The following is a 57,671-nucleotide window of genomic DNA, read 5'->3' on the forward strand; positions in this document are numbered from 1 at the left end:
GCCCTTGTCGTTCGCGGCCATGTCGGGGACATCGAGCTTGTAGCGGTCTCCGACCGTAGCCATCACCTTGCTGCGGAACTCCTGGAATCCCGCGAACCCTTTGAAGGTCCCGGAGATGTCAGACTCGCCCGGAATCGTGATGACGATGTCCTTGTCAATAACCTTCTCGATGCCCTCGATATCGTTCTCCCAGAACATCTTGTAAAATTCTCGGCCGAACTCCAGATTCTTAGAATTGGCGGCCTTGCTGATATCGATGACAGGGGAGCCCTTGGTGGCCGCCGAATTTACCTGAGTGGCGGCGTTGGGAACGCCCCCTTCTGGGGCCGTCCAGTAGGCGTCGTAGTGGCGCTGGTCTTCCGGCATTGTCCAGGCCTCGGACACCTTGCCGGCCTTGAACTTGTAATGCATGGTGAACCGGAGCTGCCAATCCCGCTCGGCATCATGCTTCCTGTTCAGGTCGACCACTTCTCGAGTGAAGCCACCGTCCCCGTTGACCGCTACGTGCGGCACCTGCATGGAGAACTTCCCTCCATTCCAGGAGAGAATGTTGTTCATGAACTTTTCGAGCCCTTTGTGGCCCCAGTACTGGCCTGCATTCTCTCCCTTGCCAGGGACGTGCATGATGAAGTCGCTGGTCACGAAAGACTTTGCGGCCTCGATGTCGCCCTTGGTGAAGGCGGTGTAGAACTGCTGGAGCACCTCGGCATTGGCCTGCGACGTGGTGCGGGCCTGTTCGGCGGCGAGGGCGCGGGGGGTCGACGTCCCCGTGGCTGAGCCCTCGGCGAAGGCGGTGCTGCCCATGGCAGCCAGGCCGCCGCCGGCCAGAAGTGTCAGTGCGATGCCGATGGGAAGTGACTTCTTCTTCATTCTTGTTCCTAATGACGCAGGCCCAGCGGTCCGTGCCGCCGCGGGCTGTCGAGTGGAGTGAGTAGTACGCGATGTCCTGCTACGCGTCCGCCTGGCCCTTCTTCAGCCACGTAGCCACCTGGGTGACCCTGCTGCCTATGTGCCGCGCACCTGCCAGCTGGACCTCCCCCGCCGGCACCGTTCCCCCGCCGTCGACGTGGGCGACACCGTAGGGATTGCCGTGCTGGAAGACGACCTCGTCGGTGTATCCGGGAGGCGTGATGATCCCGCCCCAGTGGGTGAAGATGTTGTTCAGGCCGACGATGGTGGTCTCCGAACCGCCCCCGGTGCCTGTCGAGGTGAAGCCGGCGTAGACCTTGTTGGCGAGCTTGCCCTGGAACCACAGGCCGCCGGTGGTGTCGATGAACTGCTTCAGCTGCGATGCCATCTGCCCAAAGCGAGTGGGGGTGCCGAAGACGACTGCATCCGCCCACTCCAGGTCATCGAGGGTGGCCTGTGGCATGTCCTTGGTTGCTTCCGCGTGTGCCTCCCACAGAGGGTTGGCGGCGATGGCCTCGGCAGGGGCGAGCTCCCTGACCTTGAGCAGACGCACATCGGCGCCGGCCTTGAGGGCACCTTCAACGACGGCCGTGGCCAGCGCATGGACATTGCCGGTCGACGAGTAATGGATGACAGCGACCTTGGTCTGCTCGGTCATGATTTTCCGACTCTCTTCCAGGTGCGAACTGCACGGGTGAGGGGGCTGCGCGCGCATGAATATTGCGCCGCTGACCTCACAGTGCATGGCCTAGAAGCTGCAAAAAAGGGCAAAGCCGGACGCCGGATCCACGATGTCGGCCATACCTCCGAGCGCACACTGCGTGCCCGTTCGCACGTTCAGCCGGCAACGGTGCTCCCGGCCCCGAGTGAGCGCGCCCGGCCACGGCAACAGTGTGGTGCGCCCCTCACGCGTCCATAGGAAGATGACAAGGGGCCCGACGACTCCGGTGGACTCGGGTGGTGACCAAACCTCGCGCAAGAGCAAGCCGCTAGATCGCGGAGGTGCCGGTATGACCTACCAACCCATATCGGACTACGCCCTGCTCTCCGACTGCCACACAGCAGCGCTCGTGAGCCGTCATGGCTCCGTGGACTGGCTCTGCCTGCCTCACTTCGATTCGCGGGCAGCACTCGGAAGAATTCTCGGCCCACAGGCCGGCCACTGGTCCGTCGCGCCAAGCGCTCCCAGCAGCGTCAGCCGACGCTATCTGGAGCGCACCATGGTTCTCGAGACCACCTTCCACACAGACACAGGAACCCTCACCCTCACCGATACCCTCGCATCGGGGCTGAATGAGCGAGGCCACGACCTGGGCCACCTCGCTCCTCACATGCTGCTGAGAGCCGTCGAATGCACCCAAGGCTCCGTAGAGCTCACCATGGAGTTCGCTCCGCGTCCGGAGTACGGGCTCATCAGACCCCTCCTCATTCCCGTAGAGGGCGGCCTGCGGTGCCATGGAGGCCCCGACACACTCGGACTCAGCTGTCCTTGTCCGCTCGACATCACGGACGCGGCCCGCTGCCGGCCCACCTTGCACGCCGGCCAGCGCATAGGACTTGCTCTGCATTACGCACATGCCGGCGGAGAGCCGGCCATGTACTCCCAGAAGGAGATCTTCACCTACCTCCACGACACCATCCAGGGATGGAGGTCATGGTCGGAGCTCCATCAAGCCTACGAAGGCCCCTGGGAGGAGCTCGTGCATCACAGCGGCCGTGTGCTGCAAGCCCTCACTTTCCAGCCGACCGGGGCGATCGTTGCAGCTCCGACCACCTCCCTCCCCGAAGAGATCGGCGGCGTCCGGAACTGGGACTATCGCTTCACCTGGGTGAGAGATGCCTCCTTCACCCTTGATGCTCTGTGGGTGGCGGCCTGCCCGGACGAAGCAGAAGCCTTTTTCCGCTGGATGGCTCAGGCCGCGGCAGGCGACCCCGCTCACCACCAGGACCTGCAGATCATGTTCGGGATCCGGGGCGAGCGCGACCTCAGCGAACGCGAGCTGCCCCACCTGCCCGGCTGGAGAAACAGCCGACCAGTTCGCATCGGAAACGGGGCCTGGGACCAGCGCCAGCTCGACGTCTACGGCGAACTGCTGGCAGCAGCCCACCGCCTGCGCGACTATCTGGGAGAAATCGATGCCCCGACCAAGAACTTCCTTGCAAGCCTCGCCGACGCTGCCGGCAGCCAGTGGACCGAGAAGGACCAAGGCATCTGGGAAGTCCGCAGTGGCCCTCAGCACTTCCTGTACTCCAAGCTCATGTGCTGGGTCGCCCTTGACCGGGCATTGCAACTAGCTGACGACCTGGATGCCACAGACCGAATCCCCGCCTGGCTACAGGCAAGAGAGACGATCCGCACTGCGATCGAAACACAGGGCTGGAGCGAAGAAGCAGGCTCCTACACCCAGGCGTTCGGCTCCACTGTTCTCGACGCATCGGCCCTCATGATGCCCATCGTGGGGTTCGAAGCAGCCACCACGCCCCGGATGCGAGCCACCATCCGGGCGATCCAGGACCGCCTCACAGACCAACAAGGGCTCGTCTACCGGTACACCGCAACGGATGACGGCCTGCCCGGCGGAGAAGGCACCTTCTTGCTCTGCACCTTCTGGCTTGCTCACGCCCTCGCCCTGGCCGGCGAGGTTACAAAGGCACGCGCAGTCTTTGAGCGAGCAGCCCGCTGCTCGAACGACGTCAACTTGTTGGCCGAGGAAGTCGATGCCCGGACCGGAGACCTCATCGGAAACTTCCCCCAGGCCTTCAGTCACATCGGCCTCGTGAACGCTGCCTGGGCGATCCACCAGGCCGAGTCATAATCTCACCGCAGCCGGCACAAATGACCCCCACGCTGTCCCGGCCCACGCCGGTTGCTGCGGTCAGCTTACGGCGTAGCAGGTCAGCGCAGCAGAACGCTGGGCCGAGCTGCTACGCCGCACCCCAGGAGCGCCTCACGAGTCTCCTCCCCCAGAAGGAGCTCGCAAGAATCTCGTAGATCCGGCCGAGACGACAGTTGGTCCGGCGGGCTGAGGAAACGGCATTCACCACGAGCCAGGCTGGAAGCAGTCCACTCCAGTTCGAAGGAAAACGCATGCGTTTCTCTACTGTGGCTGCCGGCGTCCTGACCTCGGCGGTCCTTGCCGTTCCTCTGGCTTCCCCCGCTCTCGCGGGAACCGCAACACCGTCAGCGGACCCCCGTGTCTCAGCCGCTGGCACAACTGCCCGGCACGACCACCACCGCGCCCAGGTCCACAGCAACCCCGCACTGCAGAAGGCACTGGACGACCTCGTGAAGGCCGGAGCGCCCGGCGCCATGGCGGAGGTCCGAAGCGCTGAAGGGACGTGGACGGGAAGCAGCGGTAGGGGAGACCTCCTGCGTACCGAGCCGCCGCGGCCCGACGGACTCTTCAGAGCAGGCAGTGTCACCAAGACCTTCGTAGCCACCGCAGTGCTGCAGCTCGTCGACGAAGGAAAGATCAGCCTTGAGGACTCTGTCGAGCGGCACCTTCCGGGCCTCGTCCCCACTGGAGAGAAGATCACCGTCCGTCAGCTGCTGAACCACCGAAGCGGGCTCTTCGACTACACCGAAAGCCTTTGGCCCGGAGGCCTTCGCGAAATCTACGAGAAGCGCTTCGCCCAGTACACGCCACTCGACCTCATCAGGGAAGCCAACAGGCACAAGCCGAACTTCGAGCCCGGCACCAAGGGCGGATACTCGAACACCAACTATGTGCTGCTCGGACTCCTGATCGAGAAGGTCACAGGGAAACCGGTAGAGAAGCAGATCGACGAACGCATCCTCAAGCCGATCAAGCTGCACCAGACCTCTTTCCCTGGCAAGGCCACGAACATCCCCGGGCCTCATGCGCACGCGTACCTCAGGCTTGACGGAGCGGACTCCCCCTTCGTCGACATGACGAAGTCCAACATGTCGTGGGCGTGGGCCGCAGGAGCTCTCACCTCCAGCACTCATGACCTCAACACCTTCAACAAGGCACTCATCGGCGGGAAACTCATCTCTGACGACATGCTCAAGGAGATGAAGGAAGCGGAGCCGCTCGGAGCCGGCGCACCGTACGGCCTGGGAATCACCCGCCTTGACGACCCGGACTTCGGCACCGCCTACGGACACACCGGAGGAACGCCGGGCTACACCACCTACGCGTACACCCTCGCCGACAACAGCCGCCAGGTGACCCTTTCGATCAACACCATGGCCGACGGCGAAGCCGAGAACAGAGCATTCCAGATGGCTCTCAAGAGCCTGCTGGCGGAAGACACCGCGAAGGGCGACGCCAAGTAGGGGCTCAGAGCAGCCGCCTGCACCTGCTTCTACACATGCCACCCCTACGGCTGACCCGACGTAGGGGTGGCATCCATGTTTCGACAAACGAGGTGGCCACGTCTGCCCATCGAACAACTGACACTGCCCGGCGAGCAGTCCGCCCCGGGGCGCCTCATCAGCCTTATGACAGCACATCCTTGAGAACGATGCCGGCCCGTGCAGTACGGGACGCTGTCAACAGCTCCAACTACCAACTGGTCGCGGCGGGCCGGATGTTGGCGGTGCTGCAGACGACGCGGTGATCAGCTGGCTGGGCGGTCTCAGCTTCGACACATCCTTGGTGCATCCGCCGCCGTCGGCGAGTGTCCTACAGCGGTTGAACCCAGCGGCCGGGCGAGAGGTAACTATCAGACAGGTCCGAAACGGTACCCAAAACCGCGTACGGTCTGAATGAAGCGGGGCCGACTCGGAGTGTCTTCGATCTTTGAACGCAGTCGGCGAACGCATGCATCAACTGCGCGAATTCCACTGGACTCCTCGTCTTCCCATATGTGCTGAAGCAGCACTTGTCTGGAGAAGACCTGCTGGGGGGTGGAGGAGAGGAAGAGGAGCAGGCCAAGCTCGCAGGGCGCGAGTGGCACGATTCTTCCGCGTTTGGTTGCCGTGAGGGCGCTTCGATGGATAACGAGGTCTCCATGTAGCTCGCTGGAGATGCCGCCAATCTCCCTGCCCCAGCTGCGTCTCAGGACTGCGTGTATGCGGGCATCAATCACCGCGTGGCCGGCTGGCTTGACTATGTAGTCATCCGCGCCCGCTTCAAGTCCTTCGACGACGTCGAAATCGCTTCCCTGCGCAGTGATCATGATGATGGGGAGTGTGCTGAAGCTTCGCACGCGGCGGCATAGGTCGATCCCGTTGATATCGGAAAGTGTCAACTCGACGAGAGTGAGGTCAGGATTGAAGTGGCCGATTGCGTCGAGCCCGGATTCTCCTGTGGAGGCTGATTCCACTTGGTGGCCTCGGTAGGTCAGGTCCTTCTCAAGGCTGGTGCGTGTGACCGGATCGTTGTCGATCACAAGGATTCTCGGCATGATCTTCTTTTCGAAGAGCTGGACTGAGTGAGTCCTGCGGTCCTGTTCGGTGGCCCACGCTGGCGTCGTGGATCGGCAGTGGCCTGAGTTCAGACGCTTTCAGCGTCCGCGGCGGATTGACGTCCCAGGGCGGTCGATGGCAGCGGGCTGCCGAGCCGGCATCGATGGCCGCCGACGTGAGTGCGTGCCGGTAGACCTGCCTGTCAGGGCGATTGTCCAGGTCTACCGGCACGCGAGCTGGCTGGCGTTGAGAACGCGGGCCAGCATCAGCCCCTGTCCGCGCCCTGGGGGGGGGAGCTGCGAACTGGGGCCGGCTTGAGGGCCATTCGCCTATGACTTGGCGGTGGCGGTGGCGGTGGCGGTGGTGGTGGTCGCGGGGGTGGTGGTCGCGGGGGTGGTGTGGGCGGTGGTGCCGGGAGTGGCTTCCTTTTGGGTGAGGGCGGCGATGGCGGAGACGGCGAGGAGGATGACGGAGAGCCAGAGTCCCTTGGCGATGCCTCCGTCGGAGTCGGAGAGGATGCCGGAGATGAGGGGGCCGATGGCTTGGCCGACGCTGAAGGCGACGGTGAGCCAGGCGATGCCGGTGGTCCAGGCGTGCTGGGGGAGCATGCGGCGGGCGAGGACGGTGATGGAGGTGGGGCCTGCCATGAACCCGGCGCCGAAGATGACGGCGGAGATGATGGCGGCGGTGAGTCCGTCGAAGAGGAGGACGGGCAGGACGCCGACGAGGACGACGAGGGAGACGAGTGCTGGGGCGTGGCCGCCGCGGAGTCGTCCGATGATGCGTCCCCAGACGAGGAGGGTGGCGAGTGCTGAGGCGGCGCCCAGGACGATGAAGAAGCCGGCGGTGGTCCAGGTGCCGAGGCCTTGTTCGTTGAGGAGGGCGATGACGAAGGTCATGTAGGAGACGTAGCCGGCGCCGAAGAGGGTGTACCAGATGAAGGAGGGAGTCATGCGTCCCAGTCGTGCCTTGCCCTGTGTGGTGGTGGCGGGGGGCTGGGCGGGGACGGCCTTGGAAGCGGTGGTGGCGGGGATGATGGCCAGCAGAGCGAGGATGCCCATGAGGATCCAGCCGGCCTGCCATCCGGAGGAGCCCCAGGCGGTGAGGGCTGCGGGGACGGCGATGCCGGAGAGGACGACGCCGATTCCGACGCCGGCCATGTAGACGCCGACGAGGGAGGCGGAGCGGGCCTGCTTGCCGCCGGTGTGGACGCGGGAGGCGAGGGCGGAGCCGACGACGAAGGTGGCCGCGGTGCTGAGGCCCCCGATGAAGCGGAGTATCGACAGAGCGGTGAAGTCGGAGGTCAGGCCAGTGCCGAGGAGGGCGAGGGCGCTGATGATCATGCCGAGAACAAAGACTCTGACGGCTCCCATTTTGCGGGAGAACCATGCGGCGAATCCGGCGCCGAGGATGTAACCGAGAGCGTTTGCGGTATTCAGACCACCGGCGGCTGCGTAGCTCCAGTCCAGTTCTTTGCGCATGGAGGGCAGGAGCAGGGCGTAGGCGAACCGGGTGAAGCCGAGTGCTACCACGGGGCCTGCGGCCAGTCCCAGCGCGATCAAGAACTCCGAGCGCGGGCGCTTCACGTCCGCTGCCAAGGTGTTCATCGTGAGCTCCTCAAGATGGAGTGGATGGACGCGGAGGCCGCTACGACCCCCGGCGGGCCTGTTCCAGGCCCTTGCTCCTGATCAACCCGTTCACCTCGGCGGGCCTTGTCTGGGCATCGGGACGTTCAGAACACAGATCCGGACATCTCTGCGGGAGGGCCCTTGGCCCGGTCTGACGTGCGCCTGTGCAGTCGGAATGGACGTCGGGGCAGCCGCGAGAGCTGGAAGATCCAGGAGGCGGCGTCGAGGATTGTGACCTCGGGCGGGGGGCCGGATCTGAGGGTGCTGTGTCTGCGAGGGCGGTGAACGTTTCCTGGGTCGTGGTGCTTGATATGGGAAAACCCCTCGCCACCACCAAAGGAACAGCGATCGTGACGACCGACCATCTCAAGATCGTTCCTAGCCGTTCAAGAGGGGTTCCAGGCCCCGTAGCGGTCTGGACGTCGGAACTGTTCGCCACCGCCGTCCTGATGCTGTCCATGGGCCTGCTGTTCCGCTGGCTGTTCCTTCCCGGCGCAGGGCTGCACTCGGTGTTCCCCGGCCCGGCGCAACGCCTTGCTGTGGACGCTGTAGTCAGCGGCCTCGTCGTTGCATTGCTTATCGCCAGTCCGCTCGGACGGATCAGCGGAGCGCACATGAACCCCGCTGTGACCGTCCTGATGTGGGCCATGCGGAAGGTTCCAGGCCGCTGTGTTCTGCCGTATGTCTCGGCGCAGCTGGTCGGATCAGTGTTCGGCCTGCTTGTGGCACGGGAACTGGCAGGAACGGCGGTGGCTCACCCGGAGGTGGCCTACGCGCTGCTGAGGCCGTCGGCGACCTCCTCGGCGTTCCTTGTCACACTCGGTGAAGCCTCGGCCACGTTCGTACTGCTCTTCGTTGTGGCGGCTCTGTCTACCGGGCCTGGTCCGGTCAAATGGATGCCCTGGGCAGTGGGCGCGGCGCTTGCCGTCCTGATAGGCGTGACTGCGCAGACTACTGGCGGCAGCCTCAACCCGACGCGTCAGTTCGGCCCCGCTCTCATGGCCGGCGAACTGCCCATCCTCTGGCCGTACTTCGTGGGCCCCGCGGCGGCAGCCCTTCTTCTTGGTCTTCTGATCCGGATGCGAGGGACTGAGTAGCTTGGTGTCGTCCGCGTAGCAGACCGGAGCCGGTCGGCGGACCGTGCCGCCCATGACAATCACGACCGGAGAGCGCGGGCGCGCCGGAGCCGGGGGACGGGCCCCGCGTCGGGCCACGGAGGCAAGCGGGGTCAGGACTCGCCCCATCGCAGGGCGGGGTCCTGCGCGGCCCGTCCACACCGGACAACCGCCGGGCACCGCGGCGCGCGCCGACGTCACCATCCGACCGTCAAGAGCTCAGAGGTATGCCAGGCATTGGGAGAAGGCGTGTGCGGTAATAGGCGTAAAGGGAGCATAGAAGCTATAGAGGGTGAGGTCGGTTGTGAACGGACACCAGGCTTCCTCGCCGCACGACGCCCTTAATCGCCCTGACCTGCCGGAAGGCCGGGTCGGCCGAGCCCTTCAACAGCTGGCCGATGGACTTGTGCTGGTGGACAACGAGTGGCGGATCTTCTATGCCAACGCGACCGCTGAACGGCTGTTCCGTACTGACGGCGATCCTGAGAATACCCCTGTAGGGCATCTTCTCTGGGAGGCGGCCAAGGCGTTCCAGAGCGTTGAAGAGATGGAGCGCCACTGCCGAAATGCCGCCGCTACCGGCCTTCCGAACGGAGTCGACCTACGACGGCCCGCAGACGGCCACTGGTACCACCTGCGCCTGGGACCGGTCCCGGATGGCATGAGCGTGCAAATCAGTGATGTCACCGAGGCAAAAGACCGGGAAGCCGAAGCCTCGCTCGCTCACCACAGGGCTGTGCAACAGGCCGAGCGGATCAAAGACCTCACCGTAGCGCTGTCGGGGGCGCTGACAGTGCAAGACGTGGTCTCGGCCGTGGCGCAGCGGGTCCTGCCTCCATTCGGCGCGTCCGGCCTGACCATCGGACTCCTCGAAGAAAGCAGGCTGAACCGCGTTCGCATCGTGGGGGCAGTCGGCTACCCGGTGAGTTTTACCAAGATGGTGGAAGCCGAGCCGGTTCCGGCCGCTTCGCCTGTCAGCGATGTCCTGAACACCGGCGCTCCGCTCTTCATCGATACGGTTGAGGAGCACACTCACCGCTATCCACACATGGCTCACCGAGTGGCCGCATCCGGCAAGAAGTCATGGGCCTTCCTTCCTCTCATCGCATCCGGGCGACCCATCGGCGGCTGTTCGATCTCCTTCTCCGAGCACCGCCGACTCGACGATGCGGAACGGACCCTGCTGATAGCGCTCAGCGGACTGATCGCCCAAGCCCTGGAGCGAGCCCGTCTCCACGATGCCGATCACCTTCGTGCCCGCGAACTGCAACGAGGGCTGCTCCCTCGCGAGCTGCCCGCCCTGCCCTGCCTTACCGCGGCCGCCCGATACCTGCCGGCAGGGGAAGCCGCGGACATCGGTGGTGACTGGTACGACGTCCTGCCCCTGTCAGCCGGCCGCGTCGCCCTCGTGATCGGCGATGTCATGGGACACGGCCTCTCGGAAGCCGCAACCATGGGACGCCTGAGAACCGCAGTGCGCACCCTTGCAGACCTTGAACTGGCCCCGAACGATCTCCTGGCCCACTTGAACGACCTGGTGGCTGAACTCGGAGAAGACTTCTACGCAACATGCCTGTACGCGGTCTACGACCCCACCGACTCCAGCTGCACCTTCGCTTCAGCCGGCCACCCGCCACCTGTGCTCGTAGACCCGGAAGGAATCCCCAGATTCGTTGACCTGGAACCGAATTCCCCTTTGGGAGTCGCGGAGCCCCCCTTCGAGACCAGTCAACTGCACATCCCTGACGACAGCTTGCTCGTGTTCTACACAGACGGCCTCGCCGAGACCACCACGCGGACCCTCGAGCGAGGCATGACAATGATCACCAACACCCTTAGCCATGCGCTGACGAATCCTGACGACGCAGACACTCCGATGGTTACGCCCTTGGGAGGTGGCTCCCCACCACAGCTCCTGACGGAACAATTGTGCGATGCCATTACCGAGACCCTGCTGCCATCGCAGTCCGACACAACTGACGACGCAGCACTTCTCATCGCTCGTCCCCACTCCCTGGACCCGGCCGACATGGCCAGCTGGACCCTTCCTCAAGAACCAGTTGCAGCCGGCCAGGCGCGATCAATGATTCGTGAGCAACTGGCGAACTGGGACCTCGAGGACCTGGTGATGACCACAGAACTCATCGTCAGCGAGTTGGTCACCAACGCCGTCCGCTACGCCCGCGGTCCCATACGTCTCCGCCTCCTGCGCAGCGACTCCCTCGTCTGCGAAGTGGCCGACGGCAGTCTCACCACGCCGCATGTGCGCCGAGCCACTGAAACCGATGAAGGAGGCCGTGGCCTTCAACTGGTGACAGCTCTTTCGCATCGCTGGGGTGCCCGCTACGAAAGCTCAGGTAAGTACGTCTGGACTGAGCAGCAACTGCCGGCACTGCAGGCGCTGTAACTGTCGGGGTGTCGTCCGCGTGGGGGGCCTCGCGGTCGGCGATCCTGCTGCGGCTCTCTGCTTGAGAGCGTCCCTGTGTGGTCTCGGCCCTGGCCCAGGGTGGCGTGTTCAGCGTAGCGGCGGTCGGCGCGGGTTTGGTCGACGCCGGGCACCATGGGGTTGTCGTTGCGGTCGGCGTCCTTCCCGCAGCCGTGCAGCCTCTCCGCCCCAACTTCGCTTCGGTCAGCGTCCATTCCACCAGTGCGAGCAGTGACTTGGCGGGCACGTCCAGGATCAGGCCACCGGTGCCGCAGCCAGTGCGTTGCGGTCGACGTCGGCGTCGAGGACGAGCAGCGGACCGTGCGCGTGCGCACCACCGTGCGCGGGCGTGCTGCAGGTGCGACCTTCGGTGCGGCCGGGTGGCGCGAGGAGGGCGACGGCCGGGCGGCGCGCGCCGGACGTGATGAGGCCTCCGGCGCGGGAACGGCGGCCGGGGGTCGGCGACGGGGACCGGCAAGACGCTGGTGTCGATCCGGACGGGACGGACTCGGTGCGAGACTGGTGCTGTTCGCGGTCCCCACACTCGACCTGGCCGCGCAGACGGCACTGGCCTGGCGCCGCGACGACCTGGTCGCCGCCCGCCTCATGTCGACCAGCGACCCGCACGCGTTGGGCGGGCTGATGTCGGTGGTGGGGGAGGGCCAGGACCAGATCCCCGCTTTGACGGTGATCTGCACATACGACTCCCTGGACAGATCGAACAGACCCAGAGCAGCGGGTACGCGGTACCGCCGTTCGACCTGGCAGTCATGGACGAGGCGCACCGGATCGCGGGCCGCGCCGACAAGAAGTGGGCCATCGCCAACGACGCCAAACGCATCCGGGCCGACCGCCGCCTCTGCATGACCGCCGCCCCCCGCATCTTCGCCGCACAACGGCCGGCCCGGATCGCCAGCCACTCCGGACGGATGCCTGGATGGCTGCGGAGCGTATCGCGCGCCGCAGCGCCGGCCTCGCCGCCTTCGACAACGGTCATCTCCAGACAGCGCCGGTGGAGCTTGCCCCGGCGGTCATCTACGAACGACGGGGAGATCAACACGCCACTCAGACGTCAGACCAGTTACGGCAGATCAGTCCGTCGCCTCGCGGACGTCCTTTCCCTGCTCGGCGAACGCCTTGAAGTCCTGCATGTGCTGTTGCGACTGCTTGCGGAAGGCGCCGGGCATCAGAAGTCCCACCAGCTTCATCAGAAAGCCGCTGAACCGGTATTCGTTCTCGCTCTCCCAGAGCGTCGTTTCCGGGCCGGCTTCGGTCAGCCGGTCGCGCACGGCGCTCCACATGCCCTCGCCGACGATCTCGCGGTCGAAGTGAGCGACGCTCGTTTTCGGAATCTCGCGCAGGTCTGCCGGTTCCCGGCGTGTGATGGTCTCGGTGCACTCGATCTTCCGCTGGCCCACCTGCATCACGACCCGCGACTTGGTGCCGAGCTGCCCGTGCTCTCCACTCAGCGGCTCGTGCAGCACCAGGCCCCGCAGCCATTTCGGCAGGTGTGCGGGGTCGGCGAGCAGCTGGACCACCTTCTCCCGCGGCAGGGCGATCTCGATGGAGACGGTGTATTTCATGGTGCGCACCATTCTTTTCCTTGGGACAACTTGCTTTTGTACTGCTCGTCGTTCTCCTCGGCTGAGGACACTGCATTCTGTGTCCGTAAAGTAAAGGCAGCGAGGTACGGGGCGAGTATCTCCAGTGCCTCTGCCTGTCGGCCCTGTTCGCCGAGCAGCCGTGTCCACTCCCGCGCGCAGAACCACTCCCATGGCTGGCCCAGAACTCCACCTTCTCGGCATTGCCGAGTTCGAGAAGTCGAGAAGCCAGAGGCGGCGGAATGCAGTTCCTGGCCAGGCCACGACCGCAGCAGTAACAGCAGCTAACACAATGAGGTGGGGCGCCACCCAGCATCCGTGATGCTGGGTGGCGACCATGCTCCGATGCGGTTCCTTGCGTTGCGAAATTCGGTCGACAGGCGGATCCGCGAACCACTGTGATGGCTCCGACTGCCCGTCGCACGGACCGGGCTGGCCACAGGAGTTGCTCTTGGTAACCACGAGAGTTGCGGACGCCTGCTCCCAGATTGATGGGGCACTGGTCAGGCGCCTGGTCGATACCCAGTTCCCGCAGTGGGCGGGGCTGTCCTTGAAGCTGCTCAACCCGGCTGGCTCCGACCATGTGATCTACCGGCTGGGCGAGAAGCTGTCCGTCCGGCTGCCCCGCCATGCCGGAGCCATCGGGCAGGCCAGCAGGGAATTCCAGTGGCTTCCGCGGCTCGCCCCGCACCTTCCCCTCGCCATCCCGGTGCCGGTGGGGGTGGGTGCTCCGGACTTCGGTTATCCGTGGCCGTGGGCGGTGTCCCGCTGGCTGGACGGTGAGGTGGCGACCGTCGAGGCGCTGGCCGACTCCTCCAGGGCCGCCATTGACCTGGCCCAGTTCTTGGCCGCCCTGCAGCGGTTCGCACCCGAGGACATCCCCGCCGAGAACATCCGGGAAAACCTCACCGGCCGGCCGTTGTCCGACCGGGACCACGCGACGCGGCTCGCCATCGCCAAGGTCGATGGCATGTTCGACGCCGCAGCGATGGTCGAACTGTGGGACGCGGCGCTGAGCGCCCCCGGATGGGACCGCCCTCCGGTCTGGTTTCACGGCGACTTCCACACCGGCAACCTGCTGACCGTCGACGGCCGCCTCAGGGCTGTCATCGACTTCGACGGGCTCGGCATCGGCGACCCGGCCTGCGACCTGATGATCGCCTTCACCTTGATGACGGCCGACAGCCGAGCCACCTTCCGCGATGCCCTCGGCGTGGACGATGCCACCTGGATGAGGGGGCGTGGCTGGGCCCTGGCCACCGGTCTGAACGCCTACACCGCCTACGCCGCCGTCAACCCCCGAGTCGCCGCGCAGACCACCCGACAGATCACCCAAGCTCTCATTGGCTAACACCGGCAACACAATGAGTGGAGCTGCCGATGGGTGATCAGGCAGCAGGCGAGCTTGAGGAAGACACCTCACGACTCCAAGCCGTCAAGCCGCAGTCGCCGGAAGCCGTGTAGCCACGCAAAACTGCGCTCGATCACCCAGCGGTAGGTGCCCAGTCCGGTGCCATGTCGTGTTCCGCGCCGGGCGATCGCGGGCACGATGCCGCGTTCGCGGACCTGGTCGCGGTAGATGTCGTGGTCGTAGCCACGGTCGGCGAACAGGGAGTCTGGCCTGCGGCGGGGCCGGCCGGCGCGACCACGGACCGGCGGGATGGCGTCGAGCAGCGGCAGCAGCTGGGTGACGTCGTTGCGGTTGCCACCGGTCAGCAGGACTGCGAGCGGGGTGCCGTGCCGTCGGTGATGAGGTGGTGTTTCGAGCCGGCTCGGCCCCGGTCGACCGGCGACGGGCCCGTGTGCTCCCCTTTTGAGGGCCCTGACGTGGGAGGAGTCGACCACGCAGCGGGACCAGTCCAGCTTCGCCGCCGCATTCAGTTCGGCGAGCAGGACCTCGTGCAGTCGCTGCCAGACGCCGGCCTCGTTCCAGTCCCGTAAGCGTCGCCAGCAGGTCATGCCTGAGCCGAAGCCGAGAGATTGTGGCAGGTACTCCCACTGGATCCCGGTGTGCAGGATGTAGAGGATCCCGCACAGCACCTCCCGGTCGGGTAACGGCTTGCGCCCGGGATACCGGAAGCGCCGCGCACGCTTCGGCAGCAGCGGTTCAAGACGATCCCACAGCTCATCCGACACGATCCACGGCGACTTCCCCACACCGGATCGAACGCTCAACTCCCGATCGGACACGACGATCAGTGCCCATCCACCTCATTGTGTTAGCCGTTGTAAGGGACGCAGGCTCGGACCGCCAGCCACCATCGCCAGGGAGGAATACCGCACCGCTCGAATGACGCTCCCTGCCAGCTGGACCTTCCGCCTGGAAGGCCAAGCGCGAGGCCTACGCCGACGACCAGGGCGCCGCGACTTCGTTGGTCGCGGTTACTGCGGGGACGAACCGTTCGAAGGCCGACCAGGTTCCGGCCGAGTGGCTCCTGCCGGCCACCGACCAGTACTGCCCTTACATCGGCGAGTGGATCGGCACCAAGCTCCGCTGGGGCCTGGCCGTCTTTTTCATGGAGCGGCACCGGCTCAACATCCCGCCCCAGACCCTGCCGCTCATCCTGGCCCAAGAGCACGGCCTGTCCCTGCCCGAAGCCTTCGCCGCGGCCTGTGTACCAGGTCAGCGACCGTGGGCGCACCCACCCCACCCCTACCTGATTCCCGGGCCCCGACGCCCACGCCTGCGGCAGCCCGCACAGGCGACGTTGTCTGAATTGGCCGAGCGCATCGCGGCGACTACTCCCCATCTACGGCGCTGGTGAGCTTCTGCATGGGCCGGTGCTGATGATCGGCGGCGCGCTGGCACAGATGCGCACTATGCCCTCACTGCGCAGATATTGTGCGAAGGGTGATCGAGTCTGGACGGCCGCGGCTCCGCAGGCGCCCCGGGCCGGGAAGACTTGTGCGGCTGTCACCGGTCATCCTGACCGTCGTCATCGCCAGCCTGGCATACGCCACGCCGCGGGAATTGGCCTTCAGTCGCCTCTTGCCCGCGGCGCCGGCCCTCGCCGCCGCCATGTGGCCGGTGCTCCCCACGGTCCTGCTCGGGACGGTCTGCCTCCTTCTGATGATCGGGCTCAGCCTCGTCTTCCCCGATTTGGGGACGTGGTGGACGGCTGCGGGGATCGTCGCGGTGACCGTGGCTGCCGCGTACGGAAGCCATGTCCGGCTCCAGCGAGAGCGCACCCTCTTCCAGGTACGACTCGTCGCCGACGCGGCGCAGCAGGTGGTGTTGAGCCCTATGCCACGCCGCTTCGGCAGCATCGAGGTCGAGTCGCTGTATCTCGCTGCCGCGGCGGAGGCCCGCATCGGTGGGGACTTCTACGAGGTGGTCGACACGCCATACGGCGTGAGGCTGCTCATCGGTGACGTGCGGGGCAAGGGCCTGCCGGCAGTGGGGGCGGCCGCAGCGATCGTCAACGCCTTCCGGGAGGCGGCCTACCGCGAGACCGACATGGTCGGCGTCGCACGCAGGCTTGACGCCAGCAGCACCCGTTACAACGCCGCCTTTCCCCCCGAGGGGCCGATGGAGCGCTTCGCCACCGCCCTTCTCGTCGAGATCCCGCACGAGGGCAGGCGTATCGACGTCCTCAACTGCGGGCACCCCCCGCCGCTGCTCCTGAACCGCGGGAAACTCCGTGTCCTCGAGCCGGCCACCCCCTCGCCACTGCTCAGCCTCGCGGAGCTGATCGGTGATCAGTACAACGTCGACACCTTCGACTTCGCCCCCGACGACCTGCTGCTTGTTTATACCGACGGGATCACCGAGGCCCGCGCCCGCGACGGCGAGTTCTTCCCGCTGGCAGCTTGGATGCGTCGACAGCCCCCGACGCCGCCCCGCCAACTGCTCACGGCGCTTCACCGCGATCTTCTCCGCTACACCAGGGGAAGCCTTGACGACGACATCGCCGCCCTCGCCGTACGCCTGTGTGAGCCCTGAAACACGGAGTCCTGGCGAAGTGAAGGGTTGATCATCAGCGGCAGCCACCCCAGCACGATCTGGTCCGACTGCCTCGCAGACGATGTCGGCCTCACGCCGCTCCTCGGTGACGAGGGGATGCATGTAACAGTCGCCCGCGGTTTCGTTCGGCGCGGGTTGCTCGCAGGTGCGTTCTATGGTGTGGATGGAGCCGTCCACCACCTTGTGGTCGAACGTGCCCATTCCCCGGGGAGCGTCCTGGCTGCCATGTGCCGGGGACTCCTCGGACACCGATGCTGACGGTTTGCTGACACAGCCATCCGTGACGGGCCTGACCAGCGGAAACGCTCCTACATCGCGCCATGTTCCGGACTGGAGTGGACGGACCCACGAGGAGATCGCCCAGGCCCGCGAGGACCGGATGAACGACACCCGCTTCGGCGAGGTGAAGGGCTACGACGGCCCTCCGCAGCCGGCGCGGAGGTGCCGGCGACGACGCTGACACCCAGCCGAATGCGCGCCGTACATATGGGAGACCCGTGGCGGGCGCAAGAGCTTCCTCTACTCGCGCCCGATGTGCTGGGTGGCGATCGAGCGGGCGATGCGCCTGGCCCAGCATCGGGGGCTGCCGGCCGACATGGCGCGCTGGAGGGGTGAGCGCGACGCCATCTACCGCCAGATCATGCACAACGGCTGGTCGGCGGAACGCAGGGCGTTCCTCCAGCACTACGGCGACAGCGTCCTCGACGCCTCCGTGTTGATGATGCCGCTGGCGAAATTCATATCCCCGACGGATCCGAAATGACTTTCGACGCTGGACGCACTGGGGGAGGAACTGGTGTCCGACTCCCTGGTCTACCGATATGACCCGCAGGCCAGCCCGGACGGACTACGGGGCGAGGAAGGCACGTTCTCGATCTGCTCCTTCTGGTACGTCGAGGCACTCAGCCGCGCCGGACGCCTCGAGGACGCGCAGCTGGCGTTCGAGAAGATGCTCACGTACGCAAACCATCTCGGACTGTACGCGGAGGAAATCGGTCACACCGGCGAGCAGAGCGGCAACTTCCCGCAGGCATTTCACGCATCTCGCCCTGATCAGTGCGGCATTCAACCTCGACCGGGCGCTGGGATGAGCGGTGCAGCTGCCGGGTGATGGCCAGGCCTGGCCATCACCCGGCCATTCGGACCAGCGGAGATGGGGGTTGACCGGCTCGGTTGGATGCGGCGGTGTGATCGAATCCCGGGTATGACGACCGAGCTGATCGCCGTCGTCGGCGGAAGTCACATCTGGGCCGAGAAGGCCGGGGACGGCCCCCCGCTCGTTCTGCTCCACGGATCGGTCCACGACAGCCGCCTGTGGAACCGTGTCTTCGTCGTGCTGGCACGGCACCACACCGTGGTTCGTTTCGACGCCAGGGGTCATGGACGCTCGACGCTTCCGACCGCGCCGTTTCGCTATGAGGACGACCTGCTGGCGGTCCTGGACCGATTCGGCTTCCAGACCGCGGGTCTCGTCGGCTTGAGCATGGGAGGAGAGGTCGCGCTCGACTTCACCCTGGAACACCCCGAGCGGGTCCGGTCGCTGACGCTGATCGCGGCGTCTGCCGGCGGGCACGAATGGTCCCAGAGCCAGTGTGTGCCGCTGAGCGTGAGTGCGATGAGCGGCAGCAGGGGTGAGCGCTGCCGAGACCCCTTCGATCAGGCGGTCGAGCCGGGCATGATCTCGCGGACCTCTTGCGCACAGCGGCACGCGGCAGCGATTTTGGCAGCCCACTCCAGCGCGTCTTCACGTGAGGGCACATCGATGATCGAGAACCCGCCGAGGACCGCCTTGGTCTCCGGGTACGGGCCGTCGGTGACGGTCCCGTCGGTGGCCACGATGCTCGCCTGCTGCCTTTCCAGTCCACCACCGAAGACCCACACAGCGGCGTCCTGAGCCTCCCGCACGACCGCGTGCGAGGCTTCGGCCACCTCGGCCAACTCCTCCTCGGGGAAGGTCATCGCACCGTCATCGAACGAGATCAGGTACCGCGTCATACATGGCTCCCTTGGCCGTTGGCCTCCTTCGCGGCCTCTCACCATACGACGAACGCGTCCCTCCAGGACCGACACTTCTCCGGTCTCCGGCTGCCGAAACAGGCGTAGGGCGATGAGTCTCGCCGTCATGGCCGGTCTACATACCCGACATGCGATCGACGCAGTGAGGAGAGCATCATGACCGCTACCTACACCTTCGACGTTTTTTCCAGCCTCGACGGCTTCGGCGCCGCCGGCGGCAACTGGACCGGCTACTGGGGCAAGCAAGGCCCCGAGCTCCTCGATCACCGCCTCGCCCTGTACGGCGAGGAGCAGCGGATGGTCTTCGGGGCCAATACGTATCGGGCGTTCGCGCAGATGCTGGCCTCGAGCACCGAGGATTCCGAGGTGCGTGACCCATGGGTCACCCGGATGCGGAGCCTGCCGGCAACGGTGGTGTCGACCACACTCGAAGGGTCCCTCGACTGGCCGAACGCGACCCTCGTGAGCGGCGATGCCGTCGACGTCGTCGCTCGGCTCAAGGAGGAGTCCGAAGTGCCGTTGCGCTCGCACGGCAGCCTGTCGATGAACCGGGCGCTGATGGCCGCCGGCCTGGTCGACCGCGTCCAGGTGACCCTCTTCCCTGTGATCACCGGTCGGACCGGGCTGGACCCGATCTTCCAGGGTGCGGCCGACTTCGACCTCGAGCTGATCGAGCACCGAACGCTCGACGGCAACATCCAAGAGCTCGTCTACCGGCCCACCCTGCATGTCTGAGGCCCGCGGCCGGCTGATCACCTCCTGATTCGTCGGGTCGTTCGACGAGTCGACCGTTTCCGAACCTCGCGCCGGCGCGTACCCGGGGCGACCAGGTGGGGTGCGTTGACCGCGCGCCCGGCGGGCTTGTGCGGACTCGATGAGCCCGAAAGCCATGGCGACGTCTGTGGCGCGGGAGCAGGGCTGGTAAGCCGGCCGGCCTGGCGCTGAGGCTTCCTGGGCGTCACGCGGCGACGTACACGCGCAGGTCATCCAGAGTCGCCGTACCCAAGCTGTACCTGGGGTGAGTGGAGCAATTCCTAGGATTGACCGAGGTACCGGTCGGGCCAGAAGATCGTTGCAGGGCCCGGGCGTCAACCAGTTCGGTGCCTTCGTACGGATCCGGACCGGCGAAAGCGGCGCTGTGCTGGTGCCGACCAGCCCGTCACCGAAGGGACACGGACACCATGCCTCCTCTCCCTGCCGCGACTGATCAGGCTGTCACCCTGCTGCGTGAGTTCGGCGCCGAAAGCATCTCCCACCCCGGCGGCACTCTCCTTACCCACCTCCAGCGCGTCCAGGAGCGGCTCGCGACGTGGAAGGCCCGCCCGGCCCTCCAACTCGCCGGCCTGTGTCACGCGTTCTACGGCACCGACGGCTTTCCCGCAGCTTTGCTGCCACTGGACCGACGTCAGGACCTTGCGGCGATCATCGGCGACGAGGCCGAGGCGATCGTGTACTTGTACGCCTCATGCGACCGGAAGGCCACCTACCCGGCTCTCAACCAGGCCGATGCCGCCTTTTACGACAGGTTCACCGGCCGTTCCTGCGTTCCTGGACCACAGCTGCGCCGGGACTTCGCCGAACTGTCGGCCGCCAACGAACTCGACCTCGCCCACATCGACTCCGCCTTCCGCGACAAATGGGGCCCTGAGCTGCTCGCCTTGTTCACCCGGCTGCAGAACCTGCTGAGCGCTGACGCCTGGTTCGAGTGCCGCACGGTACTCGCCGCACCTTCGCACCTGCCTCCCCGCTGAGGAGATCGACGGCCCGGTCCGGTCGGGATCGGGCGTCGTCGCCCAGGTCCGCACTCGGCTCGTCCGGCCGGGCGGGGGCATGTCCTTCCTCGCCGCCCGGCCGTCGGCCGGGCAGGCCCTGTCCTGGCGATCATCCGTAGGGTGTCCGGAGTGCTTGACAGGAATCGTGGGAGGGGTGGCCGGACAGGTGGACAGCGATCTGCGGCGTTCAGCTGTCATGGCGCTCGGCGAGCTCGGGCGGAGCGACGACTACCGTGACCGGGCGGATGCCGGTCACGGACTGGCAGGCTTCGCCGAGATGCAGGAAGCCGTCGAACTGTTGTCGGAGCTCCTGCTCGATCCAGGGGACACGTTCGTCACCCGGGTGACCGCGGAAGCCTTGCTTCGGCGAAAGGACAGGCCGGGGCTGGCGACAGTCGCATCCGCGCTGGCAGTCGCCGACACGAATCACCGCGATTGGATCCATACCGCGATCGTCGATGTATTCAGCATCTTCTCCGGCGATCTGGATCGCGCGATACAGCTGTGCGACGAGCTGTCGCGGGAGACCGACGAGCGCGTTGCCCTAGGGGCCCGTCAATTGCACGAAGTACTGGCCAAGATCGATCCCGTTCTGCGTCCCGCCTAGGTTCCGCCCGGCCGATCATGTGACTGGCCATGGCCGGGTCGTTGATACGGACATGCGGGTGATCGACGATGTTCGGGCGGCACCTCACGTACAGGGCTCACACGGGGCCGATCCGGGTGGGGGATGCGTTCAACGCGGCCTGTTCATGATCAGGCGGGGAGTGCACCGGTGTGTTCGGTGTCTTCTTCGTCGAGGCGGTCGACGAGGATCATCGCCACATCGTCGGCCAGCCGGCCCTCGGTGTGGCGGATCAGTGCCTGGTGGAGTCCTTCCAGGAACTCCGTTGGGGTGGTCCTCGCGGGCATCTCCTCCATGGCCTGTGCCAGGGCGAAGAACTCGTTGTCGCGGTTGCGGGCCTCGATCACGCCGTCGGTGTACAGCAGCAGGCGGTCACCGGGCGAAAGCGGATGACTCTCGGGCTTGGCGGGAGGGCCGGTGAAGAGATCTTCCAGGCCAAGCGGCGGCTGTGGAGAGGCGGGCATCAGGGTTTCGACCCTGCCATGGTGCAGCATCAGCGGAGGCGGATGACCACGGTTGACGAGGTGCACCACGTGTTCGTCCGGCACTTGGGCGAGGAGCGCGGTGGTGAATCCCTCCATCAGGACCTCCTCGTCGTAGGCACCCGGTACGGCGACCTCCCGTCGCAGAGCAGCCGTGCAGCGGTTCATGACCTCCACCAGGTCGTCCTCGTAGTGCGCGAACTCCCGAAACGCGCCCAGCGCCACCGCCACCGCATGGACGGCGCCCAACCCTTTGCCTCGGACGTCGCCCACCATGAGCCGCACGCCGTAGGGCGTCTGGGCGGCCGCGTACAGGTCACCGCCGATCTGTGCGCCCGTCCCGGCGGCGAGGCTCAGGCTGGCAGCCCGCACATGACCCAGGTACTCGGGGACGGGCCGCAGGATGACCTGCTGAGCTGCCATGGCGATCCTGCGCACCTGGTCGAGCTCACTCTGCCTGCGTGTCCGGACGGCTCCGCTCGTGATGAATCCGGCCATGGTCACCATCACCAGAGCGGTGAAGTTGGTATAGACCTGCAGGGTGCCCCAGGCCTGGTTGTAGGTGGCGGTGGTCACGCTGATCGCCAGCGCGAGAGCCGCCGCCGAAAGGGTGCCCTTGGGGCCCATCGTCACCGCGGCCAGCGCGGGCGTCGCGACGAGAAAGGGGCCCGTATAGACGAAGTGTGCAGGCGTGAGCTCGATGACCAGCACGGCCAGCGCGAGCGCGAACGGCACACACCGCGCCAGCGTCAACAGGATCCGGCTGTGACCGCCCGCCCCTGGCCGAGAACGTGAGCGCAGGAGCAACCCCATGTGTCCAGCCTCCCTTGTCGGGGTGGAACACTCCACTCGACGCCCTCGTGGGCCGATGCCGCGGTCGGCCTCCGGACCTCACCGGAGACCCTCGAGAGCCGTGGTCCAGGGGCGGGGGACTTCGGCACCCGGACGCGTGTGTCCTGACGTGCCGGGGCCGCGATCTCGCCGGTGGAGGGGGCGGTGCGTTGTGACCGGCACATTCACCAGGGCGGGCCCGCGCGAGGTTCCGGCCGCCCGAGGACGGGATCGAAGATCGATCGCAACCTCACACAGGCCCTAGGAGCGGGTGGCGGTCGCGCAGCCCTCGCCCTCGCCCGCGGCCGTCGTGCCGTTGCTCGTGTCGATCGGCTTGCTGCGGTCGTACGGATCGACCTGGCGGGCCTCGTCGGCGGGCCGCTCGTCGGCCGTGCCGAAGGGCGGCACGAAGTAGCCGGTCGGTTCGGAGCAGCCGCCGTTGGTCATGTCGAGCGCGTACGAGACGAGGGACATCGTGCCTGGTTCGGTGATGATCTCGGCCGGGTCGTCCCAGCTCATCACCACCTCGCGCCGCACGATCGTACGGACGACCTCGGCGTCCCGTCCGCCGTCGCCCGCCGGGGTGACCGGGTACACAAAGGTGACGTCCGCCGTCACCTCGACCGCCCCCCGTTTCCCCTCCCGATACGTGAGCCGACCGCGCGTCTTGACCACGTCACCGACCAGCCGGGCATGCTCCGGCCGGAAGCGGCTGAACAACAGGAGCGGGTCGGTCTCGGGAGCGGGCGCCGTCGACGACAGGGCGGTACGGAGATACTCCTGGACGTCCTGCTGGTGCGGGTTCAACAGCGCGATCGCCTTCGTGGGCCGCTCGCCGCGCAGCACGCGGGAATCGAGCCCCGCAGCCACCAGGAAGTCCCGGCTCTGCCGCAGCGCCCGCTCGACCTGGGCGGCGTCCATCCAGCCGGTCGCCCTGGCCGGTGGCACCGTGATCCCTGCCGCTCCGTCGGCCCAGTGGGCGGCAGGCGAACCCCGGAAGGGTTCGGCGAGGGTAGGGCGCAGATCCGGCTCGGCGCCGGGCGCCTCCCGCGCGCCTTCCGACTCGGCGGCCGACGGCGCCCCGTCCTGCCCGCCGTCGTCGCCACCGAACCAGCCGACGACCTGCTGCGGGAAGAGCCCCACGACCAGGAGGGCCACGGCCGCCACCAGCCCGGTCATGTACCAGCCTGTCCTGCGCCGGGGCCGGGCCGGTGAGTACGTACGCCGGCCGTCCGGCTGCCCGGAGCGCTCCCGCAGCCGCCGCTCCACCTCACGGGCGCGTGCCGACGGCTCCACGGGGGCCCCGGCCGCACCCGTCACCGATTCACGGAGGAACCGCTCCCACTCCTCATCGGACACGGACGACCCGTCCTGCCCCCCAGCCCCGCTCACACCGCACTCCCGTTCTCGCTCGATTGCTCGACGCCCGATGGCTCTGTCGCTCGACCGTCTGATCAGTTTCGACTGTGCACCGGTCGATCGAGAGCCGCCCGCATGATCGCATGGGCAAGCCGTCGCCCTGCCGGGGCGGTTGGTGAAGTGTCAGGTCGCGGCGCTGCCCGCCGGCACGGGCATGGGCTGTTGCGGGGTACGTGATTCGCGCGGACGCCTATGGGTGCCGGTCACCGAGCGAGACCGGCCCTCCCCGCGGCAGGTACTGCGTCCCAGTGCCCGCACGCCGACAAGGTGTACGACGTTCGTCACCTGCGGAGGTCCAGGTCGGCGTGCAGCATGTGGTGGTCCGAGTAGGGGCTGGGATGCACACCGTGCTCGAGCGAGGCGAAGCCTCGCAGGAAGATGTAATCGAACTTGCTCCACCAGTCGGTGGTCGGCTCACAGGCGCCGGCGGGCGAGGGATGACACTGGGGGTCTGTATCCGCGGCCAGTGCCCACATCGCGGTGAGTTCGGGAGCGTCCGGCACGGCGTTGAAGTCGCCGAGAACGATCGCGCGGTCGTGCCGGGCGACCTCTGCGGCGAGGACGTCGATCTGTTCTGCTCGGACTGCTTCTTGACGTCGTTGGGCGAGGTGTGTGTTGAACACCCGGGCGGGCCGGCCGCCCACCATGGTGGTGACTGCCACGTACCCCCGGTCCTCTGATCCTCCGTCGGGGTACTCCACGCTGACGCGGTCTGTCATCGGGGCCGCCGAGAGGACCGCCTGGCCGTAGGCCCCTGGACTCCACGGTGGTCCACCGCAGCGGCCCCAATTCCGAAGAACCGTCCCGTACTCGACGTGGTAAACGAGTCCGTAACGGCTCTCCAGTTGGTCCCGGATCCTCTCGACGTCGCGCACGCACGCTTCTTGCAGGCCGACGATCTGGGGTGCGTAGGTGGCGATCTCCGCTGCCCGGTCGACGTTACTCGCATCGCAGGGGTTGCAGATGTTCCAGGTCATGACCCGGTTCGGTACGACCTCCCTGACGGCTTCGGAAGGCAGTGACCTGGCGAAGAGGGAGCCGCTCGGTGCGCTGGGGCCGACGAGCACCATGCAGATCACGATCGCGGCCCCCGCGAGCAACCGCGTGCCTCTACCGAGCACCATCGCCTCCTCGAAGTGGATACACGTGCATCCGACGTCTCCATGCACGAGGTTATGCGACGGGGTCGCCTTCCCCTCCGGCGTCGGCCCGGCAAAGGGCGGGTCCGCGCCCGCTTCGACGGTTGTCTCAAGGCCGTCGAAGCCGCGAGAGCGCCGTAGAGGCCGACGACATCCACCCTGTCGGCGGGTCGCCTCGATGCGAGGGGACGGTGTCACCATCTCGTCGGTCGAAAGAAGCCGATGCCGACGGTGGGTGCCGAAGACTGGGCGGCGTCGGCGAACCATTCCCGTCCCAGGAGCATCCCGGAGACGGGTTGCTGGTAGGCGAATCAGCGCTCGCATGACCGGCGCGAGTCGCCCGGCACCGCCCTGCGACCGATGGGCAGCGTCGGTGTGCGGGCGGCGTGCGGCAGGAGCGGGCAAGATCCGACCAACCGGTCCACCGCCACGGCAACATGGATGAACGGCCCCGCCGTCCGGCCGGTCGCCAGTAGCCTGGACAACTCAGATGTGGGGAAGGCGTGTTGTCCGCTGCGGGCGGTCCGACAGCACGCGTACGGGCAACGGGAGCGGCGGAGCGGTGGCGTACCGGGTACGGGAAGTGGAGATCGGCGGCGAGACAGTCCTCGCCCGCGTGGAGACGCTGGACCCGGACGAGCTGGAGCCGCGCAAGCGGCCCACCGAGTACGGCGAGGAGGAAGAGGTCACCGCGCTCGACACCCTGCTGGACCGGGTCGACAGCGTCCAGCGGGTGATCCGGGCGGTCGGCACCTCCGTGCTGGCTGCCGCCCGGGACGCGGCGCGGCCCGACGAGGTGAGCGTCACGTTCGGCGTCGAAATGGCCGCCAAGTCCGGCAAGGTGGTTGCGTTCCTCGCCGACGGCGAGGCCAAGGCGTCCCTCAATGTCACCCTCACCTGGCGGCCCGGCGACCGGAGCGACGACACGGCCCCGGGCCCGCAGGTGCATGCCTGACCAGACCCCTCGCCTGGACCGGCTGACCAGGGCGGCGACCGCCGCCATCGGCGCGGAGGACGGCACGCACTGGGGGTCCGCCTGCCTGGTGGCTCCTGGCTGGGCGCTGACCGCGGCGCACGTGGTCCGGACCGCCGGGCCCGATCCGTACCGGGTGACCTTATGGAACGGCCGAACGGTCCCGGCGAGAACCGCGTACCGGCTGACCGGTGTGCCCGAGCGTGGCCCCGTCCCCGCCGAGTCGGACATCGCCCTCGTACGGCTGCTGGAGGAGGACGTCGAGCACAGCTGTGTCTGGCTCAGCGACCGCGGCGACCCGCCCTCCCGCGAGGTGCGGGCCTACGGCTGGTACAGCGCCGGTGCCGGGCGCGCCGGGGAGGTGCTCGAATGGAACGGCGTCTGTACGGTCGCCGGCAACGACGGTCCGTACAGCTTCCGTCTGGGCCCGCAGACGGAGATCCCCAAGGGGGCCTCAGGCGGACCGGTCGTCGATCTGTCCCTGGGCGCCCTGGTCGGCCTGACGAAGGCCAGCCGGCGAAGTTCCGAAGGAGACATCAAGGACGGCGGCAGAGCCGTGCGCACCACGCTGCTGCGGGAGTTCGTCAGCCCCGTCGTCGTGGACCCGGACCATGTCCTTGGACCCGACCCCTACCACGCCCTGATCTGCGCTCACGACCGGTGGCACGCGGAGCGCGATCTGCGGGAAGGCTGGCCGGAGGTACAGGGAGACCTGCCCGGTAACGGTTTGCCGGACAGCCCGGCCTCCTGGTCGCCCGGCGACCGTCTGGAGTTGTTCGAGCTGCTGGCCGCCCTGCCCGCCCCCGAGGATCCGACCCTGGTGAGGACCCTCCTGCGTGAAGTGTTCCATGACCGGGTGAAGTTCCCGGCCGCCACCTCGCTCCGGCACTGGCGGGACGGGCACGGCGAGATCCACCAGCACCGGATGCAGTTCCTGATCGAGGCCCTGCCCTATCTGCGGTACGCCAAGCTCGTCGCCCTCGCGGTCGAGACGACGGCCGGAGCGGCGCCCGTGGCGACGGAGCTGGCCCGCTGGGTCAGACACCGCAAGCGCCGCCTCGGTCTGGAGAGCGATGTGAGCGTCGACGGCATCGCCCTGCCCCAGCGGGCCGAAGGTGCCTTCAACCTCTTCGGCGGCCGGGACAGTACGGGTCCGCGTCGCGCTTCCACCACCGCACCGGTGCCCCCGGACCCGCTGGAGGGTGTCGAGCCGCTGCAGGTCACTGCCCTGGACGCCCGGCCCGGTGACGGGCCCAGCGTGCTGCTGGAGCTCGAACCCGTCCTGTGGTCCGCGTCCGTCTCGTTCCACTGGCGCCTGCGCGTCCTCGACCCCGAGCATGACGACGACGCCGTCGTGGACGCCGAGGACACCGGCGACGGGGTCCCGCCGGACGAACTGCCGCTGCGTCTGCAACGCCCGCTTGCCCGGCTCTTCCTGCAACTGGACACTGCGGAACGGCACACGCCGCTGGAGGTCGTCCTCCCTCCCGAGCACTTCGACCTCGCGGTGCACCACTGGCTCCCGCGGGCGGCCGTCACCGACCTGGACTTCTCCGACCCGTCCTGCTGGCCCCTGGGCGTGCGCCGCCAGGTCGTGGTGCGGGACGCCTCACGCCGGGGCCGCGGCGACACCCAGTGGGAGATGCGCTGGAAGGACACCGCCGCCGCGGCGCCGTTGCGCGCGCTTCCGACGCCGCCACCCGGCCGGGTGCTGCGCCGCGCCGGCCTCACCGGCGCGGAGCCGGACCAAGTGCCGGTGGTGTGCCGCCCCGCAACCGATGCCACGGGCCGCGAGGTTCTGCGCATGGCTCTCGAAAGCGGGCACGGCATCTTCCTGTGGAACGCCGGGGCGCACCCGCCGGACGGGTGCGACGAACGCTGCCGCAGCTTCAGCGGCCACGCCGCACAGCTCCTGGCGGACGCCGGCTCCGCAGCCGAACTTCCCGAGCGGCTGCGCGTCCTGCGCGAGCGGATCCACCGCCGGGACCCGCACGCCTACTGGGCCAAACCCCTTGCCCTGATGTACGACGACGCCGACCGGCCCCTGCCCTCACCCACCGGCATCCTCGATGCCCCCTGACCACCCTGTCCCCGCTTCGCCCGAACGCCGCATCCATCACTGAGGAGTACCGTGACCAGCGACTGGCTCATCTACCAGGGCCTGAGCGAACCCCACGACGGCATCGCCCGGCTGCCCCCGCCGCCGCCGTGGCGAGCGTTCGACGGCGAGCCCGCAGGGCCGCCGCCGCCGGTGCCAGGTCTCGACAGCGCATCCACCCGCAGGCTCGGCACGGCCCACGGCCGGTTCGCCGCCCACGGTCCGCGGGACGAACTCGAGCTGATCAACGCGGCCCTGTACCTCCGCCGCCCCCTGCTGATCACCGGGGACCCGGGCACCGGAAAGAGCACGCTCGCCCACTCGCTCGCCTACGAGCTGGGGCTGGGCCGGGTCCTGCAATGGCCCATCGTCAGCCGCAGCAGTCTGCGCGACGGGCTGTACCAGTACGACGCCATCGGCCGTCTCCAGGACTCCCAACTGGCCGGCCGCACCGACACCGGCATCGGCCGCTACCTGCGGCTTGGTCCCCTCGGCACGGCCCTGCTGCCTGCCGAACGGCCGCGAGTCCTGCTGATCGACGAACTCGACAAAGGCGACATCGACCTTCCGAACGACCTCCTGAACGTCCTGGAGGAGGGGGAGTTCAGCATCCCGGAGCTGGTCCGCTCCCACCATGAGGACGGCGGCCGGACGGTCACCGTGCTCACCGACGACGGCACAGCCGCGACCGTCGCCGAAGGGCGTGTCCGCTGCCGTGCTTTCCCGGTGGTGGTGATGACCAGCAACGACGAACGCGACTTCCCCGCCCCGCTGCTGCGCCGCTGCATCCACCTCGACATGCGCACACCCGGTGCTGACCGGCTCGCCGCGATGGTCCAGGCGCACTTCGGTAATCTCTCCGCGGACGAGAACGAGGACATGATCCAGCGCTTCCTCTCCGCCTCTCCCGGCGGGCTGCGCGCCGCCGACCAACTCCTGAACGCCATCTATCTGACGCAGCACAGCGCCCAGGAGGACCCCGTCAGCCGCGAGCGCCTCGCGGACCTGCTGATGCGGCCGCTCGGACCGGGACGGCCATGAGCACGGTGCCCGGGAAGGAGGAGGCGAGCGCCCCGGGGCAGGACGGTGCGCGGGCCGGACGGCCGTTGGAGGAGCTGGTGCGCAGGCTTGGCGCGGCCGGTCTGTCCGCGGCGCCCGACGCCGTGGCGGACGCACTCTGGCTGGCGCGGTTCGTCACCCCGTCCCCGGCCGGCCCGGCGGATGTCCAGGCGCAGGCTTCGCCCGCCCACACGCGCACAGACCCCCGGCCGGTCGACCCGCCGCCACCGGTGACCGCCTCTCCGGGAGCCCGACAGGTGGGCCTCCACGCGAGCACCGCCTCCGGGGGTGTCACGGCCGCCAACTCCGTGCACGTGCCGGGCGGTACCACCCTGCCGGACACCCGGCCGCTGCGCCGTGCCCTGCGCCCGCTCCGGCATTACCGGCCGGCCACCCGGGCGGCTCGGGAGCCGTCGGTCGACGAAGCGGCCACCGCCGAGCGGGCCGCCGAGACCGGCCTCCTCCTGCCCGTGTTGGAGGACAGTGCGCGGCCCGCCGCGCGCCTGAGGATCCTTATGGACGTCTCGACGTCGATGGCTCCCTGGCACCAGTTGCTGCGCGAACTCCGGCGCCTGTGCGGTCGCTCGGGCGCCTTCCACGACATCTCGGTGCACTACCTGCACGAGCTCCCCGGGGCGGGCACGCCGGTGGTCGCGAACACACGCCATCCGGAGGCCGCCGCCCCCGCCTCCCGCCTCCGCGACCCGACCGGGCAGCGGATCACCCTGGTCCTCTCCGACTGCACGGGGCCCCTGTGGCGCAGCGGTCACATGCAGCGGAACCTGTACAACTGGGCCCAGGTCGCCCCCGTCGCCGTACTCCAGCCGCTGCCGCAGCGCATGTGGTCGCGCACCCATCTGCCGCCGGTCCCCGGCATTCTCCGGCGGCCGGAGCACAAGGCCCGCTGGGACTTCCGGCCCGTCCACACGGAACCGCCCGCCGTTTCGCTGCACGCGCTCGCCGTCCCGGTGCTGGCGCCGACCGCCGGGGCGTTCGGCACCTGGTCACGGTTGCTGGCAGGGAGCACCGCCGCCGCCCGGGGCGCGGCGGCCTGGGTGCTTCCCCACCACCTGGCGTCGCGTGCGCCGCGCGTCGATGCCGCCGTCCAGGACCCCGCCGGCCTGCTGCGGGCCTTCCTCGCCGTCGCTTCACCCGACGCGGTCCGGCTCGCCCGCTATCTGGCGACGGCGCCTCTCGTTCTCCCGGTGATGCGCCTCGTTCAGCGGGTGATGCTGCCGCACACCGGCCCCTCCGAACTGGCGGAGGTCCTGCTCAGCGGCCTCCTGACCCGCCGTCCCGTGGAGTCGTCCGACGCCGAGAATCTCGCCTTCGACTTCCATGACGGGGTGCGGGAACTGCTCCTCGACCGAGTCGACCGCGGCGAGGCGGCCCTCGTCCTGCGCGAGCTCTCCGACTACGTGGCGCAGCACTTCGGGCGCGGCACTCGGAACTTTCCGCTGCTGGCCGCCACCTACCTGGACGGCACCGTCCGCCCCACGGGCGATGCCGGGCAGACGGGCGACGAGTACGCCCACCCCGCAGCGCCGATGTTCGCCGAGGTGTCGAGTCACGTGCTCCGGCGCTTCCTCCCTGCCGTGGGCGGTGCGGCGGATCCGACCGGGGCGTCGTCTGCGGAACCCGTCAGGCTGCGGGAGGCGGAGTGGTTCGCTCACTTCCGGCGCGCCGACCGCCATCTTCACCGCTACGACGAGGACGGCGCCGTACGTGACCTGGAGGAAGCCATCCGGCTGCTGCGGCTGCTGGGGGAGAGCACCAGCGACAACATGCGGTCCACCTGGCTGAACGGGCTGCTCTCCGCCGCGCTGCTGCGGCGCTGGCGCGCCCTCGGCATGGCGGAGGACCTTACCGAGGCGGTGTCGACGGCGTTCGACGGCGCCCTGCGGCGCGACCTGAATCGCCCCACGATGCCGGGGGACTTCGTCACCACCGGCGCCCTCGGGGACGCCCTCGTCGCGCTGGCCGACGAGCACGACAGGGCGCACGACTGGCTGCGGCTCGTCCCTCCGCAGCTGCTGGACGTCTCGCCGTGGCAGTCCGGCCCGTCCTGGGCGGCCTACCGGCTGCTGACACGGGCGGCGGACGCCTACGGGGTCGTTGCGCGTTACCCCGAGCAAGAGGCGTACGAGGAGCACACCGTCCGCAGGGCGGGCGCGCTGGTGCTCGCGGCCGAGGCGATCGCCCGCGCCTCGGCCGACAGCGCCGAGTCCGCGAGCGCGGAGGGCTCGCCGGAGTTCGTCGCCGTCGAGTACGAGGGCTGCCTCACCAGCGCGCTCTCGCTGCTCGAGGAAGCCACCGGTCGGGACCTCGGGCGCCGGGCGGAGGTGGTCATGAAGCTGGCTCGCCACTTCTCCGGTCACGGCCCGGTGACGCGCACGGAACGCTCTGACCTTGCGGGCAGATACGCGTACCAGGCCACGACCGCGCTGTCCGAGCTGTTGGCGGACCAGACCCGGCGTCTGGGTCCCGGCCACCGGGACACGCTCGCCACGCGCAGAAGACTCGCCCGCTGGAAGGGGTGGATCGAGGACGGTGGTATCCGGCCGGGCGAGCATCCGGGTTCGCCGGTCACCCGTTCCTCCGCGGGTGGTGACTCTGCCGACGACGGCGGTGAGGCGCTTCCGCCCGGGCAGCGCATGGTGCCGGGGTGGCCCGTGCGCCATTACGGACCCGTGCCGAAGTTCCGGCCGGAGCGGTGGGAGTTCCGTGTGTTCGGCGCCACGGCCTCCGGCGACAAGCACTGCTGGAACTTCGAGGAGTTCGCCGAGCTCCCGCTGACGTCCGTCACGGCCGACCTGCACTGCGTGTCCCGCAAGAGCTCGACGGACCATGAATGGATGGGGGTCGCCGCGGCCACCGTGCTGGCACTGGCCCCTCCCGCGCCCGCCGTCACCCACGTGATGATCTGGGCGGAGTACGGCTACAGCGCCAATCTCCGGCTGCACGATTTCGCGTCCGACCGGACGCTTCTTGCGCGGTACCACAACGGGGAGGCGCTGACACCCGAGCACGGCTTCCCGTTGCGTCTGGTGGTCCCGCATCTGTACGGCTGGAAGAGCGCCAAGTGGGTGCGCGGTATCGAGTACATGACGCAGGACCGCCGCGGTTTCTGGGAGGAACGGGGTTATCACAACATCGGCGACCCGGGGCGCGAGCAGCGGTACAGCTACCAGGAGGAGCCGGGCGACGGCCCCATCGAGTGACGGCGGTCGGGACCACCCCGTGCCGCCGACGAGAGCACACCCGGTGAGTGACGGCCGGTACCACAGCGAGCGCACCCCGGCGTCCCGGGCGGTCGCAGCCGCCCCGGGACACCGACGAAGTTCACAACTCCCAGGTCGGGGTGAGCCAGTAGCGGGGGTGCGGAAGCTCACCGCGACGACGTCCGAGTGGCGGACCGGCGGCTGCTGAGCGAAGGTCAGTCCCGGCCGTCTGCCGGCCGGCCCTGGTCGATGCCCGACGGGGTCACCCGCGCCGCGCCTCGTTGCACCGTGAGTGCGGTGGCGTGGAACGTGTGCGGCCGCCTGCCGTACAGCAGGGTCGCCAACCCGGCCCCGGCGAGTCCGCCCAGCAACTGTGCCGCGACGAAGCCGGGCACCGAGCCCGGTGAGATCCCGGTGAAGGAGTCGGTCAGAGAGCGACCGACGGTCGCCGCAGGATTGGCGAACGACCCCGACGAGGTGAACCAGATCGCCGCCCCGATGTAGGCGGCGACGGCCACCGGCGCCGACGCCGACCGTTCGTTCCGGTCGAGCCCCTGAATGAGCACCACCAAGCCCGCCGTTGCGACCGTCTCGCCGAGGAGCAGATGCGTATCGGTCCGGACCTGTGTCGACCAAGCGCCAGGAGACCTTCCGAACATGGCCTCCGCGAGCAGTGCGCCCCCGACGGCGCCGACGAGTTGCGCACCGATGTAGACCGCCGCCTCGACTCCGGCGGCCCCGCCCCCGTTCGGGCGGCGTGCCCACCAGGCGCACAGGGTCACCACGGGGTTGAGATGCGCCCCGGAGACCGGGGCGAACAGCGCGATGAGCAGGCCGAGTCCGACTGCCGATGCGAGGGAGTTGGCGAGGAGCCGGACTCCGGCGTCAGTGCTCAGTTCCGTCGCCTGAAGACCCGACCCCACGATGACGGCGACCAGCGCCGCGCTGCCCACCGACTCGGCGACCGCGCGGCGGACCAGCGCTCTGTCCGCACCCATGATGACCCCCCGTTCCTGCATGGAATGGAAAATATATTCCATGCAACGGAAACTGAGGGCCCGGGTCCGACGGGCAGGCCGCGCTGCCCGCCTCCCGGAACCCCGGTCCGGACAGCCGGAGGGCGCCACGCCTGCGCTGTGATGCGTGTGGACGTTCAACGCCGGTCCGCGCTCGTGCCGCGGGCCGCCCGCGGGCGGGCAGGGATGCGGCGGGCCGGGAGTGAGGCCGGGGTGAGTGAGCCGCGTCTCACCCTGGCGGTCGCCGCTTGCCTATGCAACAAGTTGCATAGCAGGATCGATGTATGGCGCTCGAACACGCGATCCTCGTCTCCCTGCTGGAGAAACCGGGCTCCGGGTACGAGCTGGCCCGGCGGTTCGAACGCTCCATCGGCTACTTCTGGACGGCCACCCACCAGCAGATCTACCGCGTCCTCAAACGCATGGAGGCCGACGGCCGGCTCGACGTACGGGAAGTGCCGCAGCAGGGCCGGCCGGACAAGAAGGAGTACTCGGTCTCGGCGCACGGTCTGGCCGCCCTGGGGGAGTGGCTCCATGAGCCGATCCAACCGGAAAGCGTCCGGCACGAGCTCGCCGTGAAGATCCGTGGCGCGGCCTTCGACGACCCGCGCGCCCTGATCGGCGAGGTCGAACGACACCAGCGGATGCACAGGGACCAGCTCGACCACTACCTCGCGGGCGAGCGCCGGGACTTCGGAGGGAGCAACACCCGCACGACCGGGGGCGGGACCCCCGATGCCGGGCGGGAGTTGCAGCATGCGGTCCTCCGCGGCGGGATCGCGTACGAGCGGATGATGATCGCCTGGCTCGACGACGTACTCGCCACCCTTCATCGCATCGGCCCCGGCCGGTGACACGCTGCCGCGCAGCAAGCCTTCCTTCGCGGTCACGCCTCCGCACGGTCCCGGCTGAGGCGGACCACACCTCCTGACCCCTACCGACCTCGAGCCGAAAGGCAACCCTCATGGCTGACCCGCTGCTGTTCAATCCCCACACCTACGACCCGGCGCACTTCGACCCGGAGACCCGCAGGCTGCTGCGTGCCACCGTCGACTGGTTCGAGGCCCGCGGGAAGCGCAAGCTGATCGAGGACTACCGCACCCGCGCCTGGCTCGGGGACTTCCTCGCATTCGCCGCCGGGGAAGGACTGTTCGCAACCTTCCTCACCCCCGCCTCCGAGGCCGGCACCCAGCAGGACAAGCGCTGGGACACCGCGCGGATCGCCGCCCTCAACGAGATCTTCGGCTTCTACGGGCTCGACTACTGGTACGCCTGGCAGGTCACCGTCCTCGGCCTCGGACCGGTCTGGCAGAGCGACAACTCCGCGGCCCGGGCCCGCGCCGCCGAACTGCTCGACCAAGGCGAGGTGTTCGCGTTCGGACTGTCCGAGAAGGCCCACGGCGCCGACATCTACTCCACCGACATGCTGTTGGAGCCCGACGGCGAGGGCGGCTTCCGGGCCCGCGGCTCCAAGTACTACATCGGCAACGGCAACGCCGCCGGACTGGTCTCCGTCTTCGGCCGCCGCACCGACGTCGAGGGCCCTGACGGCTATGTCTTCTTCGCCGCGGACAGCCGTCACCCGGCCTACCACGTGGTGCAGAACGTGGTCGATTCCTCGAAGTACGTCAGCGAGTTCCGGCTGGAGGACTACCCCGTCGGCCCCGAGGACGTGCTGCACACCGGCCGTGCCGCCTTCGACGCCGCGCTCAACACCGTCAACGTCGGCAAATTCAACCTCTGCACCGCCTCGATCGGCATTTGCGAGCACGCAATGTACGAGGCGGTCACCCACGCCCAGAACCGGATCCTGTACGGCCGCCCCGTCACCGCCTTCCCGCACGTGCGCCGCGAGCTCGCCGACGCGTATGTCCGCCTGGTCGGGATGAAGCTGTTCAGCGACCGCGCCGTCGACTACTTCCGCTCCGCGGGGCCCGACGACCGTCGTTACCTGCTCTTCAACCCGATGACGAAGATGAAGGTGACCACAGAGGGCGAAAAGGTCATCGACCTGCTCTGGGACGTCATCGCCGCGAAGGGCTTCGAGAAGGACACCTACTTCGCCCAGGCCGCCGTCGAGATCCGGGGGCTGCCGAAGCTCGAGGGAACGGTCCACGTCAATCTCGCGCTGATCCTCAAGTTCATGCGCAACCATCTGCTGAACCCGGCCGAGTACGCGCCCGTGCCCACGCGTCTCGACGCGGCCGACGACGATTTCCTCTTCCGGCAGGGGCCGGCCCGTGGCCTCGGCTCCGTCCGCTTCCATGACTGGCGTCCCGCCTTCGACGCCTACGCCCACCTGCCCAACGTCGCCCGCTTCCGGGAGCAGGCGGAAGCCCTGTGCGAGTTCGTCGCCACCGCCGCGCCCGACGAGGAGCAGAGCCGTGACCTCGACCTGCTGCTCGCCGTGGGGCAACTCTTCGCGCTGGTCGTGCACGGTCAGCTGATCCTCGAGCAGGCGGGGATGACGAGCCCGGACGAAGACGTGCTCGACGAACTGTTCGCCGTCCTGGTCCGCGACTTCTCCGCGCACGCCGTCGAGCTTCACGGCAAGGACTCCGCCACGGCACAGCAGCAGCGCTGGGCCCTGGACGCCGTCCGGCGCTCCGTCGTCGACGAGGCCCGCTCGGCGCGGGTCTGGAAGCGTGTCGAAGCCCTGTCCGGGGCCTACGCGATGACACCGTGAGCGACGCGTGATGCCGTGACGGGCGGTGCGTGCCCGTCCGGCGCCGCCCCGGCGTGATCACCTGCCGAGCCCGAGCCCGAGCCCGAGCCCGAGCATCCGAACGGCGCGACCGCGTGTGTGAGTCCGATGCCGGTTGGAGCGGGGCCCGGTCGCGCCGAAAGGGTGCCCCGCGTGTGTGCGTTCGCACGAGCGCGGGGCACCCCTGTCGATCCGGTCGGAGAGTCAGCTCCCCTCGGTTTCGAAGGTGCGCAGCAGATCGGCAGCGACGCTCACGGCGATGGTCGCCGGTTCCTTGCCGGTGATGTCCGCCAGCCCGATCGGGGTCTTGATCCGATCGATGGTGGCCTCGTCGTGACCGCCCTCGGTGGCGAGGCGTTTGCGGAACCGCACCCACTTGGCCGCCGACCCGATCAGCCCGATGGAGCCGAGATGGGTCGTGCGCAAGGCGGCGTCGCACAGTGCGGCGTCCTCGGCGTGATCATGGGTCATGATCAGGATGTGGGTGCCGCGCGGCAACTCCGCCAGCACCTCCTCGGGCAGCAGCGGCGTGTGGTGCACGTGGACCTGGGCCACCGCGTCCGCCAGCACGTCGAGCCGCTCCTCGGTGAGGATGTCGGCGCGGGTGTCGATCAGATGGAGGTCGAGGTCGTGACGTGCCAGGATGCGCGCCAGTTCCAGCCCGACGTGCCCCACGCCGAAGATCGCCACCGCCCGTACCACCGGCAGCGGTTCGAGCAGCACCGAGACGGTGCCGCCGCAGCATTGCACACCATGCTGGTTGGTCACCTTGTCGTTCAGGGCGAAATCGATCAGCTCCGGCTCCGGCTTGGAAGCGGCCATCATCTCCCGGGCCCGATCGATCGCGACGGCCTCGACGTTGCCGCCACCGATCGATCCCCACGTCTCGGTCTGCCCCACAACGAGTTTCGCACCGGCGTCGCGTGGGGCATGGCCGCGCACGGCCGCGACGGTCACCAGCACGCCGGACTCGCGGCGTGCCCGCAACCGTGCGACCGCGGCGACCCATGTCATGTCAGGCACCGCTCAGCACTTCTGCCTCGGTTCGGACCGCGCCGTCGGCGGGCCCGGTTCCGGCGCGGCCGTTGGTGGCGAACCCGTTGCCGGCGTGACCGTTCCGGGAGGCGTCGCCCTGGCGAGCCGCCTCGATCGCCCAGTACACCGCCTCCGGCGTCGCGGGCGAGGCCAACTCGACGCTGACCCCGCTCGGCCCGAACGCGGCGGCGGCCTGCCGCAACGCTTCTCGCACCGAGAACGCCAGCATCAGCGGAGGCTCACCCACAGCCTTGGACCCGTACACCGCGCCCTCTTCGGTGGCGTTCTCCAAAAGCGTGACGTGGAACTCCTCGGGCATCTCCGAGAAGCTCGGCAGCTTGTAGGTGCTCGCGGCCTGGGTCAGCAGCCGGCCGCGGTTCGGCCCGTCACCGGCGTCCCAGCGCAGGTCCTCGAGCGTCAGCCAGCCCGCGCCCTGCACGAAACCACCCTCGACCTGACCGATGTCGATCATCGGGGACAGGCTGTCGCCGACATCGTGCACGATGTCCACCCGCCGGATGCGGTACGCGCCGGTGAAGCCGTCCACCTCCACCTCGGCCGCGGCGGCACCGTAGGAGAAGTACTTGAACGGCGAGCCCCTGAAGGTCTTCGCATCCCAGTGCAGACCCTCGGTCCGGTAGAAACCGGCCGCCGACAGCTGGACGCGCTGGAAGTACGCGGTGCGCACCAGGTCGTCCCAGGCCAGCTCCTTGTCGCTGCCCAGGGTGCGCGCGACGCCCTCGACGATACGCACGTCCGAGGCGCTCGAACCCAGCTGGGTGGCGGCCACCGCGAGCAGCCGCTCGCGCAACTGCTCGCAGGCGTTCTTCACTGCCGCACCGTTGAGGTCCGCCCCCGAACTGGCGGCGGTGGCCGAGGTGTTGGGCACCTTGTCGGTCCGCGTGGGGGCCAGCCGCACCTTGTGCAGCCCGATGCCCAGCGTGGTCGCGGCCACCTGCAGCATCTTGGTGTGCAGGCCCTGGCCCATCTCGGTGCCCCCGTGGTTGATCAGGACCGAGCCGTCCTTGTAGATCAGCACCAGCGCGCCGGCCTGGTTGAAGGCGGTGAGGTTGAACGAGATTCCGAACTTGATGCCGGTGATCGCAAGTGCCCGCTTGGTGTGCGGGTGCGCGGCGTTGAAGGCGGCGATCTCGCGCTTGCGGTCGGAGATGCCGCCGTTGTCCTGAACCTGCTGCCAGACGGTCGCGATCCGTTCCGGCTGAGTGACCGGCTGACCGTACGGCGTCGACTGACCATGGCCCGGCCGGTAGAAGTTGCGCTCCCGCAACTCCGTCGGATCCAGGCCGAGCAGCGGCGCGCACCGGCCCATGATGTCCTCGATCACCAGCATGCCCTGCGGACCGCCGAAGCCGCGGAAGGCCGTGTTGGAGACCTTGTTGGTCCTGGCGATGCGACCGGCGACGCGGGCGTTGGGGATCCAGTAGGTGTTGTCGATGTGGCACAGCGCACGGGCCACCACCGGTTCGGACAGGTCCAGGCTCCAGCCACCGTCCGCGGTCAGGGTGGCGTCCAGGGCCTGGATGCGGCCGTCGGCGTCGAAGCCGATCTTCCACTCGGCGTGGAACCCGTGCCGCTTGCCGGACATGGTCAGATCCTGTGTCCGGTTGAGCCGCACCCGAACGGGCCGACCGGTCAGCTTGGCGCCGAGCGCGGCGACGGCCGCGAACCCGTGCGGCTGCATCTCCTTGCCGCCGAAGCCGCCACCCATCCGCAGACACTGCACGGTCACCTCGTGGCTGTGCAGCCCGAGCACGTGCGCGACGATCTCCTGGGTCTCCGAAGGATGCTGGGTGCTGCTCTGGACGAACACCTGCTCACCCTCGTCGACATGGGCCAGCGCCGCGTGCGTCTCGAGGTAGAAGTGCTCCTGATCGGAGAACTGGAACTCGCCGGTGAACACGTGCGCGGAGTCCGCGAAGCCGGCGTCGACGTCACCGGTCTGCATCACCGGCCGAGCGCCGTGGAAACTGCCGGCCGCGATCGCGTCCTGCAACGTGACCAAGGAGGGCAGTTCCTCCAGTTCCACCTCGACGGCCGCCGCACCGAGCCGGGCCGCCTCCAGGGTCTCGCCGAGCACCCAGGCGACGGCGTGGCCGTGGAACATGACCTCGTCGGGGAACAGCGGTTCGTCGTGCTTCATGCCGGCGTCGTTGACGCCGGGCACGTCGGCGCCGGTCAGCACACGGACCACACCGGGCACGGCGAGCGCGGGCTCGGTGCGCAGCGCGGTGATCCGGCCGCGGGCCTTCATGACCTGGACCGGGTAGGCGTGCAGGACGTCCTTGGTACGAGCGACCAGGTCGTCGGTGTAGAGCGCGGTGCCGGTGACGTGCAGGACGGCGCTCTCGTGCGGCATCGAGACGCCGACGACAGGCGCTTCTGGGCGCTCGGACAGATGACTCATGACGACACCGCCTCGGTGGTCTGTGCGTACAGCTTGAGCAGGCTCTGGCCGAGCATCGCGGAGCGGTAGAGGGAGCTGGCGCGATGATCGTCCATCGGCGTGCCCTCGCCGCGCAGCACCCGAGCCGCGGCCTCGACGGTCTCTGTCGCCCACGGCTTGCCCTCCAGCGCCGCCTCGGTGGCGAGGGCGCGGACCGGGGTGGCGGCCACGCCGCCCAGGCCGATGCGTGCCTTGCGGACGATCCCGTCCTCGACGTCGAGCGCGAAAGCGACTGCCACGCTGGAGATGTCGTCGAAGCGCCGCTTTGCGATCTTGTGGAAGGCCGAGACCGGTGACAGCGGCAGCGGGATGCGCACCGAGCGGATCAGCTCACCGGGACGGCGCACGCTCTGCCGGTAGCCGGTGAAGTAGTCCGCCAGCGGGACCTCGCGCTCACCGTCGGCGTCGGCGAGCACCACCGATGCCTCCAGCGCGAGCAGCACCGGCGGGCTGTCACCGATGGGGGAGCCGGTCCCCAGGTTGCCGCCGAGGGTCGCACCGTTGCGGATGAGCCGGGACGCGAACTGCGGGAACAGCTCGGCCAGCAGCGGGACGTCGCCGTCGAGGCGACGCTCGATCTCGGTGAGCGTCAGCGCCGCCCCGAGCTCGATGTGGTCGGATTCGACGCGCAGCTCCCGCAGTTCGGGAAGCCGGTCGACGGCGACCACGCAATCCGCCCTGCGGGAACGGATGTTCACCTCCACGCCCCAGTCGGTGGAGCCGGCGACCACCACCGCGTCAGGCCGCTCGCGCAGCAACTCCAGCGTTTCTGCCAGGGTGTTCTTGCGCAGGAAGGCGCTGTCGTCCTGGGTGTATTCGGTGGCGACCGGTGCGGGCGGGGACTGCTCGCGACGCTGCGCGAGCGGGTCCTCATCGGTGGGGGCACCGACGGCGAACGCGGCATCGCGAATCGGGCGATAACCGGTGCAGCGGCACAGGTTTCCGCTCAGCGCGTGCAGATCGAAACCGTTCGGACCGTGCTCGTGGTCGATGCTGTCGGCCGGGCCCGAGCCCGAGCCGGAGCCCGAGCCCGAGCCCGAGCCGGAGTCCGGGCCCGAGGCCGAGTCCGGGCCCGCGTGCGCGCAGCGGTCGGGCCGGTAGTACTCGGCGGCCATGCTGCAGATGAATCCCGGCGTGCAGTAACCGCATTGGGAGCCGCCGCGGACCGCCATCTCCTCCTGCACCGGGTGCAGGGTGGCCGGCATGCCGGGTTCGCCGGCGGTGGCGAGACCTTCAGAGGTGATGATCTCCTGACCGTCGAGCGCCGCGACCGGGACCAGGCAGGCGTTGACCGCCACCCAGTCGGTGGGCTTGTTCACCCCGGGACGGGCGACCAGGACCGAACAGGCGCCGCATTCACCCTCGGCACAGCCCTCTTTGCTGCCGGTGAGGCCGCGCTCGCGCAGAAAGTCCAGCGTTGTGGTGTGGGGCGCAGCCGGTGAGATCGGTGCTTCTTTCCCGTTGACCGTGATCCGCGCCGCTACCATGACAGGCCACCGTTTCGGTGCGCGACGGGTCGATTCATCATGTTCGCCAATTTCAGGCAGCTTTCTGTGTTCAGACGCGCCACGTGAGAGAAGCGGGCGCAAAAGGGCACGCAACAGTGACGTGCCGGAAGATGGTGAAGGGAAACCCGGAATGTGCCACGGAAGGGCACATCAGAAACGGCGTGTCAGCAGCCGTGCGCGATTCGACCCGGAACCCAGACCGTGCAGTGGGCGAGGCGACCAAGATCAGAGCTGGTGTACATCTGCTGGTCGCCTCCTTTCGATCGTCGCGGGTCGGCGTCCACCGCAAAGTAGTGGTTGGTGTCACAGAGGTCAAGAGGTCGAGTGGGAAACGCCCAAGAGCAGCGGGAACCAGCTGAGTCCGCCTCGCCGATGAGGATGGCTCCGACCCCTGCTGCCGCTCAGTACTCCAACCGTAGATCGCGATCTTGCTGGTCAGGGTGATGTGAAGACAGGTGCGGCCACCAGCAGGACCCTCTCCCCTGCGGTAAAGATCTCAGGCCGACGCAGCCGACGACATCAGCTCCTCCAGCTTGTTGAGACTCTGAGCCCAGCCTTCCTCGTGAAGAGCTTGGCGCCGCTCAGTGGCGAAGTCGCCCTGGCTGAAGTCCAACTCGGCCCACGTACCGCCGATGTCGCGAAGCGACAGCGTCACCACCGTCTCCCGGTCCTCGGGATCGGGATCCTCCCACCGGAAGGTGTAGGACAGGCGTGCCGGAGGATCGACCTCAACGAATTCCCCCACCAGGTAGAACAGATCGCCTTCCGGAGGCTGCATCGCGATCCGATAACCACCTCCGGGCCGAAGGTCGCTTTCCACACTTGGGGTGACGAATCCGTCAGGGCCCCACCACTTGGCCAGTTCCTGCGGTTCGGTCAAGGCTCGGAATACGACCGAGCGCGGTGCGCGGAGGACACGCTGCAGATGCAGCCTCAACCCGCCATCGTGCGCCATCACGAACCTCCTCCAACCGAAGGCCTCGAGATTGACAACAGAACATATCCTAAGTAATCTAGCCATAGGTCGCGATCTCGCTGGTCAGGGGCGATGTGAAGACAGGTGCGGCCACCGATGATCATCGCGTGCTGTGTGGACCAACGAGGATCAAGCGGAGGCCGCAAGCCATGGCCTAGACCCCGCTCACTGGCTGGACATGTTCGACGACCTGATGGGCCGGATCGCAGGCCGCTTCGCGCGGGTCGAACCTCGACGCCGCGCACGGTCCCTCGTCCTGGGACTGCTGTCGAACCTGCCACGGAAAAACTGCTGGACGATCGCCGAACATGCCGGACACGCCACACCGGATGGCCTGCAGCACCTGCTGGCCCGGGCCAAGTGGGATGCCGAGGCAGTCCGCGACGACCTACGCGGATACGTCGTCGAACAGCTCGGCGATCAGGACGCCGTATTGGTCGTCGACGAGACCGGCGATCTGAAGAAGGGCACCCACACGGTGGGCGTGCAGCGCCAGTACACCGGCACTGCGGGCCGCATCGAAAACTCGCAGGTCGCCGTCTATCTCGTCTACTCAGCTCCGGCCGGACATGCCGCCATCGACCGGGAACTGTACGTCCCGCGCTCGTGGATCGATGACCCGGAACGCTGCCAGGCAGCCGGGATCCCAGGCGAGATCGGCTTCGCCACCAAGCCAGCCCTGGCCACCACGGTCCTCACACGCACCCTGGACGCCGGCATCCGCGCCGCCTGGGTCACCGGTGACGAGGTCTACGGCGCCAACCCGCACCTGCGCGCCGCACTCGAAGCCCGGCAGACCGGTTACGTCCTCGCCGTCGCCTGCGACCACCAGATCTCCACCCACGCCGGGAAGCTCCGGGCCGACGCCCTGGCCAAGAAACTGCCCAAACGGGCCTGGCAGCAACGCTCCACAGGCACAGGAGCCAAGGGGCTGCGCTTCTACGACTGGGCCGTGGCCGACATCACCGACACCGGCCCCGGCCCCGGCCACCAACTGCTGATCCGGCGCAACCGCCGCACCAGCGAACTCGCCTTCTATCGCTGCTACTCACCCACTGCCGTTCCACTGGCCACCCTCGTGCGCGTCGCCGGACGCCGATGGACCGTCGAGGAAACCTTCCAGTCCGGAAAGGGCCTGGCCGGACTTGACGAACACCAGATGAGGCGGTGGACGTCCTGGCGCCAAGTGGATCACCCTCGCGATGCTCGCGCACGCCTTCCTCGCCATCACCGCCGCACACGAACAGACCCGTCACCCCTCCCCGGACGGGCTGATCCCGCTGACCTGCAACGAGATCCAGCATTTGTTCACCACGCTGATTGTCCAGCCCGTCCACGCCCCAGCCCACCGGCTTTCGTGGTCCGACTGGCGACGACGCCACCAAGCCCGCGCCCGCGACGGCCACTACCTGCGACAAACAGCCCAGACCCCATGAAGATCAAGATTTACGGTTGGAGTACTAGGTGACGCGCTGAGGTGCCGGACGCCAAGGGCGGGCAGGAGTCGAGTCAACGGTCAACCAGCCGTGGACGCGGGGCCTCACCCGTGGATTCCGCGTCGGTGTCGTCGGTGCCGACCGGGCCGCGGGGAAGCATCCAGTCCAGCCACTTCGGCAGCCACCAGTTGGTCCGGCCGAGGAGTGTCATGGTCGCCGGTACCAGCACCATGCGTACGATCGTGGCGTCGATGAAGATCGCGGTGGCCAGGCCGAGCCCGAACATTTTGGTGGAGGGGTCCTCGGCGACGGCGAAGGACAGGAAGACGGCCACCATGATGAGGGCGGCCGAGGTGATGATCCGGGCGGTGCGCGAGACGCCCTCAACGATCGCCGTGCCGTTGTCGCCGGTGCGCAGGTACTCCTCGCGTACGCGGGAGAGGAGGAACACCTCGTAGTCCATCGACAGGCCGAACAGGATGGCGAAGAGGAACATCGGGATGAACGACACGATCGGAACCGTCGCTTCCAGCCCGATGAGTGCGCCTCCCCAGCCCCACTGGAAGACCGCGACCATGATGCCGTAGGCCGCGCCGATGCTCAGCAGATTCAGCAGTACCGCCTTGAGCGGTACGAGTATCGAGCGGAAGACCAGCATCAGCAGCAGGAACGACATCGCCAGCACGGCGGCGACGAACACCGGCAGGCGTTGGCTGGTGCGTTGGCCCACATCGGACAGGCTCGCGGCGGCGCCGCCGACGTGGGCCCTGGCCGGGCCGTGCCCGATCGCCGTGGGCAGCACGTCGGTGCGCAGCCGGGCGATGGTGTCGGCCGTGGCCTTGTCCTGAGGGCTGGTGGTCGGGAACACCACGAGGGTCGCGATGCCGGTGGCCCGATCGATGTGCGTCGGCGCGACGGATGCGATGCCCGGATCCGCCGCGACCGTTGCGACGAGTCGGTCCAGCACTCCCGGATCACCGGTGGGGTCCGCGGCGATGACGAGGGGACCGTTGGTGCCCGGGCCGAACCCCTCGGCGACGAGGTCGTAGGCCCGGCGCTCGGTACGGCTGTGGGGCAGTGAGCCGTCGTCGGGCAGGCCGACGCGCAGGCCGAGCACGGGCAGCGTCGCGGTCAGCAGCAGCCCCGCCGCGCCGACCGCGTACGGCACCGGGTGCCGGCTGACGTGCCCGATCCAGCGACGCCACCCGGCGGCGTGGGCGGCGCCTGCCGCCGGGTCCCGCCGCCGTGCGAGTCGGCCCAGCTTCCTGGTCTGCAGAGCCCGGCCGATCCGGCCGGCCCGGGCCAGGCGCGGGCCCGCCGCGCCGAGGAAGGCCGGCAGCAGCGTCACCGACGCGAGCACCATCGTCAGGACGACGATCGAGACGGCAACCCCGCCCACCGTCATGAACGGCACGTTCGCGACCGCCAGGCCGAGGATCGACACGACGACGGTGCCGCCGGCGAAGACCACCGGCCGCCCCGCCGTTGCCACCGCTCGTCCGGCCGCCGCCTGCGGATCGAGCCCGCACGCGAGGTACTCCCGGTGCCTGGCGAGCACGAACAGCGCGTAGTCGATGCCCACTCCGAGCCCGACCATGCTGCCCAGGACCGGTGCGAAGGTGGGGACCTCTGTCACCCCCGCCAGTACCGTCATCGTGGCGACCCCGACGGTCAGCCCGAAGACCGCCATGCCGATCGGCAGCGCGGCGGCGACGAGCGAACCGAACGCCAGGAACAGGATCGCGGCCGCGGCGAGGAGGCCGATCAGCTCGCTCGCGCCGCCGTCGGGGTCGGAGAAGACGTAGAAGAGGTTCCCGCCCATCTCGATGCGCAGCGGCAGCTCGGCGCGCAGCCGGTCGCCGAGATCGACGAGGGCGTCGAGGTCTTCGGCCGACAGCCGGCTCTGGTCGGGGTACTGCACCCGGACGACCGCGATCCGCCCGTCGGCCGAAACGAGGCCGCCGCGCACGGCGGTGTCCCCGCCCGCGTCGAGCGCCCCCGCCGGGTCGCTCGTGCCGAGCACGTGCGGCAGCCGCTTCACCTCGGCCCGCAGCCGCGTGAGAGCGGTGCGCGCGCCGTCGTCGTCGAAGAACGTCGCACCGTCGTCGAGGGGGGTGACGACCACTTGGGCGGTCATCCCCTCCTGGCCGGTGCCTGCCCGCTCGATCAGTTCCGCGGCCCGTCGGGAGTCCAGTCCCGGAGCGGTCATCGAGTCCGCGGTCCGCCCGCCGAAGGCGACGGCGGCGAGGACGGCGAGCGTGGCGGCGATCAGCCATGCCGCGATCACCCGCCAGGGATGGCGGGCGGCGCTTGCGCCCAGGCGCAACAGGGCTTTCGAGAGCATCGGGTCCTCCAACCACCTCGTCGGCCGTCCTTGTACGGCCGCCGATGCCGAGGCTCGTCGCCACGGCGCTCCGCGGCATCGGCCCGCGGGCCGCGGATCCGTCGGCCCCGGGGCGGAGTGACGACCCGTCCTTTCGGCCGATGCGCGGCACGCCGCGGTCCCTAGGCTGAGAACCGTGCTCCGAGACGACCTGCGAACCCTGTGGACCGAACCCCGGCCGCCCGACGCGCCCGCCCGGGTGCGGCGGGACTGGGCGCTGCTCGCCGCGGGCCTTGCCGGTGTGGCGCTGGAGGCCACCCTGCGCGAGAACGTCGTGTGGCGGCCGGTGGCGGTGGTGTTCGCCGTATGGCTGTGCCTGCTGCCCCTGTGGCGCCGGACCCGCCCGCTGGCGATGGTGACGCTGGCGTTCGGCTCGGTGATCCTGCTTCCGGTGGCCTCGCTCGTCGCCGCACCGCGCGAGCCCGTCGGCCTGTACACCGGCGCGGTCGTGCTCGTGCTGGTGTACGCGCTGCCCCGGTGGGGATCGGGACGCGAGATCGTGCTGGGCGGCGCGGTGATCCTCGGGGCCGGCGCGCTGTGTGTCGTCACGGACGAGACGCCGGTCGTCGAAAAGGTCGTGGGCTTGGTCTTCCTGCTGCTGCCCGGCGTGGTCGGGGCTGCCGTGCGGTTCCGGGTGACCGCTCGCGAGCGGCAGTTGGACCAGGTGCGCTCCCGCGAGCGCGAGCAGCTCGCCCGGGAACTGCACGACACGGTGGCCCACCACGTGTCGGCCATGGTGATCATCGCCCAGGCGGGCCGGGTGCTCGCGGGCACCGACCCGTCCGCCGCCGTCGAGGCGCTGGAGGGTGTCGAGGAGGAAGGGGCGCGCACGCTGGAGGAAATGCGCGCCATGGTCGCCGCGCTGCGCGACCGCGGGGTCGGCGCCGAGCTGGCGCCCCCTGCCGGAGTCGCGGATCTGGAGCGCCTGGTGCGCACCCCGGGTGGCCGCCTCAGGGTCGACCTGGGGCTCGACGGCGAACTGGACGCGCTGCCCCCGGCCGTGGACGCGGCCGTCTACCGGATCGTGCAGGAGTCGGTGACCAACGCGCTGCGCCATGCGGTCGACGCGACCGAGCTCGTCGTTCGGGTCGCCGCGGAACGGCACACGGTACGGGTGAGCGTGCGCGACAACGGCCGGCGCACCGGCCGGGGTCGCGACGGATACGGACTTACCGGACTGCGCGAGCGCGCGACCCTGCTCGGCGGCACACTACGAGCCGGCCCGGGCACCGACCGGGGCTGGCATGTCGACGCCGAACTGCCGAGAGCGAGGAGCGAGAGCGGTGTCCATTCGCGTCCTCGTCGCTGACGACCAGACGATCATCCGCACCGGGTTGCGGATCATGCTGAACGCCCAGCCCGGCATCGAGGTGGTCGGCGAGGCCGCCGACGGGCGGGAAGCGGTACGTCTGGCCCGCGAACTACGCCCCGACGTCTGCCTGTTCGACATCCGCATGCCCGTACTCGACGGGCTCGAGGCCACCCGGCTGGTCGCCGGCCCGGGCGTCGCCGATCCGCTGGCCGTGGTCGTCATCACCACTTTCGACCTCGACGAGTACGTCTACGGCTCACTGCGTGCCGGCGCCCGCGGATTCCTCCTCAAGGACACGGGACCGGACCTTCTGGCCCAGGCCGTACGGTCGGCGTCCGACGGTGAGGCGCTCATCGCGCCCAGCGTCACCGTTCGTCTGCTCCAGGCATTCGCGGACCTGCCCGCCGGCCGGCCCGTGGCCCAGCCGGTCTCCCCCGTCACCGCCCGTGAGGAGCAGGTGCTCCTCGCCGTCGCTCGCGGGCTGACCAACACCGAGATCGCCGATGCACTGCACATCAGCCTCAGCACGGTGAAGACGCATCTGGCCAGCCTGATGGCCAAACTCGGCGCCCGCAACCGGGTCGAGATCGCGATGTGGGCCTACGAAACGCGCCGTATCCTCCCCGGAACCTGAGCCGGGTGCCGGGCCACGTCCGATGAGTCCCCGCCCGGACATCAGTGCACCGGTCGGCTCACGTCGGCTCCACGTGCCTCACCCGCCCCAGAGCGTGACGTACCAGGAGGGGCCGGAACTGGGACGGTGAGACACCCGATACGACAAGACTCGCTGCTGGACCCCGGCCGAACGCTCTCCCTTCTTCAGGAATCCGGTGTCGTCCACGATCAGCACTGCTTCCCGGTCGCCGAGATGCTCGAGGACGTACTCCCGCACGTCGTCCAGAACCTCATCTGCGTCCCAGTCGATCCGATTCAGCAAGCGGTGGATCCGGTCCGGACCCGCATGCCCGGCCTCCTCCGCCAACGTCCAGCCGTTCTTCCGCTCCAACGGAGCTACCAGCCCCTGCATATACGCAAGCGCCGACTCACGCGGCTCCGACCTGGCAAAGCGGTGCACGAACCGATCATGCAAAGCCTTCAACCACCCGCCCACGAACGGGCCTCAACAACATCCCCACCCATGGACAACCCAACGACCCACCTGCCCAACCGTCACGGCAAAGACCGTTGCAGTACTAGCAGGTCGATGGGTCGACCTGCGGCAGACGCCCGACCCAGGAGCACCCCTGTGTCACTCGCCGCCCCGCCGGGGACACCCCAAGCCCCGGTACGCGTGCTGTCCAGGGCCCATCCGTGGTCTCCGATCGTCCGAGCCCTTCTGGCCAGACATTCCTGGTCTCACAAGGCCAAGGGACCGGATGGTCACCGCTTCCCGCACCACCCTCCGTGTCAGTCCTTGGTTGAGCCCAACAGCGGGAGAAGCCATCCCCCGCGGGTGCGGGGATCCTGCTGCTCGACCCTCCGCAGTACGACGACGAACTGCGCGCCCTGGTCGAGTGGGTGGAGGGGGTTCTCGTATCCGGTTACCTGGCCGAGCCGTCTGCCGACGCCAGGTGGTGTCACCTGTGGTTCGAGCACACCGTCGCTGTCGCCCGCCTGCACGCTCTGTGGCTCGCCTGGCAGGAGCTCACCGACCCGGCCACCTGTGGCTACACCGGCCCCTCGGTGTGGCACCGCGACCACCTTGACCCTTGCCTCCGGGAACTACGGGGCTCGAGCGGCCCGTTCGCGGGCCGGTGCCGACGCCGTCGTCGGTGATCTTGCGACGATCGCCGTCGATCTCGTACTCGCACCCCACTCCTTTGGCGCGGCAGTCACTGGCACACTCCACGCTCCCGCAGCAGGCACCTGCGAGCTCTTTTGCTTAACCTCCACCACGTCCCCACCCGGCTCCTGGCCCATCGGTGCCGCACGCTGCGCCCGGCTGCGGGCGCTGTTCCGGGCCCTGGACTCCTATCCGTGACCCACGGTGCAAAGTGGCCGCCGGGGCTCCCCCGCTCCCGTTTCCTCACGTCCTGACGCTTCGTTAGCTCGAACGAGTAGTCGACCAGGGGTGGGCGAACATGCCGGTTCCCGTGACAACTGCAACCACGGGCGGTTGAGGCATCGCGGATTCAGTTGAGCTCACGAGGCAGAATGGCGGATCTCAGCTCAGCAGAGAGTACTGAGGAGCCGCACAGCGCCGCGAGGGCATGCCGCTGCCGACCGCGCGGGCGATCGACATCGTGGCGTTCGTGCCGGCGGAGTCGATCGACCCCGTCCGGATCGGCGACTCGTACTACCTGGAGGCCGACGGGCAGGTTTCGGCGAAGCCGTACAAGCTGCTCCGCCAGGCCCTCGAGCGCTCCAGCAAGGTGGCGGTGGCGAAGTTCGCTCTCCGCGGCCGGGAGCGCCTCGGTCTGCTGCGCGTCAAGGGTGACGCCCTGGTCCTCCATTCCATGCACTGGCCCGACGAAGTTCGCTCTTCCGCTGAGCTCGCCCCGCCGCCCGTCGAGATCGGCGACTCCGAGGTCGACGGGCGCTCGCCCTCATGGACGCCATGGGCCAGGACGACCTGTCCGACTACCACGACGAATACAGGAAGGCGCTCGAGCAGGTCATCGCCGCCAAGGCGGAGGGCAAGGCCCTGCCGACCCTCGAGGCGCCACGCCCGGCCGGGCAGGTCGTCTACCTGATGGCGGCGCTACTCCAGTCGACGACGTAGATGGTCAGCTTCGCCACGTCATCGAAGGAGCCGCCGATCCCGGCCAGAGCGGTGGCGACATTGAGATAGCACTGCTCGACCTGAGCGGCGAAGTCTCCGTCGCCCACGGGCCGGCCGTCGGCGTCGCGGGCGACCTGCCCCGCCAGGAACACCAGCTTCGATCCGGTGGCAACCGACAGCTGCCGGTAGACCTCGGGCTTCGGCAACCCAAGTCGCCATCGCCAAGGCGATGGTCCGCCGGGCGATCACGGAGAAGATCCCGTTCCGGTGGGTGACCGCGGACGCCGCCTACGGTTTCAGCAAGGGCTGGCGGACCGAACTCGAGCGGGCCTATGTCTTCCACGTCATGGCCACCACCCGGCACGATCGGCGTCAACATCGAGGAACTGGATCTCGCCGGGCGCCGCGCCCCAGTGAAGGCCGAGGGCGCCCGGCCGCGCACCCGCCGCCGCGGCGCGGTGCGCGAGGACTACGTGCTGGAGACCGTGTACTGGGACGCCGGCACCCCGCCTACTGCCCCGCCTGCTCAAGGCCCGACGCGTGGGCCGGTGTTCGTCACCCACCGCAGGCCCGGCCCCGGCAAGGTCGTCAGCCCGCGCGACGTGTGCCCGGACACCGGGCTGGTCCGGTTGTCGTACGGGCAGGCCCGCATGCTGCTGGACGAGCACACCGCCCTCGGCGGCCAGAGCGGCACGGGCTGGGACTTGCACGAGTGGCGGCACTCCGGACTCACTCACCTCGGCGAGGCCGGGGCGAGCCTGCTGATGCTCATGGCCAAGTCCCGGCACAAGAAGCCCGAGAACGTACGGCGCTACTTCCATCCCTCTGCGGACGCGGTCGCCGAAGTCACCAGTCTTCTCGCGCCCGGCGACTGCAGGCGCTGACCGCTGTCGGCCCGGTGTGGGGCCGATGAGGGTTCACTGTGGGTAGCGCACGATCAGCAGAGCCTCGACGTCTCCGGACGGTGCTTGGTACAAGTGCGGAACGTCGGCGGCCCAACTGCCATGCATGCCGGGGCCGATCAGGGCAGGAGCGGAGAGTACGCCGACGCGCGCGGTGCCGGCGAGGACGATGATGTCCTCTGTTGTGCCGGGGGTGTGGGCGGCGGACTCCTGCGTCGTTCCCGCGCGGATGCGCACTCGGTAGGTTTCCGTGACCGCAGCAGCAGTCTCGAATCGCTCGGTGAGGATGGCGTCCACGGCGTGACCAGAGACCTTCGTGGGAAACGCGAGATTGTGCAGCGCTGTGCTGAGGGGCACTTTGAGGGCCGTCGTCAGAGCGTAGAGCGTTTCCAGGGTGGGATTGCGCCGGCCGCTCTCCAACTCGGAGAGCGTCCCCTTGCCGATCTTGGACCTGCGGGCCAGCTCGGACAGTGACATCCCCTGCGCTTCGCGCAAATCCCGCAGGCGCAATCCGACGCGAGTGGCCAGGTCCATGGTGAGCCCCTCCTTGTTGCCGAGGCCAGTTGATCCGATGCCGCGCGAGATCTATCGTTCCATATACGGAACGTTCTGTATATGGAACACGTGATGATGCGACCTCGTATGAAGGAGTCTCATGGGGCCTCAGGAAAACGCGTCCCTGCCCGTTCGCAGCATGCAGGTGGCCCGCGTCCTCGCTGCGGCCGGCGTCGCAGGTCAGGTACGCGAGCTGGCGGAGTCGACGCGCACGGCCGCCGAGGCTGCATCGGCCCTGGGGTGCGACGTGGGTGCGATTGCCAACAGTCTCGTGTTCATCTCCGATGATGAACCCGTTCTGGTTCTGGCCAGTGGTCAGCACAAGGTGGACACCACGGCACTCGCCGCCCGGTGGGGGCGTGGCAAGCTCCGGCGCGCCACCCCCGAGCAGGTACGCCAGGCCACCGGACAGGCGATCGGAGGTGTGGCACCCGTCGGCCACCCCCGTGCGCTTCCCACCGTGGTCGATGCAGCGCTGGCCGACTACGCCCGGGTCTGGGCCGCCGCCGGAACTCCCCGCACGGTCTTCCCCACCACCGCTGGCGAACTTGTCCGGTTCACAGGTGGACTTCTGCTCCCCGTAGGCCCATGACGAAGGGGTCCGTCGGACCGGGGACGGATCTGTCCGGGCAGGTGGCTCTGGTCACCGGGGGCTCGACCGGGCTCGGCCGGGCCATCGCGCTGGGCCTGGCGTCCGCCGGATGCACGACGGTGGTGGCCAGCCGGCGGCCAGAGGTGTGCCGTCAGGCGGCGGCCGAGATAGCTGCCCAGACGGGCAATGCTGCCTTGGGCCTCGCCTGCGACGTAACCGAGGAGGACGAGGTTCACCACCTCGTCGAGGAGATCGTCACCGAGTACGGCCGTGTGGACGTGCTGGTGACCAGCGCCGGGATCCAGGCGCGAGGCGAGCTCGGGGCGCTCGACGCTGTCACGTTGCGTCGCTGCCTGGATGTCAATGTCGTCGGAACCTTCCTCGCCTGCCAGGCGGTCGTGCCGGTGATGCGCAGTGCCGGGTATGGCCGCATCGTCACCTTGGCCAGTGCTCTCGGGCTCGTCGGTGCCGCAGGTCGGGCAGGCTACGCGGCCAGTAAGGGCGCGGTCGTCCAACTCACCCGCAGCCTTGGTGCCGAACTCGCCGGCCACGGTATCTGTGTCAACGCGCTGGCTCCAGGTCCCTTTCGCACACCGTTGAACGACGGCATCGATGACGACCCGCACGTACGGGACTTCCTCGATCACCAAGTCCCCATGGGGCGCTGGGCCGACCCTGAAGAACTGGTCGGCGCGGCAGTCCTGCTGGCCAGCCCAGCGGCCTCTTACCTCACGGGTGCCGTACTTCCGGTCGACGGAGGCTGGACCGCCCACTGACAGCGACGGTCCTCGGCTGCCCCGGCCCCGGCCCAAGCCGAGGACAATTCGATCTGCCGCGGGCATGCCTCTCGGCATGTCGTGTACCAGGCCCGCCGCTGAGGAACACAAGTGGGTGCAGCGAGCCGCCGTCCCTGGCGCCTCGCTGCACCCACTCCGATGCTGAATAGCGCCAGGGCGGGGATGCAGGTGACCCGGCAGGAGGCGGTCACTCGTCCTTGGGGGCATGCGGATCGCGTAGGGGGCGCAGTCCGCCGGGTATGTCGGAGAGTTGGAAGGAGTAGCGGCCGAGCATGTTGATGTGCTGCCGCACGAACGGCGAGAGGCGGGCCACGTCCTCGTCGCGGACGTCGAAGCCGTCCGCGCGCAGCTGGTTCACCGCGGCGTCCATGTAGCGGGTGTTGAAGAGGACTACGGCGCTGAGGACCAGGCCGAGGGCGCCGATCTGGTCCTCCATACCGTCCTGGTAGCGCTGGTAGCGCTGGTAGAGCTGTCCCGAGCGGCCGTGGAAGATCTTCCGGGAGAGGGAGTGGCGGCCCTCCTGGAGGGTGGCCTGCGCCTTGATCTGGCGGCGTTAGCCGGGCTCGTCGGCCAGGCGCAGGATGTGCAGCGACTTGGCGATCCGCCCGTAGTGCGCGATCGCGTCCCCCAGCGGGGTCGGCCGCCCGTCCCGCGACAGCATCCGAATCACCTCGTACGCCCGGACGGCGCCGGTGTGGATGGGGTTTCCAGGCTGGAGCACCTCCACGACCACGGCTCCGCGCCGTACGCCTTCACCTTCCTCCAATCGTGGAGCACCGACCAAACTCGAAGGCGTCGGAACGAAGAGCGAGGTTCGCTGACTCGGAACCCTGAACGACTAGGTTCGCTGTGCAACGCCTCGATTGGATGACGGCGGACATCGTCGGTCGGCCTGCGGAGCCCGTTCCGCAATCTTGGTGACAAAAAGCCTGCCTATGTGACAACTATCGTGCTTCAGCTCACCTCTCGGCGGATCGAGATCGGCCTCCACATCCGTTAGTACTGCAACCGCATCTGCGTGACGGATGTGGTGTGGGGCTCGTTGGTGTACCTGTGCGCCGATGAGCTGACGGTTGAGCAGGTCGAGTCGTGGTACTCGTTCGGAGTCACCCGGGGCTCCGAGGCGGCCCCGGCCGCGGGCCCTGGCGACCTCCGGTTCGGCCCTCCCGGGTACCGCACCGGCTCACTCCGGTCGGGCGGCGAGCAGTGCGCGGCGGGTCGCCGGCCAGCGCCGCCTACGGCCGCAGCTGGGCCGCGAGTGCCTCGGCGACCTTCCTGAGCGACTCGCCGGCCAGGGCCGGGTCCGCCTTGGTGACGGGCCATCCCTGGGAGACCACGAGCGCCAAGTCGCCCTTGCCCGCCACCGCCACCCGTGCGACGGCGACCGTGCCCCGGCCCGGGGTGACCCTGGTCTGGCCGATCCCGGGCCTGTCCTTGGAGAACGCCATCACCTCGTCGGCGCCGAGGTTGCCGAGGCGGGCGATCTGCGGCAGCGCCAGGTTCACCGCCACCCCGCCCTCGGACGCGGCCACGAGGTCGATCTCCACCGGGGCTTCCGAAGCCGTGAAGTTGCAGACGACGGACGTGTGCGGCGGGACGGCGGGGTTGGAGGGGAGCCCAAACGACGGCGTGGGCTGCCCGCTGGGCCAGGCCTCAGCCGGCCGGCCCGGGTCGACGGTCCCCTGAGCCGCGGGGTCGCCGCCGGACGCCGCCGGGGTGACGGTCCGTTCGGCACCGGCCGCCTTCAGCGCCGCCGCCGGGTCTAGGCCGAACGGGCAGGCCGACGTACTCGTCAGCTGCTTCGCCGTCGAGGCGACCCGGTCGTAGGACAGCCTCTCACCGCCCGAGGCTGCCCCGCCGGAACTCCCGGACGAGGAACAGGCGCTCCCTGCAAGGGCGATCCCGGCCGCGCCGGCCAGGGCGAGGATGCGGCGGTACTTGGCTGCTGTGCGATCAGCTGTCATCCGGTCAGCCTAATCCTGCAACCGCATCTGAGTGACGGATGTCGTGTGGGGCTCGGTGGTGTATCTGTGTGCCGATGAGCTGACGGTTGAGCAGGTCGAGTCGTGGTTCGAGGGGATAGCCGGGTTCCATGCCCGCATCGCGCATCGTTTTGGCAGGTCGGAGCCCCGCGATCGGGCGCTGGACTACCTGGCCGGGCTGCTGGCTCCGTTGGAGCGGAAGAACGGCTGGACGCTGGCCGAGCAGGTCGGGCAGCTCCGTCCGGACGGGGTCCAGCGCCTGCTGGACCTTTCCGACTGGGATGAGGACGCGGTCCGCGACGACGTGCGCGATTTCGTGGTGGAGAGCATCGGCGCTAGGGACGGGATCCTGATCGGCGACGACACCGGCTTCCTGAAGAAGGGCACCCAGTCGGCCGGTGTCCAGCGGCAATATTCCGGAACTGCGGGCCGCACGGAGAACTGCCAGATCGGAGTCTTCCTGGCCTATGCCGCCGGCCGCGGCCGCACACTGATCGACCGCCGCTTGTATCTGCCCACGTCGTGGACGGATGACCGTGACCGGTGCCGCCTGGCCGGCATCGACGACGCGGTCGGCTTGGAGACGAAGGTGGTGATGGCCAAGACCATGGTCCGCCGGGCGATCGCGGACCGGATCCCGTTCCGGTGGGTTACCGCGGACGCCGCCTACGGCTTCTCCAAGGGCTGGCGGTCCGAGCTTGAGCAGGCCGATGTCTTCCACGTCATGGCCACCACCCGCCACGACACCGACGTCACCCGCTGGGCCATCGACCACCCCGTCCACGACCTGTTTCACGGGCTGCCAAGGCAGAAGTGGAAGCGCCGCTCATGCGGCGAGGGGGCTCACGGCCCCCGCGTCTTCGACTGGGCGAGGGTCGAGGTCCGCCCATGGCACCGGCCCGACCGGCAGCACTGGGTGATCGCCCGCCGCAGTGTGAGCCGGCCCGGGGAGGTCTCCTACTACATCGCCTACTGCCCGGCCGGAACCACACTCGACGAGCTGATCCGCGTCGCCGGCAGACCGCCAAGGGCGAGTGCGGGCTGGACGACTATCAGGTCCGCCGCTATCCCGGCTGGCACCGACACATGACCCTGGCCATGGCCGCCCACGCCTGCCTCACCGTCCTGCGAGCCCGCGAACTCGACGCCGCAAAAGCAGAAACGGATCCTCCGACCTCGTCCCCCTCAGCCTCCCCGAACTCAGGCGTCTGATCCACCGCCTCACCCACCGCCGCCCGGCGTCTGTCGACCACGTCCTGCACTAGTCACACTGGCGCCGCAGACGACAGCACCAAGCCCGCATAAGCCACTACAAACGACGCGGCCACACACCACCCGCACCTGCCCAACCGTCACGACAAAGACCGTTGCAGTACTAGGGGGCCGGCAGCCGGTGCGTGCGAGGGTGGTCGGTGGCACGGGTCGGCTGTCGACACGGTCGGCGCCTCGCCCGGACGAGCTGGATCACTACAGGGTTGTCGTCCTGCGGTGCACACAACAGGTCCATCGCCTCGACGGTGAAACCGTGGTCGGTGAGCAGTTCCTCCCACAAGTGCGGAGTGAGCACCCACATCCGGGTGGCGATGGGTTCCTCGTCCCGTAGCCGGATGACTTGCTCGCGCGGCGCCACAGTGCTGGAGGGCCCTCGGCCGTCGCTGTCGGTATGCAGGGCGGAGAAGACGAGGGGAGCCCTCTCGGTGAGTCCGTCCCGCAGGGCGGGGAGCAGATGGTGCGGGTCGACGCAGCCGAAGGTGCGGATGCCGTAGGCGACGTCGTAGGGCTCTGCGCCGTCCAGATGCTCGGCGACGTCAGCGCAGACGAATCGCACGCCGGGTTCGCTGCCGTGGTCGGCCATGGCGCGTTGGTGCTGCGTGGGCGACATGTCGACCCCGTCCACGAGGGCGCCGTGTGTACGCGCGAGGTGTACGGCGTGGTGGCCGGGCCCCGATCCGATGTCGAGTACGCGTTTGCCTCGCAAACCGCCGAGGATCTCGGCGCCGGGGCCGATGCCGGGCCAGAACCCCCAGTCGATGCGGTCCGGCACCGGTGGCGAGTAGCCGTGGTCCAGCTGGCGCTGCCCGTAGATGGTCCAGCTCTCGTCGTTGATGGACTGCGCTGTCATGAGTGCATTCCCTCCGTAGGGATGGGCGAGGTCAGGGCTGCAGGGCGTAGCAGTGAAAGGAAGGATCGAGCTCGATCAGGTGGACCCGGGACCACGACGTGGTGAGCAGGTCGGCTTCTTGGGTGCTGAGGTCCCATACCTTGGCCTGCCCCTGGGAGCGGGTGTGGATGGAGGTGACCACCCACAACGTGCCGCCGGGTACGAGCAGGCTCCGTACGCGGGAGAGGAATGCAGGCTTGCAGGTGATCCACCGGAAGACGAGTCGGCAGGTGATGACGGTGAACGCCGAGTGGGGAAGGCGGACGGGGTCGTCGGTTTCGAAGTCGTGGAGCCGGACGTCAAGGTCCGGGTGGTTGCGTCGGGCGGCTGCCACCGCGGTGGGCGCGCAGTCGATGCCTGTGATGCGGTAGCCGAGCTGGGTGAGCCGGTCGGCCAGTGCGCCTTCGCCGCAGCCGATGTCGAGCGCGGGTCGGCCTCGGCCCGGGCCGAGCTGCCGGCGCATGGCTGCGGCTTC

Annotated in this window: 40 protein-coding genes and 13 pseudogenes (2 of these 53 cut by a window edge); 30 read left to right on the forward strand and 23 right to left on the reverse strand. The window is 68.6% G+C overall.

Annotated elements, in window-relative coordinates; all coding sequences use genetic code 11:
* Nucleotides 1-870, reverse strand: the 5' portion of a protein-coding gene (locus ACIPJI_RS32760; protein WP_402250463.1) for a nuclear transport factor 2 family protein. 168 nt of this gene lie to the left of the window's left edge; the window shows 870 of its 1,038 coding nt (coding positions 1-870); the start codon lies at nucleotides 868-870; its stop codon lies off the left edge, out of view.
* 79 nt (nucleotides 871-949) lie between these two features.
* Nucleotides 950-1,567, reverse strand: coding sequence for an NAD(P)H:quinone oxidoreductase (gene wrbA / locus ACIPJI_RS32765; protein WP_402250465.1), 618 nt, complete (start codon nucleotides 1,565-1,567; stop codon nucleotides 950-952).
* Nucleotides 1,568-1,919: 352 nt separating this feature from the next.
* On the opposite strand from wrbA, the gene ACIPJI_RS32770 reads away from it, so the two are divergent.
* Nucleotides 1,920-3,725: a glycoside hydrolase family 15 protein gene (locus ACIPJI_RS32770; RefSeq protein ID WP_402250467.1), complete on the forward strand. Its 1,806-nt coding sequence runs from the start codon at nucleotides 1,920-1,922 to the stop codon at nucleotides 3,723-3,725.
* A gap of 272 nt (nucleotides 3,726-3,997) precedes the next feature.
* On the forward strand, nucleotides 3,998-5,209 hold the full coding sequence (locus ACIPJI_RS32775) for a serine hydrolase domain-containing protein (RefSeq protein ID WP_402250532.1): 1,212 nt from the start codon (nucleotides 3,998-4,000) through the stop codon (nucleotides 5,207-5,209).
* 389 nt (nucleotides 5,210-5,598) lie between these two features.
* Here the strand turns inward: ACIPJI_RS32775 and ACIPJI_RS32780 are convergent, their stop codons facing one another.
* Both ACIPJI_RS32780 and ACIPJI_RS32785 read right to left on the reverse strand, forming a co-directional pair.
* Nucleotides 5,599-6,282 (reverse strand): response regulator, encoded by a 684-nt coding sequence (locus ACIPJI_RS32780; protein WP_402250469.1) that lies wholly within the window; start codon nucleotides 6,280-6,282, stop codon nucleotides 5,599-5,601.
* Between the two features lie 330 nt (nucleotides 6,283-6,612).
* Nucleotides 6,613-7,890 (reverse strand): YbfB/YjiJ family MFS transporter, encoded by a 1,278-nt coding sequence (locus ACIPJI_RS32785; RefSeq protein WP_402250471.1) that lies wholly within the window; start codon nucleotides 7,888-7,890, stop codon nucleotides 6,613-6,615.
* A 371-nt stretch (nucleotides 7,891-8,261) separates the two neighbouring features.
* On the opposite strand from ACIPJI_RS32785, the gene ACIPJI_RS32790 reads away from it, so the two are divergent.
* Together ACIPJI_RS32790 and ACIPJI_RS32795 are read left to right on the forward strand one after the other, a co-directional pair.
* Nucleotides 8,262-9,008, forward strand: coding sequence for an MIP/aquaporin family protein (locus tag ACIPJI_RS32790; protein WP_402250473.1), 747 nt, complete (start codon nucleotides 8,262-8,264; stop codon nucleotides 9,006-9,008).
* 322 nt (nucleotides 9,009-9,330) lie between these two features.
* The gene (locus ACIPJI_RS32795) at nucleotides 9,331-11,433 is read left to right on the forward strand and encodes a SpoIIE family protein phosphatase (RefSeq protein ID WP_402250474.1); all 2,103 of its coding nucleotides are present in this window, start codon (nucleotides 9,331-9,333) and stop codon (nucleotides 11,431-11,433) included.
* 1,109 nt (nucleotides 11,434-12,542) lie between these two features.
* On the opposite strand, the gene ACIPJI_RS32800 is transcribed toward ACIPJI_RS32795, so the two are convergent.
* Entirely contained in the window at nucleotides 12,543-13,046 is a 504-nt protein-coding gene (locus ACIPJI_RS32800) for an SRPBCC family protein (protein WP_402250476.1), read from the reverse strand.
* Between the two features lie 457 nt (nucleotides 13,047-13,503).
* On the opposite strand from ACIPJI_RS32800, the gene ACIPJI_RS32805 reads away from it, so the two are divergent.
* A complete protein-coding gene (locus tag ACIPJI_RS32805; protein ID WP_402250478.1) occupies nucleotides 13,504-14,403 on the forward strand; it encodes an aminoglycoside phosphotransferase family protein in 900 nt (299 codons plus the stop codon).
* 68 nt (nucleotides 14,404-14,471) lie between these two features.
* Here the strand turns inward: ACIPJI_RS32805 and ACIPJI_RS32810 are convergent, their stop codons facing one another.
* Nucleotides 14,472-15,227: an IS5 family transposase gene (locus ACIPJI_RS32810; protein ID WP_402250480.1), complete on the reverse strand. Its 756-nt coding sequence runs from the start codon at nucleotides 15,225-15,227 to the stop codon at nucleotides 14,472-14,474.
* Nucleotides 15,228-15,358: 131 nt separating this feature from the next.
* On the opposite strand from ACIPJI_RS32810, the pseudogene ACIPJI_RS32815 reads away from it, so the two are divergent.
* From ACIPJI_RS32815 to ACIPJI_RS32835, 5 genes and pseudogenes are all read left to right on the forward strand, one after another.
* Nucleotides 15,359-15,559, forward strand: a pseudogene (locus ACIPJI_RS32815) (HNH endonuclease); the annotation flags it as partial.
* Nucleotides 15,560-15,957: 398 nt separating this feature from the next.
* Nucleotides 15,958-16,995, forward strand: a complete 1,038-nt coding sequence (locus ACIPJI_RS32820; protein ID WP_402250482.1) for a PP2C family protein-serine/threonine phosphatase — start codon at nucleotides 15,958-15,960, stop codon at nucleotides 16,993-16,995.
* Between the two features lie 349 nt (nucleotides 16,996-17,344).
* Nucleotides 17,345-17,452, forward strand: a pseudogene (locus tag ACIPJI_RS32825) (pirin family protein); the annotation flags it as partial.
* A gap of 48 nt (nucleotides 17,453-17,500) precedes the next feature.
* Nucleotides 17,501-18,107 (forward strand): annotated as a pseudogene (locus tag ACIPJI_RS32830) (glycoside hydrolase family 15 protein); the annotation flags it as partial.
* Between the two features lie 113 nt (nucleotides 18,108-18,220).
* Nucleotides 18,221-18,655 (forward strand): annotated as a pseudogene (locus ACIPJI_RS32835) (alpha/beta fold hydrolase); the annotation flags it as partial.
* 17 nt (nucleotides 18,656-18,672) lie between these two features.
* Here the strand turns inward: ACIPJI_RS32835 and ACIPJI_RS32840 are convergent.
* Complete coding sequence (locus ACIPJI_RS32840; RefSeq protein WP_307709826.1) at nucleotides 18,673-19,011, reverse strand: YciI family protein; 339 nt, start codon at nucleotides 19,009-19,011, stop codon at nucleotides 18,673-18,675.
* Nucleotides 19,012-19,188: 177 nt separating this feature from the next.
* Here ACIPJI_RS32840 and ACIPJI_RS32845 point away from each other — a divergent pair, with 177 nt between their 5' ends.
* The 3 genes from ACIPJI_RS32845 (at nucleotide 19,189) to ACIPJI_RS32855 (ending at nucleotide 21,411) form a co-directional block, all read left to right on the forward strand.
* Entirely contained in the window at nucleotides 19,189-19,767 is a 579-nt protein-coding gene (locus ACIPJI_RS32845) for a dihydrofolate reductase family protein (RefSeq protein ID WP_356625555.1), read from the forward strand.
* Between the two features lie 446 nt (nucleotides 19,768-20,213).
* The gene (locus ACIPJI_RS32850) at nucleotides 20,214-20,783 is read left to right on the forward strand and encodes a DUF6817 domain-containing protein (protein WP_402250484.1); all 570 of its coding nucleotides are present in this window, start codon (nucleotides 20,214-20,216) and stop codon (nucleotides 20,781-20,783) included.
* Nucleotides 20,784-20,958: 175 nt separating this feature from the next.
* Nucleotides 20,959-21,411: a hypothetical protein gene (locus tag ACIPJI_RS32855; protein ID WP_402250486.1), complete on the forward strand. Its 453-nt coding sequence runs from the start codon at nucleotides 20,959-20,961 to the stop codon at nucleotides 21,409-21,411.
* Nucleotides 21,412-21,560: 149 nt separating this feature from the next.
* Here ACIPJI_RS32855 and ACIPJI_RS32860 read toward each other — a convergent pair whose 3' ends face one another.
* The 3 genes from ACIPJI_RS32860 to ACIPJI_RS32870 all read right to left on the reverse strand — a co-directional run bounded on the left by ACIPJI_RS32860 (nucleotide 21,561) and on the right by ACIPJI_RS32870 (nucleotide 25,285).
* Nucleotides 21,561-22,664 carry a PP2C family protein-serine/threonine phosphatase gene (locus ACIPJI_RS32860; RefSeq protein WP_402250488.1) on the reverse strand — a complete coding sequence of 368 codons (1,104 nt, stop codon included), beginning with the start codon at nucleotides 22,662-22,664 and terminating at the stop codon, nucleotides 21,561-21,563.
* Nucleotides 22,665-23,003: 339 nt separating this feature from the next.
* Nucleotides 23,004-24,101 (reverse strand): hypothetical protein, encoded by a 1,098-nt coding sequence (locus ACIPJI_RS32865; protein ID WP_402250489.1) that lies wholly within the window; start codon nucleotides 24,099-24,101, stop codon nucleotides 23,004-23,006.
* Between the two features lie 341 nt (nucleotides 24,102-24,442).
* Complete coding sequence (locus tag ACIPJI_RS32870) at nucleotides 24,443-25,285, reverse strand: endonuclease/exonuclease/phosphatase family protein (RefSeq protein ID WP_402250491.1); 843 nt, start codon at nucleotides 25,283-25,285, stop codon at nucleotides 24,443-24,445.
* A gap of 577 nt (nucleotides 25,286-25,862) precedes the next feature.
* On the opposite strand from ACIPJI_RS32870, the gene ACIPJI_RS32875 reads away from it, so the two are divergent.
* The 5 genes and pseudogenes from ACIPJI_RS32875 (at nucleotide 25,863) to ACIPJI_RS32895 (ending at nucleotide 32,651) form a co-directional block, all read left to right on the forward strand.
* Nucleotides 25,863-26,255, forward strand: coding sequence for a CU044_2847 family protein (locus ACIPJI_RS32875; RefSeq protein WP_356623770.1), 393 nt, complete (start codon nucleotides 25,863-25,865; stop codon nucleotides 26,253-26,255).
* Complete coding sequence (locus ACIPJI_RS32880; protein WP_402250493.1) at nucleotides 26,248-28,353, forward strand: trypsin-like peptidase domain-containing protein; 2,106 nt, start codon at nucleotides 26,248-26,250, stop codon at nucleotides 28,351-28,353. Before ACIPJI_RS32875 ends, ACIPJI_RS32880 begins: the two co-directional genes overlap by 8 nt.
* Nucleotides 28,354-28,404: 51 nt before the next feature.
* Entirely contained in the window at nucleotides 28,405-29,412 is a 1,008-nt protein-coding gene (locus ACIPJI_RS32885) for a MoxR family ATPase (RefSeq protein ID WP_356623767.1), read from the forward strand.
* Nucleotides 29,409-30,857: pseudogene (locus tag ACIPJI_RS32890) on the forward strand (SAV_2336 N-terminal domain-related protein); the annotation flags it as partial. The gene ACIPJI_RS32885 and the pseudogene ACIPJI_RS32890, both read left to right, overlap by 4 nt.
* A gap of 1,227 nt (nucleotides 30,858-32,084) precedes the next feature.
* A complete protein-coding gene (locus ACIPJI_RS32895; RefSeq protein WP_402250534.1) occupies nucleotides 32,085-32,651 on the forward strand; it encodes a molybdopterin-dependent oxidoreductase in 567 nt (188 codons plus the stop codon).
* A gap of 215 nt (nucleotides 32,652-32,866) precedes the next feature.
* Here the strand turns inward: ACIPJI_RS32895 and ACIPJI_RS32900 are convergent, their stop codons facing one another.
* Complete coding sequence (locus ACIPJI_RS32900; protein WP_402250495.1) at nucleotides 32,867-33,670, reverse strand: aquaporin; 804 nt, start codon at nucleotides 33,668-33,670, stop codon at nucleotides 32,867-32,869.
* Between the two features lie 281 nt (nucleotides 33,671-33,951).
* Between ACIPJI_RS32900 and ACIPJI_RS32905 the strand changes: the two genes are divergently transcribed.
* Both ACIPJI_RS32905 and ACIPJI_RS32910 read left to right on the forward strand, forming a co-directional pair.
* Nucleotides 33,952-34,521, forward strand: coding sequence for a PadR family transcriptional regulator (locus ACIPJI_RS32905; protein ID WP_402250497.1), 570 nt, complete (start codon nucleotides 33,952-33,954; stop codon nucleotides 34,519-34,521).
* A 110-nt stretch (nucleotides 34,522-34,631) separates the two neighbouring features.
* Entirely contained in the window at nucleotides 34,632-36,353 is a 1,722-nt protein-coding gene (locus tag ACIPJI_RS32910; protein ID WP_402250499.1) for an acyl-CoA dehydrogenase family protein, read from the forward strand.
* 222 nt (nucleotides 36,354-36,575) lie between these two features.
* Here the strand turns inward: ACIPJI_RS32910 and xdhC are convergent, their stop codons facing one another.
* The 4 genes from xdhC to ACIPJI_RS32930 all read right to left on the reverse strand — a co-directional run bounded on the left by xdhC (nucleotide 36,576) and on the right by ACIPJI_RS32930 (nucleotide 42,333).
* The gene (gene xdhC, locus ACIPJI_RS32915) at nucleotides 36,576-37,385 is read right to left on the reverse strand and encodes a xanthine dehydrogenase accessory protein XdhC (RefSeq protein WP_402250501.1); all 810 of its coding nucleotides are present in this window, start codon (nucleotides 37,383-37,385) and stop codon (nucleotides 36,576-36,578) included.
* Between the two features lies 1 nt (nucleotide 37,386).
* Nucleotides 37,387-39,831 (reverse strand): xanthine dehydrogenase molybdopterin binding subunit, encoded by a 2,445-nt coding sequence (gene xdhB / locus ACIPJI_RS32920; protein WP_402250502.1) that lies wholly within the window; start codon nucleotides 39,829-39,831, stop codon nucleotides 37,387-37,389.
* Nucleotides 39,828-41,357, reverse strand: a complete 1,530-nt coding sequence (locus tag ACIPJI_RS32925) for a xanthine dehydrogenase small subunit (protein ID WP_402250535.1) — start codon at nucleotides 41,355-41,357, stop codon at nucleotides 39,828-39,830. Before ACIPJI_RS32925 ends, xdhB begins: the two co-directional genes overlap by 4 nt.
* 517 nt (nucleotides 41,358-41,874) lie before the next feature.
* Nucleotides 41,875-42,333: an SRPBCC domain-containing protein gene (locus ACIPJI_RS32930; RefSeq protein ID WP_402250504.1), complete on the reverse strand. Its 459-nt coding sequence runs from the start codon at nucleotides 42,331-42,333 to the stop codon at nucleotides 41,875-41,877.
* Nucleotides 42,334-42,547: 214 nt separating this feature from the next.
* On the opposite strand from ACIPJI_RS32930, the pseudogene ACIPJI_RS32935 reads away from it, so the two are divergent.
* Nucleotides 42,548-43,790: pseudogene (locus ACIPJI_RS32935) on the forward strand (IS701 family transposase).
* 73 nt (nucleotides 43,791-43,863) lie between these two features.
* Here the strand turns inward: ACIPJI_RS32935 and ACIPJI_RS32940 are convergent.
* Entirely contained in the window at nucleotides 43,864-46,134 is a 2,271-nt protein-coding gene (locus ACIPJI_RS32940; protein WP_402250506.1) for an MMPL family transporter, read from the reverse strand.
* A 175-nt stretch (nucleotides 46,135-46,309) separates the two neighbouring features.
* On the opposite strand from ACIPJI_RS32940, the gene ACIPJI_RS32945 reads away from it, so the two are divergent.
* Both ACIPJI_RS32945 and ACIPJI_RS32950 read left to right on the forward strand, forming a co-directional pair.
* Nucleotides 46,310-47,482, forward strand: coding sequence for a sensor histidine kinase (locus ACIPJI_RS32945; RefSeq protein WP_402250508.1), 1,173 nt, complete (start codon nucleotides 46,310-46,312; stop codon nucleotides 47,480-47,482).
* Entirely contained in the window at nucleotides 47,457-48,119 is a 663-nt protein-coding gene (locus ACIPJI_RS32950; RefSeq protein WP_150497990.1) for a response regulator transcription factor, read from the forward strand. The genes ACIPJI_RS32945 and ACIPJI_RS32950 overlap by 26 nt, the downstream gene beginning before the upstream one ends.
* A 150-nt stretch (nucleotides 48,120-48,269) precedes the next feature.
* Here the strand turns inward: ACIPJI_RS32950 and ACIPJI_RS32955 are convergent.
* Nucleotides 48,270-48,625, reverse strand: a pseudogene (locus tag ACIPJI_RS32955) (transposase); the annotation flags it as partial.
* A 366-nt stretch (nucleotides 48,626-48,991) separates the two neighbouring features.
* Here ACIPJI_RS32955 and ACIPJI_RS32960 point away from each other — a divergent pair.
* Complete coding sequence (locus ACIPJI_RS32960) at nucleotides 48,992-49,261, forward strand: DUF4913 domain-containing protein (RefSeq protein ID WP_402250536.1); 270 nt, start codon at nucleotides 48,992-48,994, stop codon at nucleotides 49,259-49,261.
* Between the two features lie 434 nt (nucleotides 49,262-49,695).
* A pseudogene (locus tag ACIPJI_RS32965) lies at nucleotides 49,696-50,189 on the forward strand (Ku protein); the annotation flags it as partial.
* Here ACIPJI_RS32965 and ACIPJI_RS32970 read toward each other — a convergent pair.
* Nucleotides 50,189-50,413: pseudogene (locus ACIPJI_RS32970) on the reverse strand (RidA family protein); the annotation flags it as partial. The pseudogenes ACIPJI_RS32965 and ACIPJI_RS32970 sit on opposite strands and share 1 nt — an antisense overlap.
* On the opposite strand from ACIPJI_RS32970, the pseudogene ACIPJI_RS32975 reads away from it, so the two are divergent.
* Together ACIPJI_RS32975 and ACIPJI_RS32980 are read left to right on the forward strand one after the other, a co-directional pair.
* Nucleotides 50,404-50,604, forward strand: a pseudogene (locus ACIPJI_RS32975) (hypothetical protein); the annotation flags it as partial. The pseudogenes ACIPJI_RS32970 and ACIPJI_RS32975 overlap by 10 nt on opposite strands.
* Nucleotides 50,573-51,091: pseudogene (locus tag ACIPJI_RS32980) on the forward strand (site-specific integrase); the annotation flags it as partial. The pseudogenes ACIPJI_RS32975 and ACIPJI_RS32980, both read left to right, overlap by 32 nt.
* Before the next feature lie 33 nt (nucleotides 51,092-51,124).
* On the opposite strand, the gene ACIPJI_RS32985 reads toward ACIPJI_RS32980, so the two are convergent.
* Nucleotides 51,125-51,643 (reverse strand): helix-turn-helix domain-containing protein, encoded by a 519-nt coding sequence (locus ACIPJI_RS32985; RefSeq protein ID WP_402250510.1) that lies wholly within the window; start codon nucleotides 51,641-51,643, stop codon nucleotides 51,125-51,127.
* 121 nt (nucleotides 51,644-51,764) lie between these two features.
* Between ACIPJI_RS32985 and ACIPJI_RS32990 the strand changes: the two genes are divergently transcribed.
* Nucleotides 51,765-52,256: a YbaK/EbsC family protein gene (locus ACIPJI_RS32990; protein ID WP_402250511.1), complete on the forward strand. Its 492-nt coding sequence runs from the start codon at nucleotides 51,765-51,767 to the stop codon at nucleotides 52,254-52,256.
* Nucleotides 52,257-52,297: 41 nt separating this feature from the next.
* Nucleotides 52,298-53,032, forward strand: a complete 735-nt coding sequence (locus ACIPJI_RS32995; RefSeq protein WP_402250514.1) for an SDR family NAD(P)-dependent oxidoreductase — start codon at nucleotides 52,298-52,300, stop codon at nucleotides 53,030-53,032.
* 208 nt (nucleotides 53,033-53,240) lie between these two features.
* Here ACIPJI_RS32995 and ACIPJI_RS33000 read toward each other — a convergent pair.
* Together ACIPJI_RS33000 and ACIPJI_RS33005 are read right to left on the reverse strand one after the other, a co-directional pair.
* Nucleotides 53,241-53,747, reverse strand: a pseudogene (locus ACIPJI_RS33000) (Tn3 family transposase); the annotation flags it as partial.
* A gap of 541 nt (nucleotides 53,748-54,288) precedes the next feature.
* The gene (locus tag ACIPJI_RS33005; protein WP_402250515.1) at nucleotides 54,289-55,017 is read right to left on the reverse strand and encodes a hypothetical protein; all 729 of its coding nucleotides are present in this window, start codon (nucleotides 55,015-55,017) and stop codon (nucleotides 54,289-54,291) included.
* A 79-nt stretch (nucleotides 55,018-55,096) separates the two neighbouring features.
* Between ACIPJI_RS33005 and ACIPJI_RS33010 the strand changes: the two are divergent.
* Nucleotides 55,097-56,247, forward strand: a pseudogene (locus ACIPJI_RS33010) (IS701 family transposase).
* Nucleotides 56,248-56,410: 163 nt separating this feature from the next.
* Here the strand turns inward: ACIPJI_RS33010 and ACIPJI_RS33015 are convergent.
* Together ACIPJI_RS33015 and ACIPJI_RS33020 are read right to left on the reverse strand one after the other, a co-directional pair.
* A complete protein-coding gene (locus ACIPJI_RS33015) occupies nucleotides 56,411-57,157 on the reverse strand; it encodes a class I SAM-dependent methyltransferase (protein WP_356623758.1) in 747 nt (248 codons plus the stop codon).
* A 31-nt stretch (nucleotides 57,158-57,188) separates the two neighbouring features.
* A protein-coding gene (locus tag ACIPJI_RS33020) for a class I SAM-dependent methyltransferase (RefSeq protein ID WP_402250517.1) crosses the window boundary here: on the reverse strand, nucleotides 57,189-57,671 show its 3' portion. The gene runs 93 nt beyond the window's last position; only the last 483 of its 576 coding nucleotides appear in the window; the start codon falls outside the window, past its right edge; its stop codon occupies nucleotides 57,189-57,191.

The organism is Streptomyces sp. NPDC086835 (assembly GCF_044745705.1).
GTDB lineage: Bacteria > Actinomycetota > Actinomycetes > Streptomycetales > Streptomycetaceae > Streptomyces.

Excerpts from the sequence above, each read along its gene's own strand:
- ACIPJI_RS32870 (WP_402250491.1), bottom strand. The coding sequence starts at position 25,285 with ATGGTGCTCGGTAGAGGCACGCGGTTGCTCGCGGGGGCCGCGATCGTG.
- ACIPJI_RS32930 (WP_402250504.1), bottom strand. The coding sequence starts at position 42,333 with ATGGCGCACGATGGCGGGTTGAGGCTGCATCTGCAGCGTGTCCTCCGC.
- ACIPJI_RS32925 (WP_402250535.1), bottom strand. The coding sequence starts at position 41,357 with ATGGTAGCGGCGCGGATCACGGTCAACGGGAAAGAAGCACCGATCTCA.
- wrbA (WP_402250465.1), bottom strand. The coding sequence starts at position 1,567 with ATGACCGAGCAGACCAAGGTCGCTGTCATCCATTACTCGTCGACCGGC.
- ACIPJI_RS32785 (WP_402250471.1), bottom strand. The coding sequence starts at position 7,890 with ATGAACACCTTGGCAGCGGACGTGAAGCGCCCGCGCTCGGAGTTCTTG.
- ACIPJI_RS32850 (WP_402250484.1), top strand. The coding sequence starts at position 20,214 with ATGCCTCCTCTCCCTGCCGCGACTGATCAGGCTGTCACCCTGCTGCGT.
- ACIPJI_RS32775 (WP_402250532.1), top strand. The coding sequence starts at position 3,998 with ATGCGTTTCTCTACTGTGGCTGCCGGCGTCCTGACCTCGGCGGTCCTT.
- ACIPJI_RS32845 (WP_356625555.1), top strand. The coding sequence starts at position 19,189 with ATGACCGCTACCTACACCTTCGACGTTTTTTCCAGCCTCGACGGCTTC.
- ACIPJI_RS32880 (WP_402250493.1), top strand. The coding sequence starts at position 26,248 with ATGCCTGACCAGACCCCTCGCCTGGACCGGCTGACCAGGGCGGCGACC.
- ACIPJI_RS32910 (WP_402250499.1), top strand. The coding sequence starts at position 34,632 with ATGGCTGACCCGCTGCTGTTCAATCCCCACACCTACGACCCGGCGCAC.
- ACIPJI_RS33005 (WP_402250515.1), bottom strand. The coding sequence starts at position 55,017 with ATGACAGCTGATCGCACAGCAGCCAAGTACCGCCGCATCCTCGCCCTG.
- ACIPJI_RS32840 (WP_307709826.1), bottom strand. The coding sequence starts at position 19,011 with ATGACGCGGTACCTGATCTCGTTCGATGACGGTGCGATGACCTTCCCC.
- ACIPJI_RS32895 (WP_402250534.1), top strand. The coding sequence starts at position 32,085 with ATGGTGCCGGGGTGGCCCGTGCGCCATTACGGACCCGTGCCGAAGTTC.
- ACIPJI_RS32800 (WP_402250476.1), bottom strand. The coding sequence starts at position 13,046 with ATGGTGCGCACCATGAAATACACCGTCTCCATCGAGATCGCCCTGCCG.
- ACIPJI_RS32905 (WP_402250497.1), top strand. The coding sequence starts at position 33,952 with ATGGCGCTCGAACACGCGATCCTCGTCTCCCTGCTGGAGAAACCGGGC.
- ACIPJI_RS32940 (WP_402250506.1), bottom strand. The coding sequence starts at position 46,134 with ATGCTCTCGAAAGCCCTGTTGCGCCTGGGCGCAAGCGCCGCCCGCCAT.
- xdhB (WP_402250502.1), bottom strand. The coding sequence starts at position 39,831 with ATGAGTCATCTGTCCGAGCGCCCAGAAGCGCCTGTCGTCGGCGTCTCG.
- xdhC (WP_402250501.1), bottom strand. The coding sequence starts at position 37,385 with ATGACATGGGTCGCCGCGGTCGCACGGTTGCGGGCACGCCGCGAGTCC.
- ACIPJI_RS32780 (WP_402250469.1), bottom strand. The coding sequence starts at position 6,282 with ATGCCGAGAATCCTTGTGATCGACAACGATCCGGTCACACGCACCAGC.
- ACIPJI_RS32990 (WP_402250511.1), top strand. The coding sequence starts at position 51,765 with ATGGGGCCTCAGGAAAACGCGTCCCTGCCCGTTCGCAGCATGCAGGTG.
- ACIPJI_RS32985 (WP_402250510.1), bottom strand. The coding sequence starts at position 51,643 with ATGGACCTGGCCACTCGCGTCGGATTGCGCCTGCGGGATTTGCGCGAA.
- ACIPJI_RS33015 (WP_356623758.1), bottom strand. The coding sequence starts at position 57,157 with ATGACAGCGCAGTCCATCAACGACGAGAGCTGGACCATCTACGGGCAG.
- ACIPJI_RS32770 (WP_402250467.1), top strand. The coding sequence starts at position 1,920 with ATGACCTACCAACCCATATCGGACTACGCCCTGCTCTCCGACTGCCAC.
- ACIPJI_RS32900 (WP_402250495.1), bottom strand. The coding sequence starts at position 33,670 with ATGCAGGAACGGGGGGTCATCATGGGTGCGGACAGAGCGCTGGTCCGC.